The following is a 57,671-nucleotide window of genomic DNA, read 5'->3' as shown; positions in this document are numbered from 1 at the left end:
CTATTTCATAGCTTTTTTGCTTATTCCGAAAGGGGAAATTTTGATGTTTGCTGGTGTTCTTAACTCTTAATTGGATAGATCGGTCTTGTTAGATGAGCTTGAACGGCTTGCGGATGCAAATTTTGCATCGTATTGCATGCTTCTATTGCGACGTCTTTTGACAAGGACCGATGCCATGAGTTAAGGACATGAGGATTTCCGCCTGAATGCTATTCGGCAGCGGCCAATCACCCGTGCTCTTGCAGCACGGTTTTTTTGTGCCCTGCGGAGCCTATGACGGGATAGGTGCAGCCGATACAGGAACGGAACGCTTCTGCGTTCTGTTCCTGTTTTTTTTTGTGCCTCAATAGAATTTAAATGTTCAATGTCAGCAGAAAACAGAAATTCTATTTGGCGATAAAACCTACCTCTAGCCGCGGTCGCACACCTTCGAAATACATCGATAGAGGTTTTCTCACCCAAAAACCTTAAAAGGAGCATCCAAACATGAAAGAAGCCGTATTTCAAAGATTGGAATATAACAAATTGAAAGACAAAATGATCGGCTACACCGTATCCCCTGCAGGGCGGTTATTGGCAGAGCGGCATGTGCCCAGCACCAATCCGAAACAAATCCGGGCATGGCTGAACGAGACGGAGGAGGCTGCGGCTTTGCTGGCGAGCGGAGCAAGCGTACCGCTCTCCGCCATGGATGGGATCGATCCGTTCCTGGCGCTGCTTGGCAAGGGAAGGATCTATACGGAAACGGAGCTTGACCAGCTGCTCGCTTGGCTTGTTTCCATTGGACAAATGAAGCGATACATGAACAATAAACGAATGGTCGCCCCTACCATTGCGGCGTATGCCGATTCGATGAACGATTGTCCGAATCTTAGACAGGAGCTCGACCGTTGCATCCGGTACGGCCGGTTGACGGATCAAGCCAGTCCCGATCTCGGGACGATCCGACGCCATCTTATCGTCATCGAAGACCGCATTCACAAGAAGCTGGAAGCCTCGCTCTCCAAATACAAGTCGGCGCTTCAGGATCCGATAATCAGCAAGCGGAGAGGAAGATCCGTCATATCCGTCAAGCGGGAGCATCGGAAGCTGGTACCCGGTACCGTATGGGATGAGTCGGCAAGCGGCCAGACCTTGTTTATTGAACCGATTGACGTTGCGGAGCTGCAGCAGGAATGGCAGGAATGGTCGGCGGAGGAGGAGCGGGAACGGACGATTATTTTGTCCAGATTGTCGGACGAAGCGGAGCAGTATAAATATGAGCTGCTGCAGAACCGGGAAGCGATGGCGTCGTTTGATTTCATGCTGGCTAGAGGCAAGCTCTCGCTGTCCTATGACGGTCAGCCCGTAACGCTTAGCGAAGAGCCGGTCATTAAGCTGGTGGAAGCCCGTCATCCGCTGCTTGGCGGTCACGCCGAACCGATTAACGTGGAGCTGGGTATCAGATGGAAGCAGCTTATAATAACGGGACCTAATACAGGGGGCAAAACGGTAGCGCTTAAGACCATTGGCCTACTGGCTCTGCTGGTGCAGTCCGGCCTGCTCGTTCCGGCATCCCCGCAAAGCCGATTTGGCGTCTTCCGCCATATTATGGCCGATGTAGGAGACGGACAAAGTCTGGAACAATCGCTCAGCACCTTTTCCTCGCATATCGCCGTTCTGAAGGAAATGCTTCATTCTGCCGATGAACGTACGATTATTCTACTGGATGAGCTCGCTGCGGGCACGGATCCCGGCGAAGGGATTGCTTTATCCATTGCGGTACTGGAAGAACTCCTGAAACGCGGAGCTTTGACGGGTGCGACAACGCATTTTAACGAGATTAAAAAGTTTGCATCCAGAACGCGCGGCTGCATGAATGCCAGAATGGCATTTGATTCCGAAACGCTTCGTCCTCTGTACCGGTTGGAGATTGGGGAAGCGGGCGAGAGCCATGCTTTCGCAATTGCGAGAAGGTTCGGTCTTCCCGAGCATGTGATGCAGCGGGCCGAGAAGCTTGCGGAGGGAAGAGTGGAGATCCGATTGGATGAATCGCTTGAAGAAGTGGTTCAGGATGAGGATACAGCGGTTAACGAACGGCATGCTCTGCCGGAACAAGCAGAGCAGCCGGACGAGACGAACAACTCGAAGGGAAAATCTCCAGCTGCAGCTTATGCCAAGGGAGACGCCGTATGGATCTATCCGCTGAAACGTGCAGGAATTGTGTTTCAACCCGCTGACGAGCGGGGAGAAGTAATCGTTCAGGTCCAGGGGAAAAAGATGTCCTTCAACCGGAAGCGGATTAAACCGTATATCAGCAGGGAAAAGCTGTATCCCGGAGCAGATTATGATATGGATATCGTATTTGATACGAAGGAGAACCGGAAGAAGCGGAAGCTGATGGGCCGCAAGTATGTTGAGGGCTTAACGATCGAGACGAAGCCGGATGCAACGGGGGAATAAGCTGTTCGCCCCGTTAGTCTTTACTTTGAATAACTAATAAGGTGCCCGTGCGGACGGTCAAGGTACCGGTAGGCTCAGCAAGTATATTGCTTATGCCGAGAGATTGGCCGATCCGCAGCGTAGCTTCCTGCAGCGGATAGACAAAACCGCGCAGCGTAATGCCGGTTACCTCTTCGGATAACGGAAGGAGCGAAATATGGCTGTATTCGCTTTGATGCAGCTCGGTGGTCCCTTCCTCCGCAAGAGAGATCGTATTATGCTCATCGGTAATCGAGGCCGGAATGCCTTGCTCCATTGCAAGCTTCAGTAAGTGGACATTTGCAAGAGAGTGGTCGAAGCGGCTGCCAAGTGCCCCAAGCATTCGAATCTCGGAAGGAGATTGCTCCAGCGCATAACGGAAGGCAAGCTCCGTATCCGTGTAGTCTTTGTCTATTGGATCGTACGCAACCGTTTCCCGGCTTACGGAACGGATAAGCTCCAACTCTTCCGGAGTTACCGAATCGAAGTCGCCAAGCGCCAGATCCGGCGCGTATCCGTGCTGAACGAGGAATAAGGCGCCGCGGTCAGCTCCTACTAACCGATCACCCGCACGGACATAGGGACGTACCCATTCGCCCAAACGGCCGCCCGTACAGATAATAATCCGGTTATTCATGGTTAATCTTCCTTTCTGTCTGCATAGTGTTGAAGCCAGTATAATGCGAAGCCGGGGTATAAAACTAGGTTTTTGAGAAAAAAGAAAGAAGAAGTGGCAAAAGTAGCAATTGTCAAACCGGATATCCGCGGCTAAAATGATGAAGGACATACCGACAGGAGTGGCGGAACATGCGCGAATGGACGGTCATCATGGAAGCGGAGGAGTTTGGGGTTGGACATCTTTGGCGTTTTCAGTATTATCGGTACGGTTGCCTTTGCGGTCAGCGGCGCGATCGTTGCCATGGAAGAAGAGTATGACATTTTGGGCGTGTTCGTGCTCGGGCTTGTGACCGCGTTTGGGGGCGGTGTCATACGAAACCTGCTGATCGGCCGGCCGGTTACGACGTTATGGAACCAGGGAAACCTGCTGGAAATAGCGGTTATAGCGATGACGATTGCCTTTCTGCTGCCTGTATCCTGGATTAACAAGTGGAAAAAGAGCGAAGCCTTTTTTGATGCCATCGGCTTATCCGCGTTTGCTATTCAGGGTGCGTTGTACGCTACGGAAATGAACCATCCGATCAGCGCCGTGCTGGTAGCGGCGATGTTAACCGGAATCGGGGGAGGTATTATTCGCGACGTGCTGGCAGGCAGGAAGCCGCTCGTGTTAAAGGATGAAATCTATGCGGTATGGGCGATGCTCGCAGGCCTGGCAGTAGGCGAAGGATGGTTCCATACGACCGTACAGCTTTTAATCTTGTTTGTTATAATTATCGTGTTCCGCATGCTGTCGGTTTATTATAAGTGGAGACTGCCCCGCAGATCGCTTAAACAGAAGGAGGGTGGCATTATATGAATAAAGCGCGCGTATTGTTTGTTTGTCTTGGCAACATTTGCCGCTCGCCCATGGCGGAAGCCGTATTCCGCAGCCTGGTAGAGAAGAGAGGGCTGACCAACGTCATCGAGATTGATTCCGCGGGAACGGGGGATTGGCATATCGGCAAGCCGCCGCATGAAGGGACGCGCAAGCAGCTTGATCTTCACGGTATTTCCTATGACGGGATGAAAGCGAGACAATTCACCGCCCAGGACAAAGCCTTTGATTATATCGTCTGCATGGATTCGAAAAATGAAGCCGATGTTCGCCGCATTATCGGAGACGCTTCCCACTCGGCGAAAATTTTCAAGTTTATGGACATGCTGCCTAAGGTTGCTGAAGATGATGTACCTGATCCGTATTACACCGGTAACTTCGATTACGTGTACGAGCTTGTGACGGAAGGCTGCGAACGGCTTCTCGAACAGATCGTAAACGACCTGAAATAAGGCTGGCTAAATCAATAGGACAGTTTCAATCAGCCGGGAGCTGTTTGAAACTGTCCTATTTTTCTTGCGTTAAATTATTCCGCTTCGATAAAATGCATCAGGCCGTCAGGCAGCTCCTGCTGCCAGAAGCCCCACTGATGGCCGCCGTCTTTTTCGGCATAGGTTACCTTCGCGCCTCGCGCTTCCAGAAGAGAACGGGCTTTCCGGTTGATGTCGAGGAAATCAAAGACGCCGTGGCCGGTATCATAAGCGGTTTCCTGGAAGCCGGCAATCATGTAGATCTCCAGCCAAGATAGGTCCTTTTGAGCTTCCATTAATTCACGGGAACGGTCATAATAGGCACCGGATAGCGACAAAATGCGCGTGAACAGCTCAGGATAGGTCAAAGCGAGGTGGAAGGAAATCGTTCCGCCCAAGGAGTCGCCGGCAAGCAGACGGTGCTCGGGAGCGGTGCGTACGGGATATTTACCTTCAATAAAAGGAATTAGTTCTTGCCCGAAGAACCGGACATAAGCTTCATGACGGTCGCCGCCAGGCGAGTATTCCGCTGTTCGGTACGTTTTGTCGACATCCACGCCAACAATAATAAAAGGTTCAACGCCTTCATCGAGAATAATGCGGTTTGCCGTTGTGGCAATCCGGCCGAAATTGAAAAAGTCCTCGCCGTCCTGGCAGTACACGACCGGGTAGCTCAGAACCTCGTTATAACCGGGCGGCAAATAGACGCGCAAGCTGCGTTCGCCCTCGGGCAAGAAGCTGCTTTTTACAATTTCTTTAACTATGGTACGCTTTAAATATCGTTCATCAGTCATATGTGAATCCCCCTGAATGGAATGGTTGGCATGTGGGTAAACAATAGTAAGGTAATGAGAATCTGCCCGTTCTCCTGTCATGGTCTGGTATTGAACCTTGATTGTATTATGCTGTTATACAGAAAAATTGAATCTGTTACATATACAATTCATCAGTAAAAGCGGCCAGATTAGTGAAAAAACAACGGTTTTTTTGTTTTTTTCTTTGACCATATTCGGTAAACAGGTGTATTATGATTCTATAACAGAGAGCTCCGATTTTCAAATATTAATGATCGAGGTGAGCGTTCAAAATGAGCAAAGTGCTTAACAAACTGCCATATGAAGTTCAAACGGAACCTGTAAAACCATTATCCGTGTTGTCGCTCGACGGCGACGTGGTTAATCCGGAATATATGCCGGATTTGACTGACGACCAATTGAAAGAATTAATGTACCGTATGGTATTTACCCGTACTTGGGATGAGCGCGCTGTAAACCTGGGCCGTCAAGGCCGCCTTGGCTTCTACGCTCCGGTATCCGGACAAGAAGCTTCGATGGTTGGCAGCGAATACGCGCTGAATAAAGATGATTTCATTTGCCCAGGCTACCGCGATATGCCGCAGCTTGTATGGCATGGTCTGCCTCTGTATCAAGCTTTCCTGTACTCCCGCGGTCATCAACACGGCGGCCAAATTCCGGAAGACGTGCATGTGCTTATGCCGCAAATCATTATCGGCGCGCAAGTTCTTCACGCGGCTGGCGTAGCAATGGCATTCAAGAAACGCGGCGAGAAGCGCGTTGCGATCACTTACACAGGTGACGGCGGTTCCTCCGAAGGCGATTTCTATGAATCATTAAACTTTGCCGGAGCATTTAAACTTCCAGTTATTTATGTTGTGCAAAACAACCGTTATGCCATCACAACTCCTTACGAGAAGCAAACAGCTGCTCTGTCGGTTGCTCATAAATCGGTTGCAGCCGGTATCAAAGGTGTTCAAATCGACGGCATGGACGTTCTTGCCGTAATCAAAGCGGTATCCGAAGCAGCTGAGCGCGGCCGTAACGGCGAAGGCGCAACTTTGATCGAGATGCTGACTTACCGTTTCCGTCCGCATTCGTTGTCTGACGATGCGACGAAGTACCGTACGAAAGACGAAGAAGCGGAATGGGGCCTTAAGGATCCTCTTATTCGTTTCGGCAAGTTCCTGGAGAAGAAAGGCCTCTGGACGGAAGAAGATACAAACCGTGTGAAAGAGGAAGCGAAAGCGGCTGTTAACGAGAACATCAAGAAAGCGGAAGCAACTGAGAAAATGACAGTTGGCGGCTTGATTGATTCCATGTTCGAAACAACGCCTCAGCACCTGGAAGAGCAAAAGGCTGATTTTCAATAAAACCCTTGCCTGACGATGGGATTTTGCACGAGCAAAAATGAAGGAGGATCTGACGATCATGGCTCAAATGAATATGTTGGAAGCAATCCGCGACGCTATGCGAGTGGAGCTTAAACGTGATGAGAACGTACTTATCTTCGGTGAGGACGTTGGTAAAGTAGGCGGTGTATTCCGCGTAACGGAAGGTTTGCAAGAAGAATTCGGCGAGGAGCGCGTATTCGATACGCCTCTTGCCGAGTCCGCAATCGGCGGTCTGGCAGTGGGTATGGGTATTCAAGGCTTCCGCCCAGTTGCCGAAATCCAGTTCGTTGGTTTCATCTATGAAGCCATGGACCAAATGTTCATTCAAGCAGCTCGTATGCGTTACCGTTCCGGCGGCCGCTACAACTCGCCAATCGTATTCCGTACGCCATTTGGCGGCGGCGTAAAAGCTGCAGAACTTCATACAGACTCCCTGGAAGGTCTGGCTGTTCAGACTCCGGGTATCAAAGTTGTTATTCCATCCAATCCTTACGATGCAAAAGGTCTCATGATTGCCGCAATCCGCGACAATGACCCTGTATTCTTCATGGAGCACCTTAACCTGTACCGCGCATTCCGCGCTGAAGTGCCGGAAGGCGAATACACGGTTGAGATCGGCAAAGCAAATGTTGTCCGCGAAGGTTCCGACGTAACGATCATTGCTTACGGCATGATGGTTCACACAGCCGTGAAAGCGGCGGACGAGCTCGCGAAGAATGGCGTAAACGCGGAAGTTATCGACCTGCGTTCCCTGGTGCCGCTCGATATCGACACAATCGTGGCTTCGATTAAGAAAACAAACCGTGCAATCGTTGTTCAAGAAGCGCAAAAAACTTCAGGCGTAGCTGCGGAAGTAATCGCTCAAATCAACGAAAAAGCGATCCTGCACCTCGAAGCTCCAGTGCTTCGCGTTGCCGGCCCGGATACGGTGTATCCTTTCGCGCAAATCGAAGATACTTGGCTGCCAACTCCGGCTCGTATCGTAGATGCGGTTAATAAAGTACTGAACTTCTAAATGCTATTCATCCTAACGGATGATGGATATACATGCCCGCTTAACAGCGGGCAAAGCCGTCATTAAGGCGGCAAACGCAGTGACTTACGAGGCAAGAATTACCGCAAGTAAGCGCTAATTCTTTAAGCTCATGCTTACGAGGCAAGAATTACCGCAAGTAAGCGCTAATTCTTTTAAGGAGGATACTACAGTGGCGAAATTTGAATACAAATTTCCTGAGCTTGGCGAAGGCTTGCACGAAGGCGAAATCGTAAAAGTGCACATTAAAGTCGGCGACAAAGTAACGGATGACGATATCATCATGGAAGTACAAAACGATAAGGCAGTTGTAGAAGTGCCTTGCCCGGTTAACGGTACTGTACTCGAAGTACGCATGAAAGACGGCCAGGTTTGCCATGTCGGCGAAGTTGTGGCAATCATTGATGCAGAAGGTGACCTTCCAGAGCAAGATACTCCTGCAGCTGAAGCACCAGCGGCGGCGGCACCAGCTCCAGCGGCAGCACCGGCTGCGCCTGCAGCAACACCAGCGGCAGCTCCCGCTGCACCGGCGGAAGCTCCAAAAGCAACCGGCGGTCTGGTTCTGGCTACGCCAAGCGTTCGCAAATTTGCCCGTGAGCAAGGCGTTGACCTGACGACGGTTACCGGCACTGGCAAAAACGGCCGCATTACTCGCGAAGACGTAACAAGCGGCGGCGGTGCAGCACCAGCTGCAGCAGCACCGGCAACTGAAGCGGCGGCTCCTGCAGCAGCTGAAGCGCCAGCAGCTAAACCGGCGGCAGCGGCAGTTGACGCTTACCGTCCGGAAGAGCGCGTACCGTTCAAAGGCATCCGCAAAGCAATCGCTAACGCGATGGTTAAATCGGTATACACCGCTCCTCACGTTACAATCATGGACGAAGTTGACGTAACGGAACTGGTTGCTCTGCGCGCGAAATACAAGCCATATGCAGAGAAGAAAGGTTCCAAGCTGACTTACCTGCCATTCATCGTGAAGGCACTGGTTGCGGCATGCCGTCAATTCCCGATCATGAACGCTACGCTGGATGAAGCTAGCCAAGAGATCGTCTACAAAAAGTACTACAACATCGGTATCGCGACAGATACGGACAACGGCCTGATCGTTCCTGTTATCGAAGACGCCGACCGTAAAAATATTTTCATGGTTGCAGACAAAATCCGCGACCTGGCTGCAAAAGGCCGCGAAGGCAAGCTTACTGCCGCTGAGCTTAAAGGCAGCACGATTTCGATTTCCAACATCGGTTCCGCAGGCGGTATGTTCTTTACTCCGGTTATCAACTTCCCTGAAGTTGCAATTCTGGGTACCGGCCGTATTTCCGAGAAACCGGTTGTGCGCAACGGCGAAATCGTGGCAGCTCCTGTAATGGCTCTGTCGCTGAGTTTCGACCACCGTCTCATCGACGGCGCAACGGCTCAAAACTTTATGAACTACATTAAACAACTTCTGGGTCAACCAGAATTATTCATCATGGAGGTGTAACTACAATGGTAGTAGGAGATCCATCATTAGATATTGATACTCTAGTCATCGGTGCAGGTCCAGGCGGATATGTTGCGGCAATCCGCGCAGCGCAGCTTGGTCAAAGCGTTCTTGTTGTCGAGAAGGAAAATGTAGGCGGCGTTTGCTTGAACGTCGGCTGTATCCCTTCGAAAGCTCTGATCTCGGCATCGCATCAATACGAGTCCATCAGCCATGCATCGGCGTTCGGCATCACTGCCGGCGACGTGAAAGTGGAATGGAACAAAGTGCAAGAGTTCAAAAACGGTATCGTTAAAAAACTGACCGGCGGCGTTGCATCGCTTCTGAAAGCGAACAAAGTGCAATACTTCAACGGCGAAGTTATGTTCATCAACGAGAACGAAGCACGTGTGTTCAACGATCAAGAAGCACCGCGCTACCGTTTCAAAAACTGCATTATCGCTACAGGCTCCCGTCCGATCGAGCTGAAAGCATTCCCGTTCAGCGGCCGCATCGTTTCTTCGACAGGCGCGTTGTCGCTGCCTGAAATTCCGAAGAGCATCATTGTGATCGGAGGCGGCTACATCGGCATCGAGCTTGGTCAAATGTACTCCAAGTTCGGTACGAAAGTAACGGTAATCGAAGGCGGCGATACAATCCTGCCAGGCTTCGATAAAGATATGTCTTCGATCGTTGCGAAGAAGCTGAAAGGCACTAACGTTGACATCGTAACCGGTGCAATGGCTCAAGGCGCCGAGCAAACCGACAAAGACGTGACGCTGACTTACAAAGTTGGCGACAAAGAAGAAAAAGTTACGGCTGACTACCTGCTGGTAACCGTTGGCCGTCGCCCTAACACGGACGGAGACCTGGGTCTTGAGCTGGCTGGCGTTAAAGTCGGCGAGCGCGGTCTGGTTGAAGTTGACGCTCAATGCCGCACAAGCAATCCGCATATCTACGCTATCGGCGACATCATTGCCGGTCCTGCTCTTGCGCACAAAGCGATGTACGAAGGCCGCGTGGCTGCAGAAGCGATCTCCGGTCTGCCTAGCGTTATCGACTACAAATGCGTGCCTGCAGTATGCTTCTCGGATCCGGAATGCGCAAGCGTTGGTCTGTCCGAAAAAGAAGCAAAAGACAAAGGCCACAAAACAAAAGTGGGCAAATTCCCATTTGCGATCAATGGCCGCGCAATGTCGCTTAATGCGACTGAAGGCTTCGTGAAGCTTGTTTCCGATGCTGACACTGGACTTGTTCTGGGCGCGCAAATCATCGGTCTGGAAGCTTCCAACATGATTGCCGAGCTTGCTCTGGCAATCGAGATGGGTGCTACGCTTGAAGATATCGCTTTGACTATCCACGCGCATCCAACGCTGGGCGAGATCGTTCTTGACGCTGCTGAAGTAGCGCTTGGACATCCAATCCACACGGTTGCTAAGTAATATCCGATCAACGTTATTTGAGATTTAGTGAGAGAGGTTCCGCGGCTTGAACAGCATGCGGGCCTCTTTTTGCATATTATAACTGTACCTAACATGAGGAGCGAAAGCTTATGGAAAAGCCGGCTAGTGCATCCAGAACGGTCATGACGCAGATCATTTTCCCTCTGGATACGAATCATCACGATACGATGTTTGGCGGCAAGGTTATGGAGTATATGGACAAGGCGGCTGCCATTGCCGCGATGCGGCATGCCCGTATGCAGGTGGTTACTGTTTCGACGGACAGCCTTGATTTTGTAGCGCCAATTAGAGTCGGGGAAGTTATTGAGGTGGAAGCTTACGTAAGCTGGACGAACAATTCCTCCATGGAAGTGTGCGTGACCGTTCAATCGGAGAACTTGTATACGGCCGAGCGAACCACAACGGTTACGGCATTCTTCACCTTTGTGGCGTTGGATGATAAAGGAAAACCCGCCATGGTGCCTAAAGTATATCCGGAGACCGACGAGGAGATCCATATGTTTGCAACCGCTCCGGAGCGGCATGAGCTGCGCATGAAAAGAAAACGGGAACGGCAGCATGCGGCGAAAACGTGAAGACAAACCTATGCGAAAAATGTTAAAATGGAGAGAAAACCTCTATCGGGGCATTCGAAGATGAACAACCTCGGTTAATAGTTTTTAGATAAACCTTGCACCGGCGCTGTATGCGGGAGAAGGAAGCTGTGCCGGTCAATGACAAGGAGTTGATATAGAAAGTGACTGTTCAAACAAGTGAAACGGAATATTTGCAATTGCTGCGGCATGTGCTTGAGAACGGCGTGAAGAAAGAGGATCGGACGGGCACCGGAACGATCTCGACCTTTGGTTACCAGATGCGGTTTGACCTTGCCAAGGGCTTTCCGATTCTAACGACGAAGAGAGTGCCGTTCAAGCTGATCGTCAGCGAGTTGCTATGGTTTATTAAAGGCGATAGCAATATCCGGTATTTGCTTCAGCATAATAACCATATCTGGGATGAATGGGCGTTTAAGAGATGGGTGGAGAGCGCCGACTACAAGGGTCCGGACATGACGAACTTTGGCCTTCGCTCGCAGACGGATGAGGCTTTTAACGCATTGTACCAGGAGCAGATGGACAAATTCACGAATCTCGTGCTCACCGATGACGCGTTTGCCGAGAAGTACGGCGAGCTGGGCAATGTCTACGGCAAACAATGGCGTGAATGGCGGACGACCCAAGGCGAGACGATTGATCAGCTTAAGGGAATTATCGAGACAATCAAGAAAAATCCGGATTCCCGCCGCTTGATCGTATCGGCCTGGAACCCCGAAGACGTACCGTCGATGGCGCTTCCTCCTTGCCACACGATGTTCCAGTTTTATGTGATTAACGGCAAGCTGAGCTGTCAGCTGTATCAGCGGAGCGGCGATATTTTCCTCGGTATCCCGTTTAATATTGCAAGCTATGCTCTGCTCACGCATCTGATTGCCCAGGAGTGCGGGCTTGAGGTCGGCGAGTTTATTCATACGCTTGGCGACGCGCACATCTATTTGAACCACCTGGAACAAATTGATATCCAGCTGCAGCGGGACATGAGGGAGCTGCCGGTGCTTGCGATAAATCCGGATGTGAGTTCGATCTTCGACGCTGAGGTTGAAGATATCAAGCTCGAGAACTATCAGCCGCATCCTACCATTAAGGCTCCGGTAGCCGTATAAGAAAGCAGGAACAAACACGATGACGATTACGATGATCGCAGCAATGGACCGTGGCCGCACGATCGGAATCGGGAACAAGCTGCCGTGGCGGCTTCCGGCGGAGATGGCCTACTTTACGCGCCATACGACGGGTAAAACCGTTGTTATGGGACGCAAGACGTTCGAATCGCTGCCGAAGCCGCTCAAGGACCGGACGAATGTCGTTATAACCAGACAAGCGGATTATGCTAAAGAAGGCTGCGAGGTTGTTCATTCCGTGCAGGAAGCGATTGACCTCTATGGAGACGGGGAAATGATGGTAATCGGCGGAGCGGATATTTATGCACAGTTTCTTCCATTCGCGGACAAAATCCTGCTTACCGAAGTGGATACCGATATTGAAGGCGGCGACGCGTTTTTCCCTGCGTTTAGCGAAGACGAGTGGGAACGCGTGGATGCGGAGAAGGTAGAAAGCGACGAGCGTAATGCATTCTCCTTCACTTTCCAAACGTTTGCCCGCCGAAAAGCATAATATAAAGAAAATCGCACAAATGACGAACGTTGTGTTAATAAGTGCAAAAGATTGTGCGGATAATCCATTAACGACAGAAAATAAGAATGATAGGCTTTTTTATACGATAATCGCGTAGGCAATGAAGTTTTTTGTTGAAATATTTAAAGATTCCCGATATAGTTTTAAGAGAATAATTATACAGGCTTTTCGGGAATATTGGATGGAGGAAATTCGCACATGTCTACACCTACAGGATTTATGCAATATCAACGTGAATTGCCGGCTGATCGGGATCCTATAGAACGGATCAAGGATTGGAATGAATTTCATAAGCATTTGTCGGATGAACAGCTGCGTACGCAAGGCGCTCGCTGTATGGATTGCGGAACTCCATATTGCCATACAGGCATGGAACTTGCAGGTTCGGCATCCGGCTGCCCGGTGAACAACTTGATTCCGGAATGGAATAACCTGATTTACCGTGGATTGTGGCGTGAAGCGCTTGACCGCTTGCACAAAACGAACAACTTCCCTGAATTTACCGGTCGCGTATGTCCGGCTCCTTGCGAGGGCTCTTGTACAGTTGGCCTGATCGGCGAACCGGTTACGATCAAGACCATTGAACATGCTATTATCGAGCGCGGCTTTGAAGAAGGATGGGTTGTTGCACAACCTCCTAAAGTACGCACAGGTAAAAAAGTAGCCGTTGTAGGCTCCGGCCCGGCCGGTCTTGCGGCAGCTGCCCAACTGAATAAAGCAGGTCATAAAGTTACGGTATACGAACGTGCCGACCGCCTTGGCGGACTTCTCACTTACGGCATTCCTACAATGAAGCTCGAGAAGCATGTTGTAGACCGCCGCATCAACCTGATGAGAGAAGAAGGCATTGAGTTCGTAACGAATACGGAAATCGGCAAAGATATTTCGAGAGACGAGCTTTTGAAAGAATTCGACGCGGTTATTATGTGCGGCGGCGCAACAAAAGCACGCGATGTTGAAATGGAAGGCCGCGAGCTGAAGGGCATCCACATGGCGATGGACTACCTGAACGGAACCATCAAGAGCTACCTGGATTCGAACCTGGAAGACGGCAATTACATCTCCGCTAAAGACAAAGACGTTATCGTTATCGGCGGCGGCGATACTGGTACGGACTGCGTGGCAACGGCACTGCGACATGGCTGCAAATCGGTTACGCAATTCGGTACGGTAGCGAAAGCTCCGCTGGAACGCGATATCGTAAACAACCCTTGGCCGCAATTCCCGAACGTGTACACGCTAGATTACGCTCAAGAGGAAGCAAAAGCCCTTTACGGCGAAGATCCTCGCGCGTTCTCCGTACTGACTAAGAAATTCGTTGGCGACGGCAACGGCAACCTGAAAGAACTGCATACGGTACAAATCGAGCGTACGGTTGACGAAGAAACCGGCCGCAGAATTTATAAAGACATCCCGGGCACAGAGAAAGTTTGGCCGGCAGATCTTGTCTTTATCGCAGTAGGCTTTGAAGGACCGGAGAAAACGCTGATCGAAGAATTCGGCCTTGAGCAAGACCGCCGTTCGAACGTTAAAGCGGCTTATGGCAAATACAAAACCAACGTTGATAAAGTATTCGCAGCAGGCGATATGCGCCGCGGACAAAGCCTTGTCGTATGGGCGATCAACGAAGGCCGCGAGGCAGCTCGCGAAGTGGATAAATATTTGATGGGATCGTCGATGCTGCCTTAAGGTTTAAGGAGCACAACAACGATCGATAACAGAAAGCGCCTCCGGGCGCTTTTCTTGTCGAATAGGGATTAATGCCTATTCACTTAAGAGGTAACATTTCTTACCAAACATTAGCTTTTGGAGTAAACCTTACATTGAAAGTTAGAGATATGCTGTTTGTATGACTGTTTAGGAGGCAGCGGAAATGATTAAATACGGATTGGACACAGTGACAGAGCTGCGATTCAACTCGATTACGGCAACTATGGAGCGCAGAGACAACCAGTGGGTCGATATTGTGCTGCGGTTCGACGTGACGGAAGAGACGCCCGTGCCGGATGACCTGATTGATTTCAGCGGTCTCGTGATTTGCACATTAGGCGGCGCAATCGCGCAAATCGTCCCGCAGGATGAAGATATCGACTGCGAATATCAATTTACGGCATTCGAGAAAGAGCAGATCCGTGCTTATATCGAAAGCGATGAAATCCAGCAGCGGATCGCGAATCTGTCCTCCCCAAATTAATGAAAATTGTGGTAAAATCGGTTAGAGATGACGTAAAGGGGAGAGTTCGTCATGCCGGCCGATGAAGCTTTTGTATTAACCCCGATTGATGTACGCAAGATCAGACAATATGTTCAACATAAGTACGATGCGATGCCGCATGACAAGCGGGCTGAGATTGTAGCAGACGCGGTAAGCCGTATTATTCAAAAACAGCTTCCGCCTTTTGAGGACAAGCTGAAGCGCGAAGTGACGGCTAGACTGATCCGGAGTATCGTGCTGGAGAGACAAATGCCGGTCCGCTCGGGCGATATTTTCGAAGCATGCCTTGCCCTTGACCTGGCAGATTCCAATGTCGTTACACCGCTTCATAAGTGGGTTGAAGAGCAGAGCGGCACTCAGCTGGAGTGGAACTTGTTCCGAATCCAATTGGACAAGCTGGCGAAGAAAGAGGAGTACGGGACCTCTGCCCCGTGGGAGCAGTTAAAGGAATGGCTGGGATCCGAGTACCGGTTAGAAGGGAAAAAGGATTCGGCACCTGAGCTGGCTGAGGTTATTCCGTTGCCGGTTCAAAAGCCCCTTAATGCGGCTCTAAAGCCTTACCGGCGAAAGCAGACGTTGATCTATTCTCTTTTATCCATCATGCTGGTGAGCGCTTCGCTTCTGTACGGCTGGTCGCTGCTCAGGCCTTCTCCTAATAAGCTGCAGCCGCCAATGACATTGCAGTCTTACGAGAACGTGATGCCGGCGGCAGCGGGCAACGAGCTTCCGGACGAGCTGCGTTATACGGACGTAGATAAGGAAAGCCTGGTCGACTATTTGAACAGCAAAGATTCCCTTCTGGCGGAACAGCCTTATTTGGATGCCATCATCGACGCAGCAAAAACATTCGATATACATCCCCTCTTTTTATTCGCGATTACCGGTCAGGAGCAAGCTTTTGTACCAAGGTCGAATAAACAGGCGATAAAGATCGCCAACAATCCGTTCAATGTTTTTTATAGCTGGCAAGACTACAATACGACCATCCATGATTCGGCGCGAATCGCTTCACAGACTGTATTAAAGTGGAGCAAAAACCGTCCTGAGGGCAAGGACCCGATTGCCTGGATCAACCGCAAATACGCGGAGGATCAGAATTGGGCAGATGGCGTGAGTAAAATTTTTGCATCGATGAAAAGCAAGGTAGAACGAACAAGCTAGATATGAGAGGCGATTAGTTGAAGACATTAATTATTGCGGAAAAGCCCGATATGGGGCGTACGATCGCTGCGGTTGTAGAGCCTAAGGCGGCGAATAAGCGGACGTACCTGGAAGGCGACCGTTATATTATTACTTGGGCGATTGGTCATCTGGTTACGCTGGCGGAGCCAGACCAGTATGACGCGCGCTATAAAAGATGGAACGATCAAGATTTGCCGATTATTCCGGATAAGTTCAAGCTGTGGCCAAATGCCCGGACAAAGGATCAGCTCAAGACGATCGGAGAGCTTGCGAAGCGCTGCGGCCGTCTTGTGAACGCATGTGACGCCGGGCGCGAGGGACAGCTTATTTTTCATCTGATCCGGCAATATTTGAAGCTCCCCCAGCCGACAGACCGTCTGTGGATCTCTGATTTAACGCCTGAGACGATCAGAAAGGGGTTTGACTCCCTTCGAAGCGACGAAGACTATGCTCCGCTTACAAGGGCAGCCAGGGCGCGCAGCGAGGCGGATTGGCTGATCGGGATGAATGCTTCCCGCGCATTTACGATCCGTCATAAGGCGTTGCTCTCGGTTGGCAGAGTACAGACGCCTGTCCTCGCGCTGCTGTATGACCGGCACAAAGAGATTACGGCTTTCAAGTCGGATATGTATTATGTCGTAAAGGCTTTATTCGATCAGAACGGATTTCAATATTCAGGCATATGGCAGGGGGATCGGATTACGGACAAAGCGAAGGCGGAAGCGCTGGCCGCCAAGACGCAGGGGAAGCCCGGCAATATTAAGGAGTATCAGACGGCGGAGAGCAAGGAATATCCGTTCCGCCTGCATGATCTGACGCTTCTGCAGCGGGAAGCAAACGGTCGTTACGGCTATTCGGCGAAGAAAACGCTCGATATCGCGCAGGCTTTGTATGAGAAGCATAAAGCCATTACCTATCCGCGTACGAATTCCAACTACGTAACGGAAGAGAATCTGCCTGTCATGCAAAAGGTGCTGACGATGCTGCAGGGATCCGATTCTTACCGCGATCTGGCAAACGGCGCGGATCGGGGGCGGGTGCATAAGGGGAATAAGGCGGTATGCAATCCGGCCAAGGTCGAGGATCACCACGCGATAATGCCGACGCCAAAGCGTCCTTCCGGCCTAAGCCCGGAGGAGCAGAATATTTATGATATGATCGTCCGGCGGTTCCTGTCGCAGTATTATCCTCCTGCGGTGTATAAGAATCATACGGTTCTAACCGAGGTGGAAACCGAGATTTTCCGCACAAAGGCGAAGGAGCTATTGGAGCTTGGCTGGAAGGTTGTTTTGCAGGATCAGGGGCAAACCGCGAAGAAGACAAGCAAGAAAAAAGCGAGCGAAAAGGATGAGGCCGAGAGCGATGATGAAGAGCTGCTCACCGATAAACCGTTTGCGATTGAGCCTCAGCAGGGCGTCAAATGCGTGAAATCGGAATCACTCGAGAAAACGACCCAGCCGCCAAAGCCTTATACCGAGGGCACTTTGCTTAAAGCAATGGAAAGTGCCGGCAAGTCGATGGAAGATGACGAGCTGCGCGAGGCGATGAGGGATACGGGGCTTGGCACGCCGGCCACCCGTGCAGCGACCATCGAACGGTTGAAGCAGGTTGGTTACGTGGATCTGACCGGCAAGAAATTGGAGATCTCCTCCAAAGGCTGCGCCGCTATCGAGTTGATTCGCGGAGCGGGCGTTGATCTTCTCGCATCACCGGAAATGACGGGCCGCTGGGAGCAGCGTTTGCACCAGATTTCGCGCGGTGAAGCATCCGATGACCAGTTTATGATGAAGGTGAAGCAGTTCGCCGCTATGATTGTGGATAAGGTCCGCCAGCAGCGCCCGGCAGCGCCGGGAACGTTTGAAGAGCGGGAGAACGGAGGCAAGCGAGGAGCCGCGGGTTCCAAGCGGAGCAGCCGTACTTCAAAGGCCTCTGGCGGAAGCCGAGCAGCTTCATCTTCGTCCAAGGCAGCTTCTTCGGGCTCAGCTGCGGTAACCGCCGCGCCAAAAGCAACTTCCCGCAAGGCTGCAAGTCCTACTGCCCGTGAACCGATCGCAGCTTGTCCAAGATCCGGCTGCAGCGGACATATTATTGAAGGGAAACGCGGATTTGGCTGCAGCGCCTTCCGTGATGGCTGTACCTTTGTCATCTGGAAGGAACAGCAGGGCAAGACCATTTCGATCCCGATGGTTCGTTCCTTGCTTGAAAAAGGAGCAACGAGCCAGCTTACCTTCAAGCGCCAGGACGGCAGCAGCACGAAAGCCAAGCTGGTGTTGACAGACCGGGATAAAGGCACGGTATCCGTTCAAGGCGTGTAACCTTTAAATTAATCGTTAAACAGAAAAAGGAGTAAAGCGGCTGCTGCCGCTTTACTCCTTTTATTTATGCCATTAATTTTAAGGCTGCTTGCGACTTACATAGTCATGAATCGCCGGTGGAACCTCAAGCAGGTTATTCAAGGTGAAGAAAGCCCCCTTCGGCTCTACCTCGATATTAATGACATTATACTGCCATTCCGATTCCGCTCTCATATGGATGGCGTTAATGCCTGCCGTAAGAGCGGGTACAACATCTGTGCGGATCGAGTTGCCGATCATCCACGTCAAGTGGCGGTCATAACCGCCCTCAGCCAAAATCTGCTCAAGCGCTTCGCTATTCTTATGCCGGCGGATATATACTCTCGTATCGAAATACCGCTCCAGCTTCATTTGTTCGATCTTGCGGCGCTGGATCGTAATTTCCCCTCCGGTATAGAGATGAAGGGTGTGTCCCTCTCCAGCCAGCTTATCGAGGGTTGCTTCCATGTTAGGATACGGCTCGGTTTCGTGCTCATACACGCTTAAGCCAAGCTTCCACAGAAAGTCCTGCTCCGTCTTGGACTTTTTGCGGCCCGTAAGGTCGCAGTAATAATGATACGTATCAATAAAAGACTGCGGGAAATGCTCGCTCTTGAATCCGAGCACGGCTACCCCCGCAATATCGATCTCCGTCTGTTTATTGCGCACGGCATCAGCGCTTACCCCTTCATAACCCGCAAACCACGTTGTCATCGCGTCCACGAACTGTTCGATCACAAAGTAGAAATATTTGTTGCAGTGAATGAGGGTGTCGTCTAGGTCGAAGAAAAGGTTTTGCTTCATCTAAAGCACGGCTCCTTTGGTGAAGTTCGTCGTATGAACAATCTACCTTATTCGAAGCCTTACGTCAACGAAGCTCCGGGGATGTTTAATTCGGGCGATTTATGCTAATCATTCTCTTAAAGAGCAGGGAGGTGATGAGCATGCCATTTAATAAAGCCGACAAAACGCAAAACCGTCAAAACCAATCCAGTTTTAAATCGGAAGCCGTTGGCCTTAAGCTGAACAAACTCGCAAACCGTCCTCCAAGCATGAATGGAATTAATAAACAGCTGCCGTAAAGCAGCGCAGGCGGAATGCAGGGGCAGATGTTCTTCCAACGCCCTGCATTTCCGCCTGCATTAAAATATTAGCGTCATTAAGCATATTTCTGCTGAGCTGCAATCAATTTATTCTTAATAAAGGCGATACGCCTCCGTACATAAAAATCCATGCTGTCACCCTTCAAATCATTTGGCGAGATCACCTCCTCTGCACGATTATCAATAATCGTTAATGTTCCGTCCGTGTAAAACTTAAAGGTAAGGTCCCGGCGCGGCCATCCTTTCTCTAAATAACGAAAGTTTTCGCAGCTTTTATTCATGGTGATTCAGCCTCCTTCAAAATGATTGTGGGATACAAAACAGGGAACGTTTGTTCTGTTTTTATTATAGCAAACATTTGTTCGTGTGGAAACTGTTTTTTGTTTCTCGTAAACTAGATTCATAGAATGGCGAAGCGTTTACAAAAAAGGGGCATGGACTTATGTTGAGAATATCGAATCTTAGAGTGCAAATTCCCGGTGGACCAACGATCTTGAAGAATATCAGCTTTGAGGTTCTGCCAGGCCAATTTATTGCGATAAAAGGGGCCAGCGGCAGCGGCAAGTCGATGCTGCTCAAAAGCTTGGCGCTTCAGAACAAGTGGAGCGGCGGCAGCTATTACTTTGAAGGCGAAGACATCTTCAAGCAAGGGCTGGCGGGCAGGCTGAAAATCAAGCGTGCGGTTGCCTATTTGGAGGAGAAGCCCGTACTGTACCAGAACAAGACCGGACTAAAAAATGTCAGCATCGGTGCCGTTGCCCAAACGCCTGCTTGGCGCAGATGGACAGGCATGCTGCGCAACGACGATTACATGGGCGCGATGGACACGATTGAAAAGCTGGGACTATTGGATAAAGCCCATCAAAAGGCAAGCACAATGAGCGGCGGCGAGCGCCAGCGTATTGCCATTGCCCGGGCACTGGTGCATGGCGCAAAGGTGATTGCGGCAGACGAACCGGTAGCGGGGCTTGATCCGCATACGGCGGACCGCGTATTGTCCGATCTGAAGAGACTGACTACGGAGCAAGGCGTAACGGTCATTGCCGTGCTTGATCAAGGCGATTGGGCGGAGCGATTCGCGGACCGGATCATCGGTCTCAATAACGGAGAGCTTGTGCTTGACGTGAAGGGCAGAAGATTGACCGAGCGGGAGAAAATGATGCTGTGATCGAGCTTCGATTAATCAAAGAAAACGAACTGGAAGAGGCACTCCGGCTAGAGCAGCAATGCTACGTGCCGGAAGCTGCTGCGACCCGGGAAGGATTCCGGTACCGCTTCGAGCATTATCCCGGATATTTCTGGTCCGCCTGGTCAGGCGGCAAGCTTCTTGGCATTACGAACGGGATCCGGACTTCGGCCTCGTCGTGCGGGGATGAAATGAAAGGCGAGCAGCAGGATGAGAAGGAAGGCAATAACTTCTGCATCCTGACCGTTGCCGTAGCCTCGGAGGCGAGGCGCCGGGGAATAGGAGCCATGCTGCTCGAGCGCGTCGTCTCGACTTGCGATAGCGCCGGCCACAAGGCGATTATCCTGATGTGCGAACGGCATCTGGTTCCTTTTTATGAGAGAGCAGGTTTCAGCTATGTTGGGAAGGCGGCATCGTCGCACGGCGGCATCGAATGGCATGAAATGAGACGTACCGCGCATATAATGGAGCATCTGACCAAATAGGTAGGTGTCTTCGAATATGGCTTTTCAGTCTCCAGTCATTGTCCAATCCGCAAGAGCGGCATTCCCGAAAGCGGAGCTTTGGATTCCCTATGTAAGCGGCGGGCCAAACGAGAATGCGATCAAGCGAATCAATGAATCCATCCGGAAAGCGGCACAGCAGCTGGTAGACGAGCAGGGCTCGCTAGACGATCCGCGGGCTGAAATGAGCGGATATTACGAGGTGAAGACTAACGAGAGGGATATTCTTAGCCTGTCGTTGTTCAACTACGCCTATTCGGGCGGCAGTCACGGTCTTACGCTGCAGGTCTCGCTGACCTTCCGAGTGTCAACGGGACACGCCTACAGCCTTCCGCAGCTGTTTAAGCCAGGAAGTGCTTACGTTCAACGTATATCCGAGACGGTCAGCGAACAGATCAAGGAGCGTGATATAAGCACGCTCGAACCATTCCAAACGATCCGGCCGGATCAAGATTACTATATCGCAGACCGGTCGATTGTCATTTATTTTGCCTTATACGAGTTGACGCCTTATGCTTACGGCTTTCCGTATTTTCCGATCTCGGCCTATGATCTTCAGGATATTGTCAATGAGAACGGTCCGCTAGGAGCTATGGTGCCGAATAATTAGTACAGCAACGGACATGCAGGGCGGAGATGATCAAAGGAGCTGCTTCTGCGAATGGAAAGAATCAAATGGTTCGGTGCGATTGCTCATCTGCTGCTCGGATTCCTTTTTCCTTATGTGTTGATCGGCGGCATTGTTCTGGTCTACGGATTCATGGCGCCTTCAACAGGCTCCCAGAAGGCTTACGGCATTGCCATCGTTCTGGTCTACGCCTTGATTATCCTCGGAGTAAATCTATGGACAATGAGGCGGATGGATTTCCGGTCAAAATGGCGCCGGCTCGTTATCCATGCGCTGTGCTGGGCTGCGGCAGCGATCGTATCGTTTGCCATGCTGCGGTTCTCGGAATAAAAACTCATTCATGACAACCGGCATAACAAAAGGCTGCCCCTGCGCGGGGCAGCCTTTTGGCGTCTGACATGACCAATCGCCCTCCCTCATACATTATCGTAGGGAGGGGTTCAATGATGCTGGCGGTATGGATCGGATTGCTGCTGTTTGCCGCTGTTTGTGGCTGCGCTTTGATGCTGACTTCGAGGGCGCAGCGCAGTGTCAGGGCTTCGAAGCATATTAGTATGACGGCTTATGGCGCATACGCCCAAGCACAGCAGGATAAGCATGACCTGAATCTGTTCGGGCTTGCCCAGCAGCTTCGGAGGCGACTGGGAGCGGCTGCATCATTTGGGTTATCGTTTCAGTCTCTAGGTTTGATCGGGGCTGCTTTTCTGCTTGCCGGACCTGCCTTGCAGAAGGGAGGACCCTCCGTCGTCAGTATCGGACTGCCGATACTCGCATTGTTCGGCATTCTGGTCAGCGCTTCGCTTGCGGAGTTGTCTTCGGCCGTGCCTACGGCGGGCGGCGTCTATCACTGGGCATCCGCGCTTGGCACCAGAAGATGGGGCTGGTATGCAGCCTGGTTTCATCTCGCCGGCCATCTCGCTACAATGGCGCTCATGAATGGCGCCTGTGCTTTTATTCTCGATAAATCACTGTCCGTATGGCTGAACTATAGCTCCTCCTGGTGGACGACGGGAATCGCGTTGTGCATCGCAACCGCCGCTCAAGCTGCGGTTAATCATTGGGGAACTGGCGGGACGGGATCCTTTCAGGAAGCCGGAATTATGCTTCATGCGGCTATTCTGGCCGCTATAATTGGAGGAATCTTTATTGCTTTCGGACGAAGCGTATATTCGCCGGAGCTGTTATATGCGTTCCAAAACGTGAATCTGGATGGGCATGTTACGCCGTGGGCTTTTATCGTTGGAATGCTTGTGCTGCAGAAGCTGTTTCTTGGGATGGATGGAGCGGCGCAAGGATCGGAGGAAACAAGCGATCCCCGGATTCGCGTGCCGTGGGCGATCTACATGTCAACGGTTTATACGATGATCGGAGGCTTCGTTCTGCTCATGTGCCTGACTCTTGTTCTTCCCGCTATCGTAGGCACGGCCTTGTTCAGCAGCAGCGACAGCCTGCTTGCCGCCGCTGCACTTGACGGCTGGCAGGGAAACTCCCTCATTTTGCTCTTCATAGCGGCAGCCGTCTGGGGAAGCGGGAACAGTGAAATGATCATTTGCTCGCGTGCCATCTTTTGTCTGGCAAGGGATCAGGCACTTCCCTTCAGCAGAGAGTTGTCCCAGGTATCGCGCGAGCAGCGATCGCCGCTTCCCGCGATTCTAGTGACTGCCCTTCTGTCGATTGTTTTATTTGGCGCGGGCAGGCTGGCGGATGGGGGAGAGGCTGGGATCCCTAGCTTGCTTGGCTTCGCGGTGTTATGCCTGCAAGCGGCCTATATGATTCCGATCTGGATTAAGATCAAGCTGTATGGCAGGCACCGGCTGCTGGACGATGCGCCATGGCATCTTGGATCTTACCGTTTAATCGTCGACCGTGCCGCATTCGTCTGGCTGTTATTGTCCGGGGCGGTATCAATCTTTGCGCTTGGTTTATGGGGGGCCGTTGGAACGGGAATATGGTTGGCATTTGTGATGGTAATGGACAGAAGATACCGCAAGCAGCATTTGGCGAAGCTTCAGAGTCGCTTGAAACGACCCAAAGGGGAAATCATCCGAATTGAGCGAAAATTCCATCTACATTAAAATAATAGGTGCGGATTCCGGGAAATGGGGAAATAACAACCGCTTTTTATTTCCCGGGGAAGCGCATAATCTTACACAAAGAAAACGTTTTCGACAACACGGGCTCGAATGTTACAAACGGTGTCGAAGAGTAGTCTCGGAAGACTATGCAGAAACGGCTGAAAAACCTGTATTTATACCTGTTTTCGGCTTATTAATGCGATTAATAATAGAGCGCCAAAAGATGTTTTTGCCATCTTCTCCCTTATCAGATTATAATAGTGGAAGGATAGAAACGGACAGGAGGCCATCGAAGCAAATGTCTCGGGAAATAAAAAACAGCCGCATTGTGTCTCTGAATGTAGGAACCCCGGTAGAGGCGATGCATGGGAGCAAGCCCATTCAAACAGGAATTTACAAGACAGCCTCGAGGAGCAGGCATTATTTAAGCAAGACAGGGTTATCAGGCGACGGTCAGGCGGATCTAGTTCATCACGGCGGACCGGATAAAGCGGTATGCGTCTACTTCGAGCGTCATTTCCCGCATTGGGAAGAATGGCTGGGCGATAAGCTGAGCTACGGCGCTTTCGGCGAGAACTGGACGGTGTCCGATTGGACGGAGCATGATTTGTGCATCGGAGACGTCGTTCAAGCCGGAGAAGCGGTTGTTCAAGTAAGCCAGCCAAGACAGCCTTGCTTTAAGCTTGGCATCCGCCATCAGCGCCCGGAGCTTACCGTGCAGGTTCAACAAACCGGATTCACGGGATTTTATTTCCGCGTCCTGAAGGAAGGCGAAGTTGGGGCTGGCGAGGACTTGAAGGTTCTGGAACGGCATCCGGCAGCCATCACGCTTGCCGAGGCCAATCGCGTTATGTACCAAGGCAAGTCGGATTTGGAAGGAATGTCGGCGCTGCTTGCGGTCGAGGAGTTGTCCGAGAGCTGGAAGCAGACCCTATCGGGCCGAGTGGAAAGGCTGCAGCAAGAAACGCAGGGAGGCCGTACGGATTGAAAGATATCGAGATCGCCGCTTTGATTGAACAGTACCGGTTCGATGCGGATTGGAAGGTTGTACCGGGCGACAGCGGGATGAATAACACAACACGAATGATCAAGGCAGGCGACGATCGGTACGTTCTTCGGGTGTATAACAATCACCGGGACAAAGACATTGTAACGCTTGAGCATCACGTGCTCTTTGTGCTTTACCGGCAGCAGCCGGGCTTCAAGGTTCCCGTACCGGTGGAAAACCGGTCGGGCGATACGATTTCTTTTGCGCAAGACGGTGCGCTTGCCGCCTTATACCGGTACATCCCGGGAGAACGTCCGACCGTTCATAAAAAAGCGCATATCAGATCCCTTGGCCAAACGGCTGCCAGGGTCTCAAAGGCGCTACGCGGGATGACGATTTCGCATAAGCCGATCTATGATCCTTACTACTTGCTGGAAGAGACCTACTCCACTCTTATCCAAAATGAGCTTTCTGCCATCATGCAGTCTTCCGAACCGTTTATTTCCAAAGCAGACAAAGCCGCTGTAATCGTAAACCAGCTAAAAAAATTGTCTGGCAGCCTGCAGGCCGTAAAAGAACTGCCCCATCAATGGATTCACGGCGATCTTAACTTCAGCAATACGGTAGCTGACGGCGAATCCATTATCGGTGTGCTCGACTTTGAGTTTTGTACCATCGATGTCAGGGCGATGGAGCTCGTTGTAGCGCAGATAGATTTCTTCAATGGCGAAGATAACGAGATATGGGAAAGACTCCGGTTATTCTGCCAAGGTTACGGAGGTATTGGCAAACTTGCGCCTGAAGAGGTGGAGGTGCTGCCGCTTCTTATTAAGCTGAGGATACTTGATGTGTTTCTTCACTTCACGGGCCGCTATAAAGAAGGTCTCGATAATACGGCGTTAATTGCGGGCTTTATCGACCAGACGCATCGAATTTGCGAATGGGTGGACCGAAATGAGGAGCAATTGCTGTCACTGTTCAGGCATGAGCTTTTGTAAGAATGTAAAACCCAATTCCTTAATATCGCTAATTAGAGAGGATGTGCCCGAGATGAACGTTGCAGCATCGCTTGGATATGGCAGCCAGGATAGATTGTTAATTATTAATGCGGATGATTACGGACTGTGTCAGTCAACCAATAAAGGTATACAGCAGCTGCTCCAGGAACAGGCGGTAAGCTCGGCAACCCTTATGATGCCGTGCAAGTCCTCTCGCGAAGCGGCTCTTTGGAGTGCTCAACATCCGCAATACGATGTGGGCATTCATTTTACGTTTACAAGCGAATGGGATTCTTACCGTTGGGGTCCGGTTCTAAGAGGCAGCGATACGCAATCGCTGGTAACCGATGAAGGGTATTTCCCGAAGGATTGCAGAAGCTTTGAACAACAGGCCGAACCGCAGCAGGTGAAGAAAGAGATGATTGCCCAGATCGAAGCCGCGCTTCAATTGGGAATGAACCCTACGCACGCTGATAACCACATGGGAAGCTTGTACGGGCTGGAGACCGGCAAGAACTTCCTGAAGGAAGTATTCGAGGTGTGCGCGGCTTACGGTCTGCCGTTTCGGATGCCCCGCAAGGTGGCGGCGGCCAGCGGCCAGATGATTCCGCCCGAGCTGGAGGAGCAGGCGCGCCAGCTGGGTTTGCTGGCCCACGCAATGGGAGTCGTCGTGCTTGATTACCTGGTAGGACTTCCGTTTCCGCTAAAGGCGGGAGATACCTATGATACGGTTAAAGCGGACCTGAAGCTGCAGTTGAAGCAGCTGCAGCCGGGCGTAACCGAGCTCATATTCCATCCATCCCTTGTGACGGATGAGCTGCTTGCTTTCCACGGCCAGCCCGAGAAGCGCGGCATGGAGTTCCAATTGTTCCGCGATCCGGATGTTCAGCAGACACTGCGGTCGGAAGGGATTCGCCTGATCCGCTGGAGAGATTTGCAGCAGCTCCAAAGCACGGTATACGGACGGCCGTAAAAACCCAATGTATCATTCATCCAAGGAGAATCGTCAAAGACAGAAAGCTTAACGGAGAGTTTGAGTACAGCTTCAATTCCGATAATCTTGAATTAACGGTAGCGGATGGCACATCCAAAGTGAATTGGAGTTATTTCGCGAAGGTTTGGGAGAATGAGCACTTTTATTTTTTATTCCATAATAAGAGGCAGTATTGGATCGTCCCTAAAGAGTCGTTCCGGGATGCCAAGCAGGAACAATTATTCCGCCAGATCGTTCAAAGCCATCATCCAATCGCAACGGGAGTCATCCGATAACCGGACAAAGGAGACGCACTTATGTCATTTCAATCGATTAACCAATTAGCGGAGAGACTGAAGACCAATATCGGCCAGGTTATTGTTGGAAAAGAAAGCGTTACCGAATTGTTGTTTATCGCCTTAATTACTTCGGGGCATGTCTTGCTGGAGGATGTGCCCGGCACGGGGAAAACGCTGCTTGCCAAATCGCTGGCGCAGTCGCTGAAGCTCCAGTTCCGCCGGGTACAGTTCACGCCGGACCTGCTGCCTTCCGATCTTAGCGGCATCCAGTATTACAATCAGAAAGAGGGCGGCTTCGAGTTTCGTCCGGGGCCGCTCTTTACGAATTTGCTGCTAGCCGATGAGATAAACCGCGCGACTCCGCGGACGCAATCCAGCTTGCTCGAATGCATGGAAGAGCGGCAGATCAGCGTTGACGGGGAGACGAAACGTCTGGACAAGCCGTTTATGGTCATCGCGACGCAAAATCCGGTGGAGCATCAGGGAACGTTCCCGCTGCCGGAAGCGCAGCTTGACCGGTTCTTATTCAAGATCCAAATGGGTTATCCAACAACGGAAGAAGCGCTTCAAATCCTGAAACGCTTTAATAATGCCGATCCGTTATCGCAATTGAATGCGGTTGCAGCCGCTACCGATATTGCGGAAGCCCAGCGTCATTACGCGGAAGTACGCATAGAAGACGAAGTGCTTCATTACCTGCTGCAGCTGATCGAACGGACCCGTTCCCGTGACGATATTCTCGTTGGCGTAAGCCCGCGCGGCAGTCAGGCGCTCTTGAGGGCTTCGCAAGTCCATGCGATTCTGCGCGGCCGTGATTACGTAACGCCGGATGACGTGAAAGCGATGGCGAAGCCGGTTCTGGCGCATCGCTTGTCTCTAAGAGGAATGCAGAGGTCTCATAATCATGCGGAAGACATCATTGAAGATATTATCCGGCAAACCGCGGTGCCTGCGGAAGCTGGAATCGGCTCCCGATAGGGGGTCAGTCGATGATTATATTCTGGGTAGCATTTGCGGCAATCATTGTCTTTTTCCTGCAGGCCAAAATCTTTCATAAGTACGCCTTGCGTCAAATCAAGTATGAACGGCAATTTCAAAAAAGGGTAAGCTATCGGGGCGAAACCATCGAATTGGTCGAGCAGTTGACCAATGCCAAATGGCTGCCCGTTCCCTGGATGCGGGTTGAATCTCAGTTATCGTCGGATTTAAGATTCCACCGGCAGGATAATCTGGAAGTGAGCAGCGGCAAGCTGCTGCAAAATCATAAAAGCTTTTTCACCCTTATGCCATATACGAAAATTACGAGAAGGCACCGCATCGTATGCCGGAAGCGGGGCTGGTATAAGCTGCAGTCGGTTACCATGACGGCAGGCGACCTGCTGGGTTTTCTGCATCAGACGAAGCAAATTGCGTTAAATGGCGAATTAATCGTCTACCCGACGCCTGCCGAGGTACCGGTTCATGAGCTGCCCTCCCATAGCTGGCAAGGGGAGCTGTCGGTCAGACGCTGGATTGTCGAGGATCCGTTTGTTGTAATGGGGACCCGCGAATACCGCTCGGGCGATACGTACAAAATGGTCAATTGGAAAGCAACGGCCAGAACCGGAAACCTTCAGGTTCATCAGTACGACTATACGGCGGACCGCAGGCTGATGATCTATCTGAATGCGGAAGACAACGAAAGCATGTGGCGTTCCATTAATGACGAAGAGTTGATTGAGCACGGAATCGAATGGGCGGCCGGTGCAGCCCAAGCGGTAATACAAGGCGGTATGGAAGCGGGCTTCTGCACGAATATGCCCATTATCGGGGAGTTCGGAAGCACTTTCCTTGAACCGCGCAGCGGCGGAGGGCATCTGACGGATATTTTCGAGGTCATGGCAAAGCTTGAGCTTGTCCGGACGGAGCCATTTGCGGATCTGTTGGCGCGGGAAGCGGACAGCGGCTACTCCCAGCGTGATGTGCTTGTGATCTCCAGCTTCTGGAACGATCAACTTGAGCTACAGGCGGACAGGCTACGCCGTAACGGGAATGCGGTTGTTCATTGGAGGCTGACTCCCAATCCGGTTCAAGAGCAGGCAGGTGAGGCAGGATGAGCCAATTGAAAAAGCATCAGCCCATGCTGCATCTGCTTCATGGGAGCATAGAAACGTTATTCGCTTTGCCTATATGGTTTGTCGCTCTTTTCTACACGTCAACCGATCTGTTTATGGCGTTATGGCTTCTAACCGTTCCGTTCATTTATATGGCGGGTGCGGCGTGGATCGGGAAGTTAAAAAATAACCGTAGAATATACCGGCTGTTTATCGGCATTTTGCTTGGAGCCCTTCATACGGTCGTGATCTATGGCATATTAATGGCCTTTCAGGCCGATCTTCCGGGAGCAGCGGTTATTCTTCCCGTACTGCTTGGAGCCTTTACGGCTGTTAGAGGAATGGGAACAGCCACCAAAAGCTGGTATGTCGTTTTTCCGAATACGCTTATGTTTGGCAGCATCATTTTGTATACCGTATTAACGATTGTTGCCCATCTTCAGGAAAAGCTGCAGCCCTATTTTACGTTTCTGACCTTTTGCGGCATTGTCGCTCTTGTTCTGATGCTTTACATCGTTAATGAACGGTTGCTGTCCTATGAGACGGAATCCGGAGGAGCTATTCAATCCTCGACGACAAAAGTGTTCAAGCGGCAAAACCGTTTTATGCTGACGATTGTAGCGGTGCTATTGCTCATAGCCGGGTTGTTCCGCCAGTTGCAGTCTTCCATTGAATCGTTTTTTCACGCGTTGATCAACAAAATTATGGGCTGGATGGACGGTTCGGGCAAACCGATTGAAGAACCGCCTACCGATACGCAGCCTCCTCCAAGCGGACTGCCTCCTGCAGAGACGCATAATCCGCCGGCATGGCTGGAAAGATTGGAGCTGGTTGCGAAATATATTGGCATCGTGCTTCTGATCATTGGTGTCGCCGTTCTCTTGTTCTTTATTGGCCGCAAGCTGTATCGGCTCTTAAACAAGTTCTTGGGCAGAATCTGGGAACGTGCAGCTGACAGCAAGGAAGGTGCCGTTGGTTATACGGATGAGGTTGAAAGTCTGGTTGACCGGACCAAATGGAACGTAAGGCTTGGCAAGTTAAGCCGGAAGAAGGAAGCACGCTGGGAAGAGCTGTCGACAGCAGGGGAGAGAATCCGTTATCTGTACCGGAGATATGTTGCGGCAGCGGTAGGTCGGGGGTATGATTATAAGCCACACTACACGGTTAGAGAAACGACATCGGATATTGGAGCCTGGAGCAGCAAATCCGCCTCACAGGCAGAGGCCGATACGCTTGCCCGTCTGTATGACGAGGTTCGTTATGGCGGGCTGGAGCCAAAAGAAGAACTCGTCCAATCTCTTAAGAAGAAATTGGACGAGCAGCGCAAATAATTAACGAAGCGAAACAATATGTTCAGCAATCTTGTTGCCGTGGAAACGGCCGGATTCTATGAAAATTTCATTCGCTTCATGCTTGGAGGCAACGACACCGGCCAGATACAGGCCGGGTACGTTTGTCTCCATTGTTGTTTCATCAAAGTACGGGAAGCCTTCATCCTCGATGCGCACACCGGAATTCGTCAGGAAATCGCGGTCGGGATGGAAGCCGGTAAGGGCAAGCACGAAATCATTGGCGACTTGGTGGCGCCCTTCCGGAGATTCGACGATTACATGACGTTTATCAATCTCAACAACGCGAGACTCAAATAACATGCGAATGATGCCGTTATTGACTTTGGCTTCAAACCCGGGCCGTACCCAAGGTTTTATGCTAGGCGAGTAGCCGGCGCCGCGGTAAATGACCGTTACCTTCGCCCCTACCCGTTCCAGCTCGAGCGCTGCGTCGATTGCCGAGTTGCTGCCGCCGATAATTGCGACTTCCATGCCGGTATAAGGATGGGCTTCGCGGAAGAAGTGAGTGACTTTATCCATCTCTTCGCCGGGGATGCCCAGATAATTCGGATGATCGAAATAGCCGGTCGCGACAACCACGTAACGGGCTTCATATTGTTTTTCTTCGCCGTAGCGGTCCGCGCTGGTTAAACGGAACAGCCCGTCTTCCTGCCGTTCGACGCGAAGAACCGTCTCGTATGCATTTACGCGCAAGTTGTTGCGCAGCGCAGCGGTCCGGTAATAATTAATCGCCTCGAGGCGGGAAGGCTTATCGTTAGGCGTCGTAAACGGGATTTCTCCGATTTCGAGCCGTTCCGGCGTACTGAAGAAATGCATGTATGTAGGATACATGGAAATAGAATGGGCAATATTGCTTTTCTCGATAATGACGGGATGAAGTCCGATCCTCTCAAGCTCAATTGCGGCGGCAAGGCCGCAGGGACCGGCTCCGATAATAATGGCTTCTTCTTTGATCACTTTTGTGGGGCCTCCTTAGACGAAAAGAGTATTGCGGAATATTCGCACTTCGTAAACATTACCCTTCATTGTACAGCTCCCCGCGGATTTTATGCAAATTTGGCGAATGGCTATCTTGTACAGGGAGGGTAATATTGTATAATAATGTGGAACCGTGGTTAGAGAAGGAGGGGCAAGTATGCGACGGCGATTTGTTATAGAAGCGGTTATGGTTGCAACGTATGGACATCTGCTAATTCCGAGCCGTCCGATTGATTACGTCGTGCCTTATTCATCCATTCTTGAATTGTACGATATGAGAGACGGGGCAGAGCCGGTCATGGATGATCCGGAGGATGACGCGCATGTAAAAGGCAAAATCGGCGAGCTCATTACCTTTTTCGAGGATCCGCTCAACCGGAAAAAAATCGAACGCGCCATGCAGGTGCCTTGGCGGGAAAGCTCTCCGCTGATCTTAAATGACAGGATTCAGTTCACGATTGTACATGCCGTAGATAATGCTCATTATGGCGACTATTTCGATCCGATCGAGACAGAGCTGCTGCTGACCAGCTCGAAGCTGCAAATTCCGCTGTTGTCCGATCAATTCGAATTTCAAGATAAGCTGCTCGAAGCAAGAGTGCCTGTCCAGGTATACGATATCGAAGATTTCGAGTTTGCGGTAGAAGAGGGCATCTCCATTAAGGATACGAGTCAATTCGGCGATTCCTGAAAAATAATAGCGATTCGACAAAATCAGCTATTGCAAGAGAGAGAGTACGTCTGTTACGATACGAACAGATTACACGAAATATAATTTCGAAGGAAAGGGGTGTCCGGTATGCGGAATCAACAACAGGCAATGATTGTTCTCGTTCGTTTTTTCCATGCATGCCGTACTGGCCGCCTTCGTGATGTGACGTCAATAAGCGGGTAACTATCTGCTTAATGGCGTTTGCATCTTTGCAAGGATCCCGAGCCTAATTGCGGCTTGGGGTCTTTTTTTGTTTTTTAAACAGAGAGGGGAGGCATACAAGAGAGTGAAAGTATTATTGCGGGTACTAGCGTACGTAAGACCAAGCGCGAAATGGGCGGCGGCAGCCATCGTCGTTATGCTGTTCGCTACGATCTTCGACCTCGTGGCGCCGTGGATATTGCGCGAGATCTTTGACGAAGGAATCAAGAAAGAGAATGTATCGGTTATTTTATGGCTCACCTTGCTCTTGATCGGGGTTCAAGCGTTAAAAAGCGCCGGGATGTTCGTACAGGGCTATTCCCAGGAGCTTGTCGGGCAAAACGTCGTGTTTAAGCTTAGAGAGCAGCTTTATGCACAGCTTCAGCGGTTATCCTTCTCGTATTACGACAAGGCGCAGACCGGCCAGCTGATGTCCCGGATGACCGGCGATATCGAAGCCGTCAAAAACTTTGTTGGCTTTGGCGCTATGGGTTTGCTGACCGGATTATTGACCTTTGTGGGTACGATGATCTTTATGCTTTGGATGAATTGGAAGGTGACCTTGATTAGTACGGTTACGATTCCTCTTATCCTGCTTATTTTATGGTGGTTCAGCAATAAGGTTGGCCCTGCCTGGTCAAGTATCCGGGAGCAGACCGGACGGTTAACGACAACTCTCCAGGAAAATATCGCAGGCATTCGAGTTGTGAAGTCGTTCGCAACGGAAGAGGTCGAGCAGCAGAAGTTCGCGCAGCGGAACAAACAGAACTTTGATACCAATATGGACCGCGCAAAATTGGAAGCGAAAGCATTCCCACTGATGGGATTGTTTGGGGGGTTAACCTTTGTCCTGATGATCTGGCTGGGAGCGGTATACGTGGCTCGCGGAGAAATGACGCTCGGGACGTTTATGGCTTTTCAATGGTATACATGGGGAATTATTTGGCCGCTTAACATGCTGGGCTGGCAGATCAATATTATGCAGCAGGCGATTAAGGCGGCTCCGCGGGTCTTCGAGGTTCTCGATACGCCTTGCGATATCGTTACGCCGGAGAACGGAGTCCAAACCGATCGCATGCGGGGGCAGGTCTCCTTCCGCAATGTTAGCTTCTTCTTTAATGACCAGGATCAAACGAAGGATCAGCCGATTCTGAGCGACATTTCCTTCGAGGTGGAGCAGGGGGAAGTTATTGCCGTATTAGGCGCAACCGGCTCGGGGAAAAGCAGCCTGATTGCGCTTCTGTCCAGGTTCTACGACGTGTCGTCCGGCTCTGTACAGATCGACGGGATTGATGTCCGCGACTACGACTTGGATGGTCTTCGCCGCAGCGTGGGTATCGTACCGCAGGAGACGTTTCTGTTCTCCGCTTCAATTCGGGACAACATTGCTTACGGCTACCCGGATGCGACAATGGAGCAAATCGAGCATGCGGCCCAAAAAGCGCAAATCCATGATTTTATCAAGACCATGCCTCACGGTTACGATACCTTGATTGGCGAGCGGGGAGTTGGGCTTTCCGGCGGTCAAAGACAACGGGTAGCGCTTGCGAGAGCGATTCTGATGAATCCGCCGATTCTTGTCCTCGACGAAGCAACAGCCAGCGTGGATACGGCAACGGAGTCAGCCATTCACGAAGCGCTGCTTGAAGTTATGCAAGGCAGAACCACTTTTATTATCGCGCAGCGTTTGTCCTCGATTCAGCATGCCGACCGCATTCTCGTATTGGAGCAAGGCCGTCTAATCGAACAGGGGACCCATAAACAATTAAGCGAGCGGAACGGATTTTTCCGTCAGCTGTTTGATCGGCAGAAGCTCGCGGCAGGACGCTAACGGACAGGAGGGGAATACATGAGTCAAGTGGAATGGGATGACGACAGCGAGATTGAGGAGAAACCCTTTAATCCCGCCTATATGAAGAGACTTCTTGGATATCTAAAGCCGTATCGCAAGACGCTTACTCTCATTATAGGCGTTGTCCTTGTCAATATGATTTTAAGTCTTGCAGAGCCTTTGCTTCTTGGATATTTGATCGACGATGGCATTACCAAAGGGGATTTTAACGCTATTCATCTGTTCGGTATTACCTTGCTCGGCATCAAGCTGATCGGGTGGGGTTGCGGCTGGGTACATACCAAATACATTAACTTTACCGGCCAGCGCATCTTGTACGATCTACGCCAGCAGCTGTTTAATCATCTGCAGAAGCTGTCCTTCCGCTTCTTCGACGGACGCCCGGCAGGAAAGATTATGTCCCGTATTACCAATGATACAAACGCGATCGGCGAACTGATTAACGGCGGTCTGATCACAACCGTTATGGAAGTTACGCATCTGGTCGGAATCGTAGCGATTCTGCTCTGGATGGACTGGAAGCTGGCGCTTCTGTCGTTCATTATGATGCCGCTTCTGTACCTCATCGTGAATCGGCTGCGCCCGAGGATTGAAGGGGCATGGACCCGTTCCCGCAAGACGATGTCGGCTATTAACGGACATTTGAACGAAACCATTCAAGGCATCCGCGTTGTTCAGGCATTCTCGCGCCAACATAAGAACAGCGCAAGGTTCGAAGGGATCAACTTCCGGAACAAGCAGGCTTTCATGCGCGCGATTATGCTGGAGTCAACCGTATATCCGCTGGTCGAACTGGTGGGGATGATCGGTACTTGCATCGTCGTATGGTTCGGAGCCAAACAAGTCATGAACGGTGCGCTTACGATCGGTTTCGTTATGGCCTTTATCAATTACCTGTGGCGTTTCTGGGGACCCCTAAGCGCATTGTCCAAGGTGTACAGCCAAGTGCTGTCGGCGATGGCTTCCGCAGAACGGATCTTTGAAATTCTGGATACGGATGCAGAGGTAACCGATGCCGCAGACGCGCGCCGTATGCCTGCGATCCGCGGCGAAGTGGCGTTCGAGAACGTATCTTTCCGTTATGAAGAATCCAAGCCGGATGTGCTTCATGGCGTCAGCTTTAAGGTTCGTCCAGGGCAGCGAGTTGCGCTTGTTGGACCAACCGGTGCGGGGAAAAGTACAATCGTTAACCTGCTGATGCGGTTCTATGATGCAACCGGAGGCAAAGTCATGATTGACGGGCTGGATGTCAAAGACGTAACACTGGAGTCTTTGCGCAGGCAGATGGGAATCGTACTGCAGGATTCGTTTATTTTCTCGGGAACAATCGAACAGAACCTGCGGTATGGCAATGACGGGGCAACAAGGGAGCAAATGATTCAAGCCTCGGAAAGCGTTCGGCTGGACCGTGTCGTTGCGGCCATGAATGAGGGATATGATACCGAGGTGGAAGAGCGGGGTTCTAAGCTGTCGGTTGGCCAGCGGCAATTGCTAGCATTCGGAAGGGTGCTGCTGTCCGATCCGCGGATTTTGATTCTCGATGAAGCCACTTCCAGCGTAGATACCGAGACGGAGCAGCATATCCAGGAAGCGCTGGAGACTTTGCTGAACGGTCGAACCGCCTTTATCATCGCGCACCGTCTCTCGACGGTACGCGACGCGGATCTTATTCTTGTTGTCCAAGACGGGCGAATCGCGGAGCAAGGCTCGCACAATGAATTGATGAAGCATGGCGGTCTGTATGCGAAGCTGGTAAATACGCAGCTTAACATGCAAGAGGCCGTATTAACGCAAGTTGAGGCTTAGTTCGCGGCTTCGCTTGCCTGCTTAATCCGGTCGATCGCTTCGGCCATCGTTTTATCCGTAAGATGGGCGTAGATTTGGGTCGTCTCGGGAGAGGCGTGCCCAAGCTGCTCCTGGGTCATATAAATATCGTTACGCAGGTAATAATCGGTTGCGAACGAATGGCGGAGCTTATGCACGCTTAAGTAAGGCTTGCCGAAACGCTTCGCGTATTTGATTACCATTTCCTGAATGGCGCGTTTGGTCATTCGAGAGCCTTCTTTTTTGCCGTTAGCCATGGCAAGGAAGAGGGCTTTTTCGCGTTTAGGCGCTTTATAATGAGAATCCCTCATTTGCAAATAGGCCGTCAGATCGTCAACCGCTTCCTGACGGAAATATACGGGAGTCTTGAAGGTATCGTCGTTCTTGCCTTTTCGGTAGACATAAGCGAGCTTCTTCTTCACGTCTATATCGTCGGTATTGAGATTTACGATTTCGGACACGCGAAGGCCGGAATGAAGAATGAGACTGATAATACAGCTGTCTCTGGTTCTATTCAGCTTATAGGAATATAACGCCTGTTTATTCTCCGCAACATCCTTCTCGTAATCGGCATGAATATAGGCCAGAAATTCGTGAATTTCTTCTTCCTGCAGCAGCTTGCCTTCCAGCTTGGCCGCCGTATCTTTCGGCTTGTGCGTCCGCTTGATGGATACCTTGGCCATGACGTTCCGCTTCAATAAAGGATAGAACTCCTCATCCTCGGCGATCTGGCTTAAGTAATGAAAGAGCGACCGGAGAGAAGACAGCTTGCGCGTAATGGTTGTTCTCGTGTTGCTATGATTCGGATTGGTCGCAAGGAACATCCGGAAGGTGTCAATGCTGTCCATATGCAGCCGTTCAAGCTCGATAAGCTGGACATCCTTTACCTTTTCCGCGCTTGATAATCCTTCCGCAATCAGCCATCCCATAAACGTCTCGTAATCTCTTACATACTCCAGCAATGAAGAGGGAGAGAGGTCGGGAAGCTTATAGTTGATAAATTTCTCCACATACCAGGGCATCATCGGAACACGCCGGTCGAGCTCCTGCCGATCCTTGATTTTGATCACATTCAATGCTGTTCACCTCGTTTCAAATCTTCCTATATTGTACCAATTCAAGCGATAAGGAACAATCGGAAGGATTCCGGCGCGAGGAAAAAGTTAGATTAGCAAATAAATGTAATTAATGTATTTGGGTTACTATATTTTTTTGTGTATGTTAAACTCGTTAAAAACCTGCCGTTACACAACAAAATTATTCCAATTAATGATTTATACAAATATTAATAAAATGAGAGGAGTATTAATGTTGATTAATAATCAAATTTATAAATATAGTATTTCCATTATTCTAGCATTTATGATGACGGTTGCCCTGCCGCTTCAAGCTGCAAAAGCAGCGGCGCCAGCTACGCTTAGTTATGGCAGCTACAGTCCGGATGTACCGGATCTGCAGTTCCGTTTGAAGACGCTGGGTTATTTCGATAATACGGCGATTACAACGTTTTATGGCAAAATGACGGAAGAGGCCGTTCGCAAGTTCCAAGCGGATTACGGACTGCAGTCGGATGGCGTAACGGGGGAGAAAACTTGGACCCAATTGAAAAAGGTGTCCGCTAATCAGAAAGAGCTCGATCTTCTGGCACGTATTGTTTACGCGGAAGCTCGAGGAGAGTCCTATAAGGGGCAAGTTGCTGTTGCGGCGGTTGTATTGAACCGTCTTGACGCTGACGGCTTCCCCAAAACCATTAAAGGCGTTATCGAACAATCCGGCGCATTCACGGCGGTAGATGACGGCCAATATTATCTGAAGCCGGATTCTACGGCGTACAAAGCCGCGCTTGATGCGCTGGAAGGCAACGATCCGTCGCAAGGCGCGTTGTACTACTTTAATCCGAAGACGGCTACCTCGCAGTGGATCTGGTCCCGCAAGCAAACCGTTCAAATCGGCAATCATATCTTTGCGGTATAAGTTAGAAATGAAGGGCTATGCACAAAGCTTGCCCGATATCGGCACGGTTTATTTCAAGAAGCAAAGGATTAAGGCACATTCCCGCTCGGATCAAGCGGCGATGTGCCTTTTATTTTACCCCGAATTTAAACCTGCCCTATATTTCCTAACATTCATAGCTTTGTTATACTAAAAATTAAATCCTTTGTACAAATTCTTAATTAATAAGGAGATCTCATGGAATCTAAACGTATTGCAGCAGAAAAAGCAGTTGAACTCGTCAAAGACGGGATGAAGGTAGGACTTGGAACCGGCTCTACCGCTTACTGGGCGATTCAAGCTATTGGCCGCCGGGTGAAGGAAGAAGGGCTAAACATTCAAGCAGTCGCGACCTCGGTCCAATCCGAACAGTTGGCGAACGAACTCGGCATTCCGATGATGCCATTTGCGGATGTGGACGTACTTGATTTGACGATTGACGGGGCTGATGAGGTCGATCCGGCCCTGCACTTAATTAAAGGCGGCGGCGGCGCTCTGCTTCGCGAGAAAATTGTAGCGGCTGCAAGCAAGCAGCTGATTATTATCGTGGACGAGAGCAAGGATGTGAAACAGCTTGGCAAGTTCCCTCTGCCGGTTGAGATCGTTCCGTTTGCGTTCGAGCTTACGGTGAAGAAGCTTCGCAAGCTGGGCTGCGAGCCGAAGCTCCGCAAGAACGGCGAAGAGCTGTATGTCACCGATAACGGCAACTATATTGCGGATTGCGAGTTTGGCGCCATTGCCGATCCGGAAGCGCTGCATGACGACCTGAACCGGATTCCCGGCGTTGTGGATAACGGTTTGTTTATTCATATGGCAAGTCTTGTTATAGTGGGCTCCGCAGACGGTTCGATCCGGAGCATTACAAAGGAATAAGCCGGCCAAACAAGCAGGAAGGGTAGAGGAGCATGAACAAGAGGTTTGCGTTAATAACGGATATTCACGGCAATATGCCTGCGTTAAGAGCGGCCCTTCATGAGATCGACACTTTGCACGATGTCGATTTTATCTGCTGCTTGGGTGATATGATCGGCATTGGACCGGATACAAATGAAGTGCTCCAATCTCTATTTGCCAGAAAAAATCGGTTCTTTGTTTCCGGTAACCATGATGAGGCCGTATTGGCCATCATCAAAGGAAATGCTTATCCGAAAAGCCACTTCCACTCTAAGCGTCATCACGAATGGATTGCGGAGCGGTTGGACAAATCCTTTGTCCCGCTGCTTGAAAGTCTGCCTCGCATGATTCAGACGGAGGTAACGGGCAAGAGCGTGATGTTTACCCATTATCATATCGCAAATGATAAACGGTTCGAACCGATCAGCGAGGACCCGTTCAGCCCGATTGTAGAGCCAAGCTTATCCAATCTGGCGAGATTGTTCGAAGCGCATAAAGAATCTTTGATCGCTTTCGGGCATCATCATCCGGTTCATTATTTCCGGAACGACAGGCAGGTTTTCATAAATCCAGGTTCACTCGGCTGCAACAATAAGTCTACCGCAAGGTACGCGATCGTTACGGCCGGTGCGCAGGGTTTTGAGGTGCAATTGAAGGAAGCGGAATACGATAATTCGGCATTTCTTGCTTCCTATGCAAAGCTGGATGTACCAGACCGGGAGTTTATTTTGCGGGTCTTTCACGGAAATCAGCTAAAAGAATAAAGCAAATGACCCTTCAACTTCGTGTAGTTGGGGGGTCATTTGCTGACTATTAATTAATGGGGGGGATTGTATTGCTTACATTTCGCAACAGCACGCAAGAAGATTTTAAGAGATTGCCTCATTTCCTGCCAATGCCTCAGAAGCCTTTTATATGTTTCCGAAAGGAACGTTTCCGATTGAGCCGCAGCAACTATATGAAGTGTCGTTAACCAGGAGGGTGCCTACGGTAATTGAATATAAGGATGAGCCTGTCGGATATTCCAATCTATACGATATCGAAGAAGGCGGGAGCGGATGGCTGGGCAATGTAATCATCAGCTCCCAATACCGCCGCATAGGGGCAGCGAGGTTTTTAATCCAAACGATGCTGAACCGGGCGAAAGAAGAGCTTAGGCTGAAAGAATTAAACCTGATTTGCCACAGCACAAATACAAAAGCTCTGCTTATGTATAATCAATTCGGGTTTAAACCATACGACTTAAAAGCCTTAAAGAATGAGGAAGACATCGAGATCGCGGGAATTCTAATGAGGATAACCCTGTAAAACAGGAGAGGAACAGTCATCATGAGTATGTGGAGCGGGGTCCTTGTAGGATTGTCGATTGCAGCCCCGGTTGGGCCGATTGGGGTGTTATGCATGAAAAGAACGATCAACCAGGGCCGATGGTATGGCGTCTTATCCGGGCTTGGAGCGGCTTCCGCGGATGCCGTATACGGGCTCATTGCGGCAGTTGGATTTACGGCATTAACGAATGTTCTGGTTGACCAGCGTATATGGATCCAATTAATTGGGGGATTGTTTCTATGTTACTTAGGTTATCAATCGGTCCGGGCTTTACCGCATAGCGGGAAAGAGGTTCAATTAAATAACGGGCTGACGAGAGCTTATTTGACAACATTCCTTCTGACGCTGACAAATCCGATGACGATCTTATCTTTTGCGGCTATCTTTGCGGGCATACAGCACTCTGCGGAAGCAACAGCAGGGGATTCACTCCTGCTTGTGTTGGGAATCTTCCTTGGCTCCATGTTGTGGTGGCTTCTGCTTGCTGGTTTGGTAGGGATAATCCGAACCGCTCTGAATGCAAAGGCGATGCGATGGATTAACGTATTATCCGGTGCCGTATTGCTTGTTTTTGGTGTATGGTCGTTGGTATCGGCAATCCGTTCTGGCAGTTAGGAAAGCATTGACAATGGGTTATTTTTCCGATAACATCGTTATTAGGTATATTTTATTAATTTAATAAAAATTAGTAAGTTAATGATGATGACTCGGAGGGAACATTCATGGCAAATTCGAAATGGGCAGTAGACTTCACGCACAGCAGCGTAGATTTCACTATTAAGCACATGATGATCGCAAAGGTTAAAGGCACCTTCCACAAATTCGAGGCAGAGATCGATGCCGATCCAGCAGATCTGACGACAGCGGCTATCAGCTTCACGGTTGATCTGAGCAGCATTGATACGCGCAACGCGGATCGTGACAATCATTTGCGTACCGGCGACTTTTTCGATATTGCCCAGTTCCCGGAATTGACTTTCAAATCAACCAGCATCGCGAAGACCGACGATGATGAATATGAAGTGACAGGTGATGTCAGCCTGCATGGCGTCACTCGTTCGGAAACCTTCTCCGTTACCTTTGAGGGAGCAGGGAAAGATCCATGGGGCAACGAGAAGGCCGGCTTCAGCGGCAAAGGCTCCTTTAAACGCAGCGATTACGGATTGACCTATAATGCGGCACTGGAAACGGGCGGCGTATTGATTGGCGACGAAGTAAAAATTTCGATTGAGATTGAAGTCGGAAAACTAGCGTAAATCGACTAATTATTGACGAATAATTCACCTCATCTTGGGGTGAATTTTTTCTTTTGAAAAAACGGCCTAGCCCCTTTGACTTAGGCGCTATGGAAGTGATATATTAATCAAAGTTTGTTTTTACGCGTTAAGGAAAGGATGCAAAAAAAGTGGCTACAAGCGAAGACATCACGAAACCAAAACTAATACCGACCAAAATTTTGAAATGCAAAAATCCAGATTGTAAAGCATGGATTCGGGATGAAATGGCTGCTGGAGATCAATTGTGTCCAATGTGCAAAGGACCGATGGGACGGAGCATGAAGCACTTGCCGGCTCTTCAAAAAAAAGCAAAGCCAAAGCCGCGCAAGCCAAAGTCGGAATTTGACCTATAGTATTTAAATTTATGGGGGAATAGCCAAACGGCTGCGTATGGGAACGCAGCCGTTTGTGCTGTGCGGAGGAAGGTAATTAAGTGAGCAATCATTATCCATTTGAGTTTGATCCCAAGCTTCCATTTATTCAGCAGGCGAGCGACTGGATTGCGGATGTCTTTTACGAACAGCTGCCGGAAGCGGGCTTTGAGGTTCGCGACGAACAGATCTATATGGCTTTCCAACTTGAAAGAGCCTATGCCGAAAAGCAGACGATTTTTGCGGAAGCGGGAGTAGGTACGGGAAAAACCCTTGCTTATCTGCTCTATGCCATCAGCTATGCCCGCTACACCAGAAAGCCGGCTATCATCGCCTGTGCCGACGAATCCCTTATCGAGCAGCTTGTAAAGCCGGAGGGGGATATCGCCAAGCTGGCGAATTATCTGGAGTTTACGATTGATGCCAGACTCGGGAAGTCGCCCGATCAATATATTTGCCTAAACAAGCTTGACGATGCAAGAGCAGCCTTTGATGAGGACGCGGAGGCTTTCGACGAGATCTTCCGCGAACTGCCGTCATTTGTCCATAAGCCGGAAACGATGCAAAGCTTTCATCCTTACGGCAACCGCAAAGACTACCCGTCATTAAACGACGAACAATGGTCGAAGCTAGGCTGGGATGTATTCCAGGATTGTCTGGTTTGCGACAGAAGGCACCGCTGCGGTCAGACCTTGTCCCGCGATCACTATCGGAAAGCTGCTGATCTGATTATATGCTCGCATGACTTCTATATGGAGCATGTATGGACTTACGAGGCACGCAAGCGCGAAGGTCAGCTTCCGCTTCTGCCTGAGCATAGCTCGGTCGTCTTTGACGAAGGACATCTGCTCGAGACCGCGGCGCAGAAGGCGTTAACGTACAAGCTGAATCATGCGGTATTCGAGAGCATTATTACGCGCCTTCTGCAGGATGAGATCCGGGAAACGCTGGCGCTCGCTGTAGAGGATGCTATTGTACAAAGCGATCATTTATTTGCGCTAATTGCCCGTCACAGCAAGGCCGTGCCGGCATCCAGCCGGAAGGAAGTGCTATGGAGCCCGGAGCTGGTTCGCGAGGTGAACCGTCTGCAGGACATGCTTGCTTCCATTGAGGAAGAGCTTGTGTTCGAAAGCGGCTTGTTTACGATTGATGATTACCAGCTCAAAATCGTAGAAGAGCATATCGAAATGATTCAGTTTGCCCTGTCTCTCTTCAAGCGTGAAGAGAAGCCGATTAGCTGGGCTTCAGAGGATAAGGACGGTCTTACGCTTGTAATTATGCCAAGATGGGTCAAGGAAGTGCTCAAGGAGCAGGTGTTCTCGAAGAAAATGCCTATCGTCTTCTCTTCGGCAACCTTGTCTGTCGGAGGAGCATTCGATTATATTAAAGAAAGTCTGGGGATCGAGCAGGCGTTATCATTCTCTGTGCCTTCCCCATACGAGTACGAAGAACAGATGCAAGTGCTTATGCCGGCTGAATCGAAAGCCGAGTTGAGCTGGGCGGATAAGATGAAAGCGGCCGGGAAGCTATTGGAACAAAAAGGCGGACGTACATTGTTCCTATTCCCTTCCATGGAGGAGCTTGAGCGTTTCCGCAGGGAAGCTGATGAAAGAAGCCTTACAGGCAGCTATCGTTTCTTGTTCGAGGGTTCGGCTGAGATCAGCCATCTTATTGCCGAATTCCAGAAGGACGAAACAAGCGTGCTCTGCGCGGTTACTTTGTGGGAAGGACTGGACATACCTGGTCCATCTTTGTCGCAGGTTATCCTGTGGTCGCTGCCGTTCCCTCCTAATGATCCGGTCTTTGAAGCGCGGCGCAGCGATTCCGCGAATCCTTTTGCGGACGTAGACATGCCGTACATGCTTCTGAGGTTAAGACAGGGGATAGGCCGCCTAATACGCGCCCGCGATGATCGCGGTACCGTTGTTATTTTCGGCCAAGAGCTGAATGACGATGCCGTCCGCAAGCAGGTGCTGCATGTACTGCCCGAGGGTGTTGAGGCCGGGCATCTAGCGTAACAATAAAAACGATTAAGCCAAGAAGAGCAGGATGCTTTTCTTGGCTTTTCTATACTACAATAGGACTTATAAGTTTTAACCAGGAAAGGAAAATGAAATGATTCAATTATTAAGAGTGGCGGCGGATCATCCCGATTTCCGCGAGCTGATTAAGCTGCTGGATAAGGATCTTTGGAACCGATACCCGGACACGCAGCAATTTTTCGATGCGCATAATCAAGTCAAGCTGGATGCCCATGCAGTGGTTGCCTACCTCGATGAGGTACCGGTTGGTTGCGGCTGCTACAGGGAGATGAGTGACGAGCATACCGTTGAGATCAAGCGCATGTTTGTCAAAGAGGAAGCGAGGGGCAGGGGAATAGCTCAGCGGATCGTGAAAGAACTGGAGCAATGGGCCTCCGAGGAAGGAAAGCAGGATGCGCTCCTCGAGACGGGGACGGGGCAGCCGGAAGCGATTTCGTTGTATAAGAAATTAGGCTACGTCCGGATTGCAAACTATGGGCCTTATATCGACAGTGAAGAAAGCGTATGTATGGGGAAAAAGCTGAGTTTATGATTAGCGAGCAGAAAGAGCCAAGAACAATTCGTTCTTGGCTCTTTCTTATTATCTAATCTGCTCGATAAACCGCTTGGCTGCGCTGGAAAGCGGCATATTCCGCATGTTCATCATTCCAATGTGGGACGGAGGGAGCGGGATGTCGAGCTGGATCTCGAACAAGGAACCTTCCGCAAGCTCCTTCGCGACAAATTCGCGGGTAACATACGAGATCCCGAGACCTCTGCGCGCGAACTCAATCAACAGATCGACGCTGCCGACTTCAATCTCCGGCTTGATCATGTAACCGTAACTACGGAATATCTCCGTGATGGTCATACGGGCCCGGCTGTTGCGGGAAAATAGGATGATGGGATACTGCAGCAGCGTGTTTAGAGACAGGACTCTGTTTTTTAAATCGTTATAAACCGCCCCGGCCACAAAGCAATCCTGAAGCTGAATGCTTTCCTTCACCTCAAGCTGAGGATCCACGATTGGCATGCGGACAACGCCAAGATCTATTTTGCCCTCTTTCAGAAAAGTAATCACTTCCGGCGTCGTACCATGATTCAAATGCAGCTTGATGCCGGGATATTTCTTGATGAAATCCTCCAAATAAGGAAGCAGGTAATGTTTAAACAAGGAATCGCTGCCGCCGATTCGCAGCTCGCCGTTGTCCAGATTTTTAAGCGCAATCATTTTCTCTTCGGCGGTGTTGATCAGGATCTGGGACTGCTCGATATAGGAGTACAAAATCGTGCCTTCCTGGGTTAGAGCAACCCCCTTGGAATTGCGGAAAAACAGCGTCAGGCCAAAGCTTTCCTCGAGCTGCTTGATGGCATGGCTGACGCTTGGCTGGGTGAGGTAGAGGACCTTTGCTGCCTGGGTCAAACTGCCTGTTTTGGCAGCCCAATAAAACACTTTGTATAGTTCATAGTTATTAGTCATAGACGTGGTCGATAGCTCCTGTAAAATATATTAATTACTTGTATGGCTCCTAATCGTATTATAGTGGAATTACAGAAAAATAAAACAGAAGCTTTTCAAAAGTTCTGTTGGAGGGAGAGCAACCATGGAACCCGTAACGTTTGTTTTATTTGGTGCTACCGGCGATTTAGCCAAAAGAAAAATATATCCTGCCCTATACAATTTATTCGTTGATGGAAAGCTTCCGGAGGCCTTTTCTCTAATTGGTCTCGGGAGACGGGAATGGACCGACGAGTTTTTCCAATCGAATATCGAACAGTCTCTCCGCCAGTTCTCCAGACGCGAGATTCAAGATCAGGCTTTGATGCAATCCTTCATTCGCAAATTCCGCTATACGGTTCTCGATATCGGCCGTGCAGATGACTATAAGAAATTGCTGGGTATTATCGAGGAGCGTGAACATGCTCTTCAGCTCCCGCCTAACCGGATGTTCTATTTATCGGTTGGCCCGGAGTACTTCACAACCATCGCTTCGAATATTGCGGAAAGCGGTCTTGGCTCCGCGGCCGGCTGGAAACGCCTGGTTATCGAGAAGCCGTTTGGCCATGACCTTCAATCGGCCCGCGATTTGAACGAGCAGCTTAGCAAATCTTTTGCCGAAGAAGAGATTTTCCGGATTGACCATTATCTTGGCAAACCAATGGTTCAGAACCTTGAAGTTCTGGAATCAGCGAACCCGATCATTCAAGCTCTGTGGAGCAACCGATATATAGCGAATGTACAGATTACGGCAAGCGAAACGGTTGGCGTTGAAGAACGCGCGGGGTATTACGATCATGTAGGCGCCGTTAGAGACATGTTCCAGAACCATATGCTTCAAATGCTGATGATGCTGGCCATTCATCTTCCGCACAACAGTACGCCGGAGGATGTAAGGAAGCATAAGAAACAAGTTATGGAGGCCTTGGTTCCTCTGTCGAAATCGGAAGTAAGCGCCAATGTTATCCGCGGACAATATACTTCCGGTTCGGTCGGGGGCAATCCGGTAAAAGGCTACCGCTCCGAGCCGGGCATTGCCGCCAGCTCCATGAACGACACTTACATTGCGGCGAAGCTGCAAGTGGATGATTATTTCTGGCGCGGCGTACCGTTCTATATCCGGACCGGTAAAAGGCTGCACGATAAATCAACCCGCATCGTGGTGGAGTTCAAGGAGGCTTTACATCAAGCTTCAACGGCTGCGCTTGGCGGAGCGCCAAATCTCCTTCTGATTGAGATTAACCCTAACGAAGGCATTATGCTTCAGCTCAATACGAAGGAGAACGGCGAACTGAAGCCGGTTCAAATCCAGCTGCATGAGAGCAGCAAGGATATTCCCGAGGCTTACGAAAACCTGATCTTCGATGCGCTTGTCGGGAATCCGACCTTCTTCGCGCATTGGGATGAGGTGGAGCTTGCCTGGGCTTGGGTGCAGCCGATTCTGGATGCATTCCGGGAAAATCTGGTTCCGCTCGCTTCTTATGAAGCGGGCTCTAATGGTCCGGCAGAAGCTGACGCTTTGTTAGCCGAAGACGGCTTCCATTGGTGGTTTGATTCGAAGGAAGAAACAGAAAAGAAACGGAAGGATGAAGAGTATGCTTACCAAACTGGACATTGATCAATTATCCATCGATACGATCCGTACTTTGTCGATCGATGCAATTAACGCCGCGAATTCCGGCCATCCGGGGCTGCCGATGGGGGCGGCTCCGATGGCATACGCGCTGTGGGGCAAGCATTTGTCCCATAACCCTGCGAATGCCAAATGGTTCAACCGCGACCGCTTTGTATTATCGGCTGGCCATGGCTCCGCTTTGCTGTACAGCCTTCTGCATTTGACGGGGTATCAAGTTACTATCGAGGATCTGAAGCAATTCCGCAAGCTGAACAGCAAGACGCCTGGACATCCAGAGTTTGGTCATACGGACGGCGTAGACGCAACTACCGGTCCGCTTGGTCAAGGGATTGCGAACGCTGTCGGCATGGCGATGGCTGAAGCGCATTTGGCTGCCAAGTACAACAAGGAAGGCTTCCCGGTAGTTGATCATTATACGTACGCGCTTGTTGGAGACGGCTGCTTAATGGAAGGTATCTCCTATGAGGCGATGTCGATGGCTGGACACATGAAGCTGGGTAAACTAGTCGTACTGTACGATTCGAACGATATTTCGCTCGACGGAGACCTCAATCTGTCGTTTGGGGAAAATGTTCGCAAGAGAGCAGAGTCCGCACAGTGGGAATACTTGCGTGTAGAGGATGGCAATGATCTTGCCGCTATTTCCAATGCGATTGAAAAAGCGAAGCAAAACGTTTCCCAACCTACCATCATCGAGATCCGTACGATCATTGGTTACGGCAGCAAAGCAGCGGGTACTAATAAGGTGCACGGCAATCCGCTAGGCAAGGAAGAGGCGGTTGCGACAAAAGCGGTTTACGGCTGGAAGTATGAAGAAGAGTTTACGGTACCGGAAGAAGTGAAAGCTCATTTTGCCGAATTGAAAGGACAGGGTGCCGCGAAAGAAGCCTCTTGGAACGAATTGGTTGCTTCGTACACAGCGCAATATCCTGAGCAAGGCAGCGAGTTCGGTCAAGTACTGAACGGCACGTTCAAGCTGGATGCGGCTGACATTCTGACCTTCGACACCTCGAAATCCATCTCGACTCGCGTCGCGAGCGGCGAAGCGATTAATCATTTCGTGAAAATCGTTCCTTCGATCTTTGGCGGCAGTGCCGATCTGTCCCACTCGACGATGACGGATATCCGCGGCGAAGGCAAGTTTGCGGTTGACTCCTACGCCGGCCGCAACGTTTACTTCGGCGTACGCGAACATGCGATGGGGGCAGCCGGCAACGGTATGGCGCTTCATGGCGGCGTAAAACCTTTCGTAAGCACCTTCTTCGTATTCAGCGACTACCTGCGTCCGTCCATTCGACTTGCAGCGCTGCAGAAGCTGCCTGTCACTTACGTGTTCACGCATGACTCCATCGCGGTTGGGGAAGACGGTCCTACCCATGAACCTGTCGAGCAGCTGGCGGCACTCCGTACGATCCCCGGTCTGACGGTAATCCGTCCTTCCGACGCGAATGAGACGGCTAGCGCATGGGCTTACGCTTTGCAGCAGCAGGATGGTCCGGTAGCCTTGATCCTCAGCAGACAGAACCTGCCGATCTACGAAGAAACAAAAGCTAATGTGGAAGATGTGGCTAAAGGCGCCTACGTCCTGACGGAGACAAACAGCCAGCCTGATGTCATTCTGATCGGTACAGGCTCCGAGGTATCCCTTGCCGTTGACGCGAAGAAAGAGCTTGAGCAAGAGAACATTTCGGTCCGCGTTGTGGCTATGCCTAGCCGTGAGTTGTTCGACCGCCAGTCCGAAGATTACAAGCAAAGCGTACTGCCTGATGCTGTAACGAAGCGGATTACGATTGAAGCAGGTATCTCGCTTGGCTGGGACCGTTATGCGGGCAAAGAGGGCAAAGTCATGTCGATCGATACGTTTGGCGCATCCGGCCCAGGCACAGCGGTTATGGAATACTTTGGATTCAGCACGCAAAATGTAGTAAAATTAGCTAAAGAATTTAACTAATAATATTATTCGGAGGTTGTTAATAATGAAATTATTCATCGATACAGCAAACTTGGAAGATATTAAGAAAGCCTACAAAATTGGCGTATTGTCCGGCGTAACGACAAACCCGTCGCTAGTTGCCAAAGAAGGCGTTAAGTTCGAAGACCGTATTGCTGAAATTTTGCGCGAAGTGCCTGAGGTTGAATCGGTATCTGCCGAAGTAACGCCAGATGCCCTCACGGCTGAAGAAATGATTGCGCAAGCTGACGAACTCATTAAAATTAACAACTACGATAAAAATATTACAATCAAGCTGCCAATGACTTTGGCCGGTCTTGAAGCTTGCCGTTACCTGACGAAAAAAGGGGTTAAAACAAACGTAACCCTGATCTTTACGGTTAACCAAGCGCTTCTCGCTGCGCGTGCAGGCGCGACTTACGTATCTCCGTTCCTTGGCCGCTTGGACGATATCTCCGAAGATGGCGTTCAACTGGTTGCAAAAGTTGCTGAGCTGTTCCGCGTTCATAACCTGGATGCGCAAATCATCGCGGCATCTGTCCGCCACCCTGACCATGTTACCCGCGTAGCGATGGCTGGCGCTCACATTGCAACGATTCCGTTCTCGGTTATCGAACAAATCTCGAAGCATCCGTTGACGGATCAAGGCATGGACAAATTCGCGGCAGACTGGAAGAAGACGACTCAACAGTAATCCATAAGCATTAAAAAAAAGTAAAAGGCCGTTCCATTAGTCGCTGATGACGATGGGACGGCCTTTTGTTCGATTAAAAAAGATGCCGATCATTGGACCGGCATCTTCAATTTTAAATTTTTGACTAATGCAAGCTATTCGGTAACGCTCGAGCAGGATGTTTGGCATGAGGATTGCAAAGAACACGCCGCGCATTTGCCTTGCTTAGTCTTGCGGATATAACGGGTCAACGTCCAGCCAGCATAGCCGAATATTGCAATACCAGCAACAATGCTGAATACCATAAAGCATCCCTTCCCTTTTGATAGACTAGTGGAAGCCTAGCAGCAAGCCTCCGCGATAAATGATAAAAGCAATGATGTAAGCGACAATAAGCGCGTATCCGACCGAGAACCAAGTCCATTTGGCCGACTTCGTCTCTTTACGGATAACGCCAACCGTTGCAAGGCATGGTACGTACAAAAGGATAAAGGCCATAAAGCTGTATGCCTGAAGCGGTGTGAAGAAATGCGTAATCGCGCCTTCAAGTCCTGCCTGGGTAGGTGCGGCATAGATAATACCCATGGTGGATACGACAACCTCTTTGGCCAAGAACCCTGTAATAAGCGCTGCGCCAGCCTGCCAGTTTCCAAATCCTAATGGAGCCATGATAGGGGAGATAATAGAACCAATCGTCTGAAGAAAGCTTTCGTTCATCGGAACGTTCCAGCCATGGAATCCGGTATAGCCTAGCACCCATATGACGACGGAGCCTCCGAAAATAAATGTTCCGGCTTTGCGGACAAAGCCTTTGCCTTTCTCCCAGGTGCTGCGCGACAACGAGCGCCATTGCGGGATGCGGTAAGGAGGCATTTCTACTATAAACATCGATTCCTCTTCTTTTTCCAGCGTACGGCTGAAGATCAATGCGAGAAGAAGAGCAACAACGACACCAAGGACATATAGCGACAATACGATAAGCGCCTGATTGGATTTGAAGAAGGTCCCAACAAACAAACTGTATACGGATAATCTGGCGGAGCAAGACATTAACGGCGTCAAGAGAATGGTAAGAAGGCGCTCCTTCGGCTGTTCGATCGTTCGCGCCGCCATGATACCGGGTACGTTGCAGCCAAATCCGATAATCATGGGAATAAATGCTTTTCCGTTCAGGCCAACGCCTTCAAGCAGTTTATCCATTACGGTAGCAATTCGGGCCATGTATCCGGAATCTTCAATAAACGAGATGATCAGGAATAACATGAAGATTTGAGGTACAAAAACGAGTACGCCGCCAACCCCGCCAACAATTCCGTCTAGAATAAGAGCTTTAATAAAGGCTGCTGCATCTGCCTTATCGAGGAGTACGTTCAAGCCATTCCTGATAGGGCCGTTTAATAGGGAATCCAGCAAGTCGGATAACGGTGTGCCAATCCAGTCGAAGGTCAGCTTAAACGTGAAGTACATAAAGGCCAGGAATACCGGAATGCCAAGATATTTATTCATGACGACCGCGTCTATACGCTCGGACAACGTAATTTGAGTCGTCTTCGATTCGCGGACTGCGCTTTGAAGCCATTCATTTATAATGGCTGCTCGACGGTCGCGAATGAAATCCGGTAGCTTCTTGCCGACAAACGCAGCTCGGATTTGGTCCTCGGTTTCACTGTAGAAAGCCTGAAGCCATACAGGATCAATGTATTGGCGAAGCATCTGCAGGACTGGAATATTTCCTTCGAAAAATTGCAGGGCAAGCCAGCGCTTCGGCTCTACGTTTTCCGGCAGCTTTTCTTCAAGCTTGGCAATTGCATTGTTTAAAATAGTCCCGTAATCAAAAGGATGCGGAAGGGATGGATGAGCACTGTCCGATGGATTCATCGCTGTCTGCAGCAATTTATCGCAGCCGTATCCCGAACGCGCAATTACGGGTATGATCGGAATGCCGATTTTTTGAGCTAACTGCTCCACATCGATTTCAAGTCCTCTATTTTTGGCTACATCAATCATGTTGAGAGCTAGAACAACCGGTTTGCCATATTCCAGCAGCTGCACCGTTAAATGAAGATTCCTTGCCAGCTGCGAAGCATCCACGACGTTAAGCAGCAGCGAAGGCGATTCCTCAAGAAGATATAATGTGGTTACCCCTTCGTCACGGGATAACGGACTAAGCGAATAGATGCCTGGAAGGTCCACGAGTTGTCCTTGCTTGTTAGTAAGAACTCCAACCTTTTTTTCAATCGTTACGCCTGCCCAATTGCCTACATATTCGTAGGAATCGGTAAGCATATTGAAGAGCGAGGTTTTACCCGTATTCGGATTTCCGGTTAAGGCAATGCTCAACATGCGCCCACCACAATGCTTACCGCGTCCTTGCGGCGAATCGCTATCCATAGTCCATTAATTTCCAATGTACATGGTCCGCCAAACGGCATTATTCTGCGCAGCGAAATGACGGATCCTTCCCTAACGCCGAGGTCTCCGAGACGGCGGCGAACCAGAGAATGGACCTGATCCAAATTCATCACTTTTACTTTAGAACCAATCGTAGTTTCCAGCAAAACCATGTTAATCATTCCACCATTTTCTATTCTAAGGATGAAAATCATTATCAAATAACTGAGGATTATAATAGGTTAATCCGCTGCAAATTGCAATGGTCAAATTATTGAACAAGAAAGCAGCCGGAAAGTTAATCTAAGATAACTTCTTTGTTCGGATTCTGGAGATATTCGAACATCAACCGGACTTGCTCCGCCGTATTCCTTTCAATGGAAAGCTCGGGCAGCTCGTCGATACCGAAGAAGCCGACATCACTCGTTTCCACGCCTGCTTCGGCTTGGCCTCCAATGATCTCGCATAGAATGAACATTTTGTAGACGTGGTAGGGGCTGGGAGGGTGATGATGAAATTTCTTGTCCAGTACAGCGAGCAGACGCACGGCAGCGGTATCGTAGCCGGCTTCTTCTTTCGTTTCTTTGACGGCTATTTCCTTAGGAGAGTAACCGATGTCGCTCCAGCCGCCAGGCATGGACCAACCGCCGTCCATTTTTTCCCGGACTAAAAGGATCTTGTTGTCGCGGAACACAACCGCACGGATATCTGTTTTTGGAGTGGCGTATCCTTTGTCGCTTGCGAAAGCAAGGGCGATTTGCTCATGGCTGACGGACGTATATTCAGCCAGAATTTCGATACTCATCTGACGCAAGGCCTCGTAACGCTCAATATCGTATACATCCGTCGCGTACGTTAAGCCGGTTTGCGCAATAGCTTGCATTTGTTTAGCCCACTCTAACCATTTTGGCTCCATGTCTCTATTACCTTCCTTTTTTTAAGAAATCGTAAAACTGATTAACTTGATAGCTTTATATTTATATAATAAGGGAAAAAGCGAGGAGAGGAACAATTTAATTGAAGGCACTATTTGAAGTACTGGCCGTTTCATTTAAGCTTGGATGCACATCGTTTGGCGGTCCTACCGCGCATCTTGGTTATTTCCACAATGAATACGTAAAGCGACGCCGCTGGATGGATGAACATAGTTATGCCGATCTTGTTGCCTTAGCGCAGTTCCTTCCCGGTCCTGCGAGCAGCCAGGTTGGCATTGGAATAGGCATCCTGCGCGCGGGATGGCTTGGAGGAGTGGCTGCATGGATCGGATTTACGATGCCGTCGGTTATCCTACTTGTTTTGTTTGCTTTACTTATGCAAGGGTTCGATATCGGTAATTCCGGCTGGATTCATGGGTTGAAGATTGTAGCGGTTGCGATCGTTGCCCAGGCGGTATTAAGCATGGGGCAAAAGCTTGCGCCGGACCGGAACCGGGCCACTCTGGCTATCTCTGCCGCGGCTGTCACTTTATTGTGGCAGACAGCCATAAGTCAGATTCTGCTCCTCTTGGCGGCAGGAGCTATCGGTTATTTCTTATACAGACAGACTTCAGGAGCGGATAGAAGCGTCACCGTATCGGTACCCATCAGCAGACGGGCAGGAATGCTTTGTCTGGGGCTTTTTCTAGCTATGCTAATAGGTTTGCCGCTTATGAGGCAGATTGTTGGCGGAGAAGGCCTGCTGGGCCTGTTCGAGAGCTTCTATCGCTCGGGTTCGTTGGTCTTTGGCGGCGGTCATGTAGTGCTGCCGTTACTGGAGCGGGAAGTGGTGCCGACGGGTTGGATGAGCAAAGAAGATTTCTTGGCCGGTTACGGTGCGACGCAAGCGGTTCCCGGACCGCTATTTACAATAGCGGCTTATCTCGGTGCGATGATAAGCGGCATTAAGGGAGCGCTAGTGGCAACGGTAGCGATTTTTCTGCCGGCTTTTCTGCTTATGGCAGGTGCGTTGCCGTTCTGGAATACACTGCGGCACAATGCGAAGGTACAAGGTGCGCTTGTTGGCATTAATGCGGGGGTAGTAGGCATCTTGCTTGCCGCCCTCTATAATCCGCTATGGATTACGGCCGTTCAGGCACCGCAGGATTTTGTGCTGGCTTTATTGCTGTTCGGAATGCTTGTCTATTGGAAGCTGCCGCCTTGGCTGATTGTGCTCGCGGGGCTGACGGGAGGATGGCTGCTTTAACCGAGCGGCGAACAAACATTCTGATCAGATGACGAAAGGGATGAGGGGAACGACCATGTCCGATACTGAAATTTCATTTGGCAATGAAAAAGAAAGCACCTACATTAGAAACAAACTAATCGAGTTTAACGCGAAACACGTTCCGGACTATTTAAGTTCGCGCTATGAAGAGATCAACCTGACATTGAAGGACGAGAACGGCAGCATTATTGGGGGGGTGTTATCCACTCTTTGCTGGAACTGGATTGAAGTCGAAATCCTGTGGATTGACGACACTCATAGAGGTAAGGGATACGGGGCGCAACTACTGAATCAAATCGAGCAGCTTGCAAGAGAGAAGGGTTGTACGTTTATTAAGCTAAACACGTTCAGTTTTCAAGCTCCTCTATTTTATCTCAAGCATGGTTATGTTCAGGTCGCCGTGTTCGAAGAGGCGCCTATTGGAAGCAATCATTATTACTTTAAGAAAATGATTGAATAGGATAGGAGAATTCATATGAGCGTAAGCAGAAAACCACGTCCATCCGGCGTGGTTTTCTGCTTATATGAGTTTGGGGCCCCAATTCTTCCTTCAGGCTTTCCATGCCGTAATTACGACACTGCCCATTATTTTGGAGAAGTTGCTCAAGAGGCGTTCATTTTTCATCATCATGGCAACTGCATCCGGTTTCTTGAATAGTTCGTGATCGATTACCCGTAAAGGGTCGTTATCGTCCGCAGGTTGATTTATTTGCGAAAAATGAGACGCCGAGTACTTTTGAAACCTTGATTTGCTCATCAGCTTTAGCCATTCCGGAACGGTTCGCAGATGATGAAGACCGTAAAAGGATTGGAGTTTTTTCTTTTGCACCGTGGTTAATTTTGCGGCAAATGCCAGCTCGCGATCGTATAGGACTCCTTTCGGCTTCAGCACTCGCCAGTATTCTCCTATAGCGGAGCTTCCTTGGGTAAATGCCGTAACCGACTCGGTAAAAACAGCATCAAACGTCTCATCCTGAAAAGGCATAGAAGCGGCATCTGCCTGTACGATGCGGACGGGAAGTTCGCTTAGCCTCGCACGGTAAGTCGCTTTTTGAATCATATCTTTGTTCCGGTCTATTGCTGTCACGTTACAGCCTAAGCTGGCTAAATAACAAGCAGTCCGTCCTGTACCGCATCCTACCTCCAGCACTTTTGTGCCGCGAGGAAAGCTGATTTGTCCGATTAATTCTTTCGTAGCTTGGAATCCTCCCGGATGCGCACTTCCTTCTCCGAGCCGTGCTAACAATGTATGATAATCCAACGCCTCTTCACCTCTTCGGATATTCTATGCATAACCTCCGTCATGACTGCACCCAATCTTTGCTGCTTTTTGAATGCATGCGCCCTCAGCTATCAACCACTTGTTATTGCTTGAAAGAAAGAATGGAGCACATCTCGTAAATTTTTTCTAATATAGAAGACAATCGTACAGACCTTATAGCAGATATTTTCATATTCTAGGATATGCAAGCAGCAGGTTTTAGGAGGAATGAAGTTATGCAGGAAGTTTTTCCGATTAGCCATAATACGATCTATCCGTACATCGGACGTAGGGTTAGTGCCGTTACGCATGACGGAAGGCATTTTATCGGAACGATTAAGGGAGTAGAAGAAGGTAAGTTAGTGCTAGAGGATTGTACGTTAGACAGACAGTCCTTATCTTTGTCGTCCGTTCGTAACGGTAAACCTTCAAAAAAACAAACACGCTCCAAGCATAAAGCCAGACTGTCCAGCTATTATGACGGTTACGGTGGAGGATATGACGGTTACGGCGGTGGTTATGGCGGTTTCGGTGGAGGCTGTGGTTTCGGCGGCGACTGTTTCTTTTTCCCGTTTGCACTTATTGCTTCGCTTTTCATTTTGCCTTTCTTCTGTATTTGATTGCAGTTGATAAGATTTCAAATGGTGAAAAGAGGTATCGCGATGGCATCCAGGAATGCTCCAAAAAAAAGAGAGCCTGAGGGAAGAATTCATTCGGTTAAAAAAGCAAAACGTATGATCGGCCAACCCGTTTGCGTGTTGTTAAATGACGGTAACTGTTATGTCGGGACGGTTCAAGCCATTCATGACCATCAGCTAATCCTTTCCGAAACCAGAAATTGTGGAAAAGTGAATCTTTCTAATCGTTCCAAGAAACCGGAAGTCCAAGTATCGGGACTGCTGGACTCCTTAATAGGAGGAATTGGCGCGCTCAATTCTTTTAGTACAATGGCAACAGGCTTATTCAAGCCGATGTTATCCGGTCCGTCGGGTCCTTCAGGAGCGGGAGTTCAAACAAAACAAGAAGATTCGGAAGGCCCTTCAGGGCCGGCAGGTGGAGGGCAGCAGAGCGGCTTTTTCGGATCTTTTACGCAAATGCTGCCGAATATCCAAGTCGGTCTTAAAATGGTGAAGACAATTATGCCTTTAATGGGTATGTTCAAAATCTGACGCTTTACTCAGCCTGCCGGAAATCTCCGGTGGGCTGTTTTTATGCAGAAAAATGAAGATCACTAGCGGAATTATCAAACGGTAAACCAGAAGTAAATTATTACCTGTTGAAATCTAAAGTTCCTACATGCTATATTGTAACTCCGACCGCGATAGACAAACGGTTTGGAAGAAAAGCTAACTTTCATCAATTTAGTAGAAATAAATAATGATGAAAAATAAAGCTTGACACAAAAAAGAACAATGTGATAAATTATAACACGTTGTTGCGAAAAACAAATTGTTCTTTGAAAACTGAACAACGAGCGAAACTGCCCCGTTATTTATAACGGAAAAGCGATAAAACAAGTAATGAGCAAGTCAAACATCTGAGATTTTCCTGATCGATTCGATCGATCGAGAAAACTCTTTAATGGAGAGTTTGATCCTGGCTCAGGACGAACGCTGGCAGCGTGCCTAATACATGCAAGTCGAGCGGACTTTGCCTTCGGGTAAAGTTAGCGGCGGACGGGTGAGTAACACGTGGGTAACCTGCCCATAAGACTGGGATAACATTCGGAAACGAATGCTAATACCGGATACGCGAATCGGTCGCATGATCGAATCGGGAAAGGCGGAGCAATCTGCCACTTATGGATGGACCCGCGGCGCATTAGCTAGTTGGTGGGGTAACGGCTCACCAAGGCGACGATGCGTAGCCGACCTGAGAGGGTGA

General features: G+C 50.1%; 58 protein-coding genes and 1 rRNA gene. 47 read left to right on the top strand and 12 right to left on the bottom strand.

Annotation, left to right across the window (positions count from 1 at the left end):
* The first annotated feature begins 486 nt into the window (after nt 1-486).
* Nucleotides 487-2,442, top strand: coding sequence for an endonuclease MutS2 (locus WFK81_RS11280; protein WP_336786524.1), 1,956 nt, complete (start codon nt 487-489; stop codon nt 2,440-2,442).
* 13 nt (nt 2,443-2,455) lie between these two features.
* On the opposite strand, the gene WFK81_RS11275 is transcribed toward WFK81_RS11280, so the two are convergent.
* Complete coding sequence (locus WFK81_RS11275; RefSeq protein ID WP_336786523.1) at nt 2,456-3,097, bottom strand: thiamine diphosphokinase; 642 nt, start codon at nt 3,095-3,097, stop codon at nt 2,456-2,458.
* 213 nt (nt 3,098-3,310) lie between these two features.
* Here WFK81_RS11275 and WFK81_RS11270 point away from each other — a divergent pair, with 213 nt between their 5' ends.
* Nucleotides 3,311-3,934 (top strand): trimeric intracellular cation channel family protein, encoded by a 624-nt coding sequence (locus WFK81_RS11270; RefSeq protein ID WP_336786522.1) that lies wholly within the window; start codon nt 3,311-3,313, stop codon nt 3,932-3,934.
* The gene (locus tag WFK81_RS11265; RefSeq protein ID WP_336786521.1) at nt 3,931-4,404 is read left to right on the top strand and encodes a low molecular weight protein-tyrosine-phosphatase; all 474 of its coding nucleotides are present in this window, start codon (nt 3,931-3,933) and stop codon (nt 4,402-4,404) included. Before WFK81_RS11270 ends, WFK81_RS11265 begins: the two co-directional genes overlap by 4 nt.
* A gap of 74 nt (nt 4,405-4,478) precedes the next feature.
* Here the strand turns inward: WFK81_RS11265 and WFK81_RS11260 are convergent, their stop codons facing one another.
* The gene (locus WFK81_RS11260) at nt 4,479-5,216 is read right to left on the bottom strand and encodes an alpha/beta hydrolase (protein ID WP_336786520.1); all 738 of its coding nucleotides are present in this window, start codon (nt 5,214-5,216) and stop codon (nt 4,479-4,481) included.
* A 293-nt stretch (nt 5,217-5,509) separates the two neighbouring features.
* Between WFK81_RS11260 and pdhA the strand changes: the two genes are divergently transcribed.
* The 11 genes from pdhA to WFK81_RS11205 all read left to right on the top strand — a co-directional run bounded on the left by pdhA (nt 5,510) and on the right by WFK81_RS11205 (nt 18,508).
* Nucleotides 5,510-6,589 carry a pyruvate dehydrogenase (acetyl-transferring) E1 component subunit alpha gene (gene pdhA / locus WFK81_RS11255; RefSeq protein WP_336786519.1) on the top strand — a complete coding sequence of 360 codons (1,080 nt, stop codon included), beginning with the start codon at nt 5,510-5,512 and terminating at the stop codon, nt 6,587-6,589.
* 58 nt (nt 6,590-6,647) lie between these two features.
* Nucleotides 6,648-7,625: an alpha-ketoacid dehydrogenase subunit beta gene (locus WFK81_RS11250; RefSeq protein ID WP_336786518.1), complete on the top strand. Its 978-nt coding sequence runs from the start codon at nt 6,648-6,650 to the stop codon at nt 7,623-7,625.
* Nucleotides 7,626-7,815: 190 nt separating this feature from the next.
* Nucleotides 7,816-9,123: a dihydrolipoamide acetyltransferase family protein gene (locus WFK81_RS11245; protein WP_336786517.1), complete on the top strand. Its 1,308-nt coding sequence runs from the start codon at nt 7,816-7,818 to the stop codon at nt 9,121-9,123.
* Nucleotides 9,124-9,128: 5 nt separating this feature from the next.
* On the top strand, nt 9,129-10,544 hold the full coding sequence (gene lpdA / locus WFK81_RS11240) for a dihydrolipoyl dehydrogenase (protein WP_336786516.1): 1,416 nt from the start codon (nt 9,129-9,131) through the stop codon (nt 10,542-10,544).
* A 110-nt stretch (nt 10,545-10,654) separates the two neighbouring features.
* A complete protein-coding gene (locus tag WFK81_RS11235) occupies nt 10,655-11,140 on the top strand; it encodes an acyl-CoA thioesterase (protein WP_336786515.1) in 486 nt (161 codons plus the stop codon).
* A gap of 161 nt (nt 11,141-11,301) precedes the next feature.
* On the top strand, nt 11,302-12,264 hold the full coding sequence (locus WFK81_RS11230; protein ID WP_336786514.1) for a thymidylate synthase: 963 nt from the start codon (nt 11,302-11,304) through the stop codon (nt 12,262-12,264).
* Between the two features lie 19 nt (nt 12,265-12,283).
* Nucleotides 12,284-12,775: a dihydrofolate reductase gene (locus tag WFK81_RS11225; protein ID WP_336786513.1), complete on the top strand. Its 492-nt coding sequence runs from the start codon at nt 12,284-12,286 to the stop codon at nt 12,773-12,775.
* A 219-nt stretch (nt 12,776-12,994) separates the two neighbouring features.
* The gene (locus WFK81_RS11220; RefSeq protein ID WP_336786512.1) at nt 12,995-14,485 is read left to right on the top strand and encodes a glutamate synthase subunit beta; all 1,491 of its coding nucleotides are present in this window, start codon (nt 12,995-12,997) and stop codon (nt 14,483-14,485) included.
* A 184-nt stretch (nt 14,486-14,669) separates the two neighbouring features.
* Nucleotides 14,670-14,990 carry a hypothetical protein gene (locus WFK81_RS11215; RefSeq protein ID WP_336786511.1) on the top strand — a complete coding sequence of 107 codons (321 nt, stop codon included), beginning with the start codon at nt 14,670-14,672 and terminating at the stop codon, nt 14,988-14,990.
* A 51-nt stretch (nt 14,991-15,041) separates the two neighbouring features.
* Nucleotides 15,042-16,172: a hypothetical protein gene (locus WFK81_RS11210; protein ID WP_336786510.1), complete on the top strand. Its 1,131-nt coding sequence runs from the start codon at nt 15,042-15,044 to the stop codon at nt 16,170-16,172.
* Between the two features lie 17 nt (nt 16,173-16,189).
* Entirely contained in the window at nt 16,190-18,508 is a 2,319-nt protein-coding gene (locus WFK81_RS11205; RefSeq protein ID WP_336786509.1) for a type IA DNA topoisomerase, read from the top strand.
* Nucleotides 18,509-18,586: 78 nt separating this feature from the next.
* Here WFK81_RS11205 and WFK81_RS11200 read toward each other — a convergent pair whose 3' ends face one another.
* A complete protein-coding gene (locus WFK81_RS11200) occupies nt 18,587-19,330 on the bottom strand; it encodes an HAD family hydrolase (RefSeq protein ID WP_336786508.1) in 744 nt (247 codons plus the stop codon).
* 140 nt (nt 19,331-19,470) lie between these two features.
* Between WFK81_RS11200 and WFK81_RS11195 the strand changes: the two genes are divergently transcribed.
* A complete protein-coding gene (locus WFK81_RS11195; protein WP_336786507.1) occupies nt 19,471-19,608 on the top strand; it encodes a hypothetical protein in 138 nt (45 codons plus the stop codon).
* Nucleotides 19,609-19,685: 77 nt separating this feature from the next.
* Here the strand turns inward: WFK81_RS11195 and WFK81_RS11190 are convergent, their stop codons facing one another.
* A complete protein-coding gene (locus WFK81_RS11190; protein WP_015844261.1) occupies nt 19,686-19,910 on the bottom strand; it encodes a hypothetical protein in 225 nt (74 codons plus the stop codon).
* A gap of 161 nt (nt 19,911-20,071) precedes the next feature.
* Here WFK81_RS11190 and WFK81_RS11185 point away from each other — a divergent pair, with 161 nt between their 5' ends.
* The 12 genes from WFK81_RS11185 to WFK81_RS11130 all read left to right on the top strand — a co-directional run bounded on the left by WFK81_RS11185 (nt 20,072) and on the right by WFK81_RS11130 (nt 30,703).
* On the top strand, nt 20,072-20,797 hold the full coding sequence (locus WFK81_RS11185; protein WP_336786506.1) for a phosphonate ABC transporter ATP-binding protein: 726 nt from the start codon (nt 20,072-20,074) through the stop codon (nt 20,795-20,797).
* Nucleotides 20,794-21,300 carry a GNAT family N-acetyltransferase gene (locus WFK81_RS11180; protein WP_336786505.1) on the top strand — a complete coding sequence of 169 codons (507 nt, stop codon included), beginning with the start codon at nt 20,794-20,796 and terminating at the stop codon, nt 21,298-21,300. Before WFK81_RS11185 ends, WFK81_RS11180 begins: the two co-directional genes overlap by 4 nt.
* Nucleotides 21,301-21,316: 16 nt before the next feature.
* Entirely contained in the window at nt 21,317-21,928 is a 612-nt protein-coding gene (locus tag WFK81_RS11175) for a DUF3298 and DUF4163 domain-containing protein (RefSeq protein ID WP_336786504.1), read from the top strand.
* A 51-nt stretch (nt 21,929-21,979) separates the two neighbouring features.
* Nucleotides 21,980-22,276 (top strand): hypothetical protein, encoded by a 297-nt coding sequence (locus tag WFK81_RS11170; protein ID WP_336786503.1) that lies wholly within the window; start codon nt 21,980-21,982, stop codon nt 22,274-22,276.
* Between the two features lie 116 nt (nt 22,277-22,392).
* Complete coding sequence (locus WFK81_RS11165; RefSeq protein WP_336786502.1) at nt 22,393-24,021, top strand: amino acid permease; 1,629 nt, start codon at nt 22,393-22,395, stop codon at nt 24,019-24,021.
* A gap of 298 nt (nt 24,022-24,319) precedes the next feature.
* Nucleotides 24,320-25,009, top strand: a complete 690-nt coding sequence (locus WFK81_RS11160; protein ID WP_336786501.1) for an MOSC domain-containing protein — start codon at nt 24,320-24,322, stop codon at nt 25,007-25,009.
* Nucleotides 25,006-26,007 (top strand): phosphotransferase, encoded by a 1,002-nt coding sequence (locus tag WFK81_RS11155; RefSeq protein WP_336786500.1) that lies wholly within the window; start codon nt 25,006-25,008, stop codon nt 26,005-26,007. Before WFK81_RS11160 ends, WFK81_RS11155 begins: the two co-directional genes overlap by 4 nt.
* Before the next feature lie 52 nt (nt 26,008-26,059).
* Complete coding sequence (locus WFK81_RS11150; RefSeq protein WP_336786499.1) at nt 26,060-26,980, top strand: polysaccharide deacetylase family protein; 921 nt, start codon at nt 26,060-26,062, stop codon at nt 26,978-26,980.
* Nucleotides 26,872-27,276, top strand: a complete 405-nt coding sequence (locus tag WFK81_RS11145) for a YcxB family protein (protein WP_336787309.1) — start codon at nt 26,872-26,874, stop codon at nt 27,274-27,276. Before WFK81_RS11150 ends, WFK81_RS11145 begins: the two co-directional genes overlap by 109 nt.
* Before the next feature lie 21 nt (nt 27,277-27,297).
* The gene (locus WFK81_RS11140) at nt 27,298-28,257 is read left to right on the top strand and encodes an AAA family ATPase (protein WP_336786498.1); all 960 of its coding nucleotides are present in this window, start codon (nt 27,298-27,300) and stop codon (nt 28,255-28,257) included.
* Between the two features lie 11 nt (nt 28,258-28,268).
* Nucleotides 28,269-29,375 carry a DUF58 domain-containing protein gene (locus WFK81_RS11135; protein WP_336786497.1) on the top strand — a complete coding sequence of 369 codons (1,107 nt, stop codon included), beginning with the start codon at nt 28,269-28,271 and terminating at the stop codon, nt 29,373-29,375.
* Nucleotides 29,372-30,703 carry a DUF4129 domain-containing protein gene (locus WFK81_RS11130; RefSeq protein WP_336786496.1) on the top strand — a complete coding sequence of 444 codons (1,332 nt, stop codon included), beginning with the start codon at nt 29,372-29,374 and terminating at the stop codon, nt 30,701-30,703. Before WFK81_RS11135 ends, WFK81_RS11130 begins: the two co-directional genes overlap by 4 nt.
* Here WFK81_RS11130 and WFK81_RS11125 read toward each other — a convergent pair whose 3' ends face one another.
* Nucleotides 30,704-31,681: a YpdA family putative bacillithiol disulfide reductase gene (locus WFK81_RS11125; protein ID WP_336786495.1), complete on the bottom strand. Its 978-nt coding sequence runs from the start codon at nt 31,679-31,681 to the stop codon at nt 30,704-30,706.
* 178 nt (nt 31,682-31,859) lie between these two features.
* On the opposite strand from WFK81_RS11125, the gene WFK81_RS11120 reads away from it, so the two are divergent.
* The 3 genes from WFK81_RS11120 (at nt 31,860) to WFK81_RS11110 (ending at nt 36,273) form a co-directional block, all read left to right on the top strand.
* A complete protein-coding gene (locus WFK81_RS11120; RefSeq protein WP_336786494.1) occupies nt 31,860-32,393 on the top strand; it encodes an ADP-heptose synthase in 534 nt (177 codons plus the stop codon).
* Nucleotides 32,394-32,700: 307 nt separating this feature from the next.
* Nucleotides 32,701-34,446: an ABC transporter ATP-binding protein gene (locus tag WFK81_RS11115; RefSeq protein ID WP_336786493.1), complete on the top strand. Its 1,746-nt coding sequence runs from the start codon at nt 32,701-32,703 to the stop codon at nt 34,444-34,446.
* A gap of 18 nt (nt 34,447-34,464) precedes the next feature.
* The gene (locus WFK81_RS11110) at nt 34,465-36,273 is read left to right on the top strand and encodes an ABC transporter ATP-binding protein (RefSeq protein ID WP_336786492.1); all 1,809 of its coding nucleotides are present in this window, start codon (nt 34,465-34,467) and stop codon (nt 36,271-36,273) included.
* Here WFK81_RS11110 and xerS read toward each other — a convergent pair.
* A complete protein-coding gene (gene xerS / locus WFK81_RS11105; protein WP_336786491.1) occupies nt 36,270-37,367 on the bottom strand; it encodes a tyrosine recombinase XerS in 1,098 nt (365 codons plus the stop codon). The genes WFK81_RS11110 and xerS overlap by 4 nt on opposite strands.
* A gap of 232 nt (nt 37,368-37,599) precedes the next feature.
* Here xerS and WFK81_RS11100 point away from each other — a divergent pair, with 232 nt between their 5' ends.
* From WFK81_RS11100 to WFK81_RS11060, 9 genes are all read left to right on the top strand, one after another.
* Nucleotides 37,600-38,265 (top strand): cell wall hydrolase, encoded by a 666-nt coding sequence (locus tag WFK81_RS11100; protein WP_336786490.1) that lies wholly within the window; start codon nt 37,600-37,602, stop codon nt 38,263-38,265.
* A gap of 216 nt (nt 38,266-38,481) precedes the next feature.
* Complete coding sequence (rpiA, locus tag WFK81_RS11095) at nt 38,482-39,156, top strand: ribose-5-phosphate isomerase RpiA (protein WP_336786489.1); 675 nt, start codon at nt 38,482-38,484, stop codon at nt 39,154-39,156.
* Between the two features lie 32 nt (nt 39,157-39,188).
* Complete coding sequence (locus tag WFK81_RS11090; protein ID WP_336786488.1) at nt 39,189-39,941, top strand: metallophosphoesterase family protein; 753 nt, start codon at nt 39,189-39,191, stop codon at nt 39,939-39,941.
* Nucleotides 39,942-40,092: 151 nt separating this feature from the next.
* Complete coding sequence (locus tag WFK81_RS11085) at nt 40,093-40,485, top strand: GNAT family N-acetyltransferase (RefSeq protein ID WP_336786487.1); 393 nt, start codon at nt 40,093-40,095, stop codon at nt 40,483-40,485.
* 21 nt (nt 40,486-40,506) lie between these two features.
* Nucleotides 40,507-41,121 (top strand): LysE family translocator, encoded by a 615-nt coding sequence (locus WFK81_RS11080; RefSeq protein WP_336786486.1) that lies wholly within the window; start codon nt 40,507-40,509, stop codon nt 41,119-41,121.
* 107 nt (nt 41,122-41,228) lie between these two features.
* A complete protein-coding gene (locus WFK81_RS11075; RefSeq protein WP_336786485.1) occupies nt 41,229-41,762 on the top strand; it encodes a YceI family protein in 534 nt (177 codons plus the stop codon).
* Between the two features lie 149 nt (nt 41,763-41,911).
* A complete protein-coding gene (locus WFK81_RS11070; RefSeq protein WP_336786484.1) occupies nt 41,912-42,136 on the top strand; it encodes a cold-inducible protein YdjO-related protein in 225 nt (74 codons plus the stop codon).
* 80 nt (nt 42,137-42,216) lie between these two features.
* Nucleotides 42,217-44,172: an ATP-dependent DNA helicase gene (locus WFK81_RS11065; protein WP_336786483.1), complete on the top strand. Its 1,956-nt coding sequence runs from the start codon at nt 42,217-42,219 to the stop codon at nt 44,170-44,172.
* 97 nt (nt 44,173-44,269) lie between these two features.
* Nucleotides 44,270-44,728 carry a GNAT family N-acetyltransferase gene (locus tag WFK81_RS11060; protein ID WP_336786482.1) on the top strand — a complete coding sequence of 153 codons (459 nt, stop codon included), beginning with the start codon at nt 44,270-44,272 and terminating at the stop codon, nt 44,726-44,728.
* Between the two features lie 48 nt (nt 44,729-44,776).
* Here WFK81_RS11060 and WFK81_RS11055 read toward each other — a convergent pair whose 3' ends face one another.
* A complete protein-coding gene (locus WFK81_RS11055; RefSeq protein ID WP_336786481.1) occupies nt 44,777-45,655 on the bottom strand; it encodes a LysR family transcriptional regulator in 879 nt (292 codons plus the stop codon).
* A gap of 124 nt (nt 45,656-45,779) precedes the next feature.
* Between WFK81_RS11055 and zwf the strand changes: the two genes are divergently transcribed.
* From zwf to fsa, 3 genes are read left to right on the top strand one after another with little or no spacing between them, the layout of a single operon-like run.
* A complete protein-coding gene (gene zwf, locus WFK81_RS11050) occupies nt 45,780-47,291 on the top strand; it encodes a glucose-6-phosphate dehydrogenase (RefSeq protein WP_336786480.1) in 1,512 nt (503 codons plus the stop codon).
* Complete coding sequence (gene tkt / locus WFK81_RS11045) at nt 47,260-49,260, top strand: transketolase (protein ID WP_442956053.1); 2,001 nt, start codon at nt 47,260-47,262, stop codon at nt 49,258-49,260. Before zwf ends, tkt begins: the two co-directional genes overlap by 32 nt.
* Nucleotides 49,261-49,285: 25 nt before the next feature.
* A complete protein-coding gene (gene fsa / locus WFK81_RS11040) occupies nt 49,286-49,954 on the top strand; it encodes a fructose-6-phosphate aldolase (protein ID WP_336786478.1) in 669 nt (222 codons plus the stop codon).
* 134 nt (nt 49,955-50,088) lie between these two features.
* Here fsa and WFK81_RS11035 read toward each other — a convergent pair whose 3' ends face one another.
* The 4 genes from WFK81_RS11035 to WFK81_RS11020 all read right to left on the bottom strand — a co-directional run bounded on the left by WFK81_RS11035 (nt 50,089) and on the right by WFK81_RS11020 (nt 53,240).
* The gene (locus WFK81_RS11035; RefSeq protein ID WP_336786477.1) at nt 50,089-50,238 is read right to left on the bottom strand and encodes a FeoB-associated Cys-rich membrane protein; all 150 of its coding nucleotides are present in this window, start codon (nt 50,236-50,238) and stop codon (nt 50,089-50,091) included.
* 25 nt (nt 50,239-50,263) lie between these two features.
* A complete protein-coding gene (gene feoB, locus WFK81_RS11030) occupies nt 50,264-52,276 on the bottom strand; it encodes a ferrous iron transport protein B (RefSeq protein WP_336786476.1) in 2,013 nt (670 codons plus the stop codon).
* Nucleotides 52,270-52,497, bottom strand: a complete 228-nt coding sequence (locus WFK81_RS11025; RefSeq protein ID WP_336786475.1) for a FeoA family protein — start codon at nt 52,495-52,497, stop codon at nt 52,270-52,272. The genes feoB and WFK81_RS11025 overlap by 7 nt, the downstream gene beginning before the upstream one ends.
* Before the next feature lie 125 nt (nt 52,498-52,622).
* Nucleotides 52,623-53,240: an NUDIX hydrolase gene (locus WFK81_RS11020; RefSeq protein ID WP_336786474.1), complete on the bottom strand. Its 618-nt coding sequence runs from the start codon at nt 53,238-53,240 to the stop codon at nt 52,623-52,625.
* Between the two features lie 101 nt (nt 53,241-53,341).
* On the opposite strand from WFK81_RS11020, the gene WFK81_RS11015 reads away from it, so the two are divergent.
* A complete protein-coding gene (locus WFK81_RS11015) occupies nt 53,342-54,505 on the top strand; it encodes a chromate transporter (protein ID WP_336786473.1) in 1,164 nt (387 codons plus the stop codon).
* A gap of 55 nt (nt 54,506-54,560) precedes the next feature.
* Complete coding sequence (locus WFK81_RS11010; RefSeq protein ID WP_336786472.1) at nt 54,561-54,986, top strand: GNAT family N-acetyltransferase; 426 nt, start codon at nt 54,561-54,563, stop codon at nt 54,984-54,986.
* Between the two features lie 90 nt (nt 54,987-55,076).
* Here WFK81_RS11010 and WFK81_RS11005 read toward each other — a convergent pair whose 3' ends face one another.
* Complete coding sequence (locus tag WFK81_RS11005; RefSeq protein WP_336787308.1) at nt 55,077-55,772, bottom strand: class I SAM-dependent methyltransferase; 696 nt, start codon at nt 55,770-55,772, stop codon at nt 55,077-55,079.
* 251 nt (nt 55,773-56,023) lie between these two features.
* Here WFK81_RS11005 and WFK81_RS11000 point away from each other — a divergent pair, with 251 nt between their 5' ends.
* From WFK81_RS11000 to WFK81_RS10990, 3 genes are all read left to right on the top strand, one after another.
* A complete protein-coding gene (locus WFK81_RS11000; RefSeq protein ID WP_336786471.1) occupies nt 56,024-56,407 on the top strand; it encodes a hypothetical protein in 384 nt (127 codons plus the stop codon).
* 42 nt (nt 56,408-56,449) lie between these two features.
* Nucleotides 56,450-56,956 carry a hypothetical protein gene (locus WFK81_RS10995; RefSeq protein ID WP_336786470.1) on the top strand — a complete coding sequence of 169 codons (507 nt, stop codon included), beginning with the start codon at nt 56,450-56,452 and terminating at the stop codon, nt 56,954-56,956.
* A gap of 409 nt (nt 56,957-57,365) precedes the next feature.
* Nucleotides 57,366-57,671, top strand: a 16S ribosomal RNA gene (locus WFK81_RS10990); the annotation flags it as partial.

It is taken from the genome of Paenibacillus sp. MMO-177, assembly GCF_037147795.1.
GTDB lineage: Bacteria > Bacillota > Bacilli > Paenibacillales > Paenibacillaceae > Pristimantibacillus.
Note: the sequence above shows the minus strand (reverse complement) of the source record. Positions and strands in the feature narration are given on the sequence as shown.

Excerpts from the sequence above, each read along its gene's own strand:
- WFK81_RS11280 (WP_336786524.1), top strand. The coding sequence starts at position 487 with ATGAAAGAAGCCGTATTTCAAAGATTGGAATATAACAAATTGAAAGAC.
- WFK81_RS11275 (WP_336786523.1), bottom strand. The coding sequence starts at position 3,097 with ATGAATAACCGGATTATTATCTGTACGGGCGGCCGTTTGGGCGAATGG.
- WFK81_RS11265 (WP_336786521.1), top strand. The coding sequence starts at position 3,931 with ATGAATAAAGCGCGCGTATTGTTTGTTTGTCTTGGCAACATTTGCCGC.
- WFK81_RS11260 (WP_336786520.1), bottom strand. The coding sequence starts at position 5,216 with ATGACTGATGAACGATATTTAAAGCGTACCATAGTTAAAGAAATTGTA.
- pdhA (WP_336786519.1), top strand. The coding sequence starts at position 5,510 with ATGAGCAAAGTGCTTAACAAACTGCCATATGAAGTTCAAACGGAACCT.
- WFK81_RS11250 (WP_336786518.1), top strand. The coding sequence starts at position 6,648 with ATGGCTCAAATGAATATGTTGGAAGCAATCCGCGACGCTATGCGAGTG.
- lpdA (WP_336786516.1), top strand. The coding sequence starts at position 9,129 with ATGGTAGTAGGAGATCCATCATTAGATATTGATACTCTAGTCATCGGT.
- WFK81_RS11235 (WP_336786515.1), top strand. The coding sequence starts at position 10,655 with ATGGAAAAGCCGGCTAGTGCATCCAGAACGGTCATGACGCAGATCATT.
- WFK81_RS11225 (WP_336786513.1), top strand. The coding sequence starts at position 12,284 with ATGACGATTACGATGATCGCAGCAATGGACCGTGGCCGCACGATCGGA.
- WFK81_RS11220 (WP_336786512.1), top strand. The coding sequence starts at position 12,995 with ATGTCTACACCTACAGGATTTATGCAATATCAACGTGAATTGCCGGCT.
- WFK81_RS11215 (WP_336786511.1), top strand. The coding sequence starts at position 14,670 with ATGATTAAATACGGATTGGACACAGTGACAGAGCTGCGATTCAACTCG.
- WFK81_RS11210 (WP_336786510.1), top strand. The coding sequence starts at position 15,042 with ATGCCGGCCGATGAAGCTTTTGTATTAACCCCGATTGATGTACGCAAG.
- WFK81_RS11200 (WP_336786508.1), bottom strand. The coding sequence starts at position 19,330 with ATGAAGCAAAACCTTTTCTTCGACCTAGACGACACCCTCATTCACTGC.
- WFK81_RS11195 (WP_336786507.1), top strand. The coding sequence starts at position 19,471 with ATGCCATTTAATAAAGCCGACAAAACGCAAAACCGTCAAAACCAATCC.
- WFK81_RS11190 (WP_015844261.1), bottom strand. The coding sequence starts at position 19,910 with ATGAATAAAAGCTGCGAAAACTTTCGTTATTTAGAGAAAGGATGGCCG.
- WFK81_RS11185 (WP_336786506.1), top strand. The coding sequence starts at position 20,072 with ATGTTGAGAATATCGAATCTTAGAGTGCAAATTCCCGGTGGACCAACG.
- WFK81_RS11175 (WP_336786504.1), top strand. The coding sequence starts at position 21,317 with ATGGCTTTTCAGTCTCCAGTCATTGTCCAATCCGCAAGAGCGGCATTC.
- WFK81_RS11170 (WP_336786503.1), top strand. The coding sequence starts at position 21,980 with ATGGAAAGAATCAAATGGTTCGGTGCGATTGCTCATCTGCTGCTCGGA.
- WFK81_RS11165 (WP_336786502.1), top strand. The coding sequence starts at position 22,393 with ATGCTGGCGGTATGGATCGGATTGCTGCTGTTTGCCGCTGTTTGTGGC.
- WFK81_RS11160 (WP_336786501.1), top strand. The coding sequence starts at position 24,320 with ATGTCTCGGGAAATAAAAAACAGCCGCATTGTGTCTCTGAATGTAGGA.
- WFK81_RS11150 (WP_336786499.1), top strand. The coding sequence starts at position 26,060 with ATGAACGTTGCAGCATCGCTTGGATATGGCAGCCAGGATAGATTGTTA.
- WFK81_RS11140 (WP_336786498.1), top strand. The coding sequence starts at position 27,298 with ATGTCATTTCAATCGATTAACCAATTAGCGGAGAGACTGAAGACCAAT.
- WFK81_RS11135 (WP_336786497.1), top strand. The coding sequence starts at position 28,269 with ATGATTATATTCTGGGTAGCATTTGCGGCAATCATTGTCTTTTTCCTG.
- WFK81_RS11130 (WP_336786496.1), top strand. The coding sequence starts at position 29,372 with ATGAGCCAATTGAAAAAGCATCAGCCCATGCTGCATCTGCTTCATGGG.
- WFK81_RS11120 (WP_336786494.1), top strand. The coding sequence starts at position 31,860 with ATGCGACGGCGATTTGTTATAGAAGCGGTTATGGTTGCAACGTATGGA.
- WFK81_RS11110 (WP_336786492.1), top strand. The coding sequence starts at position 34,465 with ATGAGTCAAGTGGAATGGGATGACGACAGCGAGATTGAGGAGAAACCC.
- WFK81_RS11100 (WP_336786490.1), top strand. The coding sequence starts at position 37,600 with ATGTTGATTAATAATCAAATTTATAAATATAGTATTTCCATTATTCTA.
- rpiA (WP_336786489.1), top strand. The coding sequence starts at position 38,482 with ATGGAATCTAAACGTATTGCAGCAGAAAAAGCAGTTGAACTCGTCAAA.
- WFK81_RS11090 (WP_336786488.1), top strand. The coding sequence starts at position 39,189 with ATGAACAAGAGGTTTGCGTTAATAACGGATATTCACGGCAATATGCCT.
- WFK81_RS11085 (WP_336786487.1), top strand. The coding sequence starts at position 40,093 with ATGTTTCCGAAAGGAACGTTTCCGATTGAGCCGCAGCAACTATATGAA.
- WFK81_RS11080 (WP_336786486.1), top strand. The coding sequence starts at position 40,507 with ATGAGTATGTGGAGCGGGGTCCTTGTAGGATTGTCGATTGCAGCCCCG.
- WFK81_RS11075 (WP_336786485.1), top strand. The coding sequence starts at position 41,229 with ATGGCAAATTCGAAATGGGCAGTAGACTTCACGCACAGCAGCGTAGAT.
- WFK81_RS11060 (WP_336786482.1), top strand. The coding sequence starts at position 44,270 with ATGATTCAATTATTAAGAGTGGCGGCGGATCATCCCGATTTCCGCGAG.
- WFK81_RS11055 (WP_336786481.1), bottom strand. The coding sequence starts at position 45,655 with ATGACTAATAACTATGAACTATACAAAGTGTTTTATTGGGCTGCCAAA.
- zwf (WP_336786480.1), top strand. The coding sequence starts at position 45,780 with ATGGAACCCGTAACGTTTGTTTTATTTGGTGCTACCGGCGATTTAGCC.
- tkt (WP_442956053.1), top strand. The coding sequence starts at position 47,260 with ATGAAGAGTATGCTTACCAAACTGGACATTGATCAATTATCCATCGAT.
- fsa (WP_336786478.1), top strand. The coding sequence starts at position 49,286 with ATGAAATTATTCATCGATACAGCAAACTTGGAAGATATTAAGAAAGCC.
- WFK81_RS11035 (WP_336786477.1), bottom strand. The coding sequence starts at position 50,238 with ATGGTATTCAGCATTGTTGCTGGTATTGCAATATTCGGCTATGCTGGC.
- feoB (WP_336786476.1), bottom strand. The coding sequence starts at position 52,276 with ATGTTGAGCATTGCCTTAACCGGAAATCCGAATACGGGTAAAACCTCG.
- WFK81_RS11025 (WP_336786475.1), bottom strand. The coding sequence starts at position 52,497 with ATGGTTTTGCTGGAAACTACGATTGGTTCTAAAGTAAAAGTGATGAAT.
- WFK81_RS11020 (WP_336786474.1), bottom strand. The coding sequence starts at position 53,240 with ATGGAGCCAAAATGGTTAGAGTGGGCTAAACAAATGCAAGCTATTGCG.
- WFK81_RS11010 (WP_336786472.1), top strand. The coding sequence starts at position 54,561 with ATGTCCGATACTGAAATTTCATTTGGCAATGAAAAAGAAAGCACCTAC.
- WFK81_RS11000 (WP_336786471.1), top strand. The coding sequence starts at position 56,024 with ATGCAGGAAGTTTTTCCGATTAGCCATAATACGATCTATCCGTACATC.
- WFK81_RS10995 (WP_336786470.1), top strand. The coding sequence starts at position 56,450 with ATGGCATCCAGGAATGCTCCAAAAAAAAGAGAGCCTGAGGGAAGAATT.